Here is a 57,671-nt window from a genome sequence, read left to right as displayed (position 1 = left end):
GTCATATGCGTATTCCAGCACATTTTGTTTGCCTTTTGGTCGGATCGACATTTTTCGACTGGCCCAATAAATGAAGCCAAAAACGGCGAAAACAGAAATCAGGGTCATAGCAAGTAGGGTCAAATTAAAAGATACAGGTCCAAGAGTAATCGTTGGATTGATACTTTCTTCCAAGGTTTGACACCTCCTTTTCTAAAATAGAAGCGTCTATTTGATAATAAAGGCCATAACCAAGGTTACGAAGAAAGTACCTTCGACAAAGGCAACACCAAGAATCAAGAGGCTACGCAATTGACCGATAATTTCTGGTTGACGAGACGCAGATTTCAATAAGCTACTCATCATCAAACCTTCTGCCAGTGATACACCAAAACAGGCTAAACAAAGACCTAAAAATGTTAAATTCATGATGAATTCTCCTTTTATAAATTTTACCTCCTTAGTTTACTCCTAAAAGATATAATAGTCAAATATTTCCTATAAAAGTAAGCGTTTTAGTGAAATTACGTTATTTTTTTAATATGATAATTTTTCCTATCTACGATTGATTTCTTTTAATTTTTAGACGCTTTGTCCACCTCTATTCATTTTTCCTTCTAAAAAACTCTCACCTGCTCAGCAGATGAGAGAATTCGATTATTTAAAGATAGACGTTTTGAAACTGTCTGTTTGTTGCAGTAATTTCTTAAAGATTTTTTCTTTCAAGGCAAGGGTATTGTCAAATTTGACAGAACCATTCTTCAAACTGGCCTGATCTTTTTCAACCGCAGTTGCAAAGGCTTGTTTTAAGTCATCATAAGTGCTATAAGTAGTCCCATCAACTTCAATAGCCTGAAGTCCATTTTTAGCACTGGTCACCACTTCGTTGAAGTAGGCTTTCTTCCAGTCTTCAAGGGTACTGAATGTTCCATCAGAAATCTTTTGAATGATGTAATCATCCCCTAAAGTCGCATGACCTGCTTGTTTGGATTCTTGTTTATACTTGTTTGAAGCATAGCCTAAGAAGCCTTTTTCATAACCATAGTAGCCCCAGAGTCTAAAGGTATTGTGTTTGAAGGACATGGCTCCAGGAGCCCCTTCACTGGTGTTTCCACCATAGATCCCTGTCATCATCGGCACCGTCACATAGGCTGAGCCAAAGTCTAATGGATTATAGACACCATTTCCAGGACCACGATTGGTCATGAAGTTGTTGGTGATGAGATCATCTACTGAATGTAAGGTGATGGCTTTTTCCTCATCACTCAAAGGACGCACCTTATCAAATTGATTCTTGGTATTAGCCCCTCGGTATTGTTTATCAACCTTCTTGAACCATGCATTGTTCAAGTCTTGACTGCCTTTATTGAGGACGGCTTCTCCTTCTAGGTAATCCAGAAGCATGAGAGTGTCATTATAGCCTTTCATATACCGATCAATTTCGTCACGTGACTTCAAATCATTTGGATTGGTATTGTACCATTGGTTTCCATCGTTAGGACGCTCATAGGCCATGTTGAGACCTAAGGCCTTGTATTCCCCGTTTGGATTGGATACGGATGGTGTTTGCAACATTCCTTGGGCAAAGGCTTCAATATCAGTTCCTTCGCGGTGTCTCCAACCACCTAAGTAAACCATACGGTCATTGACGTGCGTTGTTTCGTGGGTAAAGGCAGAGACCCCAAAGTCACTGATCATATCGGTCACCATGAAGAAGACAGAGTCATCTTTATATGGATTTCCGTAAATTCGCGCCACTGCTCCCATCCGCCAATCTGTCGCATGGTAACGATCGGTTGGACCATACAATTCACGGATTGGAGCCACATCCTTGCCACTGTTGGTATGTCCATAACGGTCTGTACTAATGCCCTTGTAGTTTTGGTTATCAAGGACAGGGGTCGGCACCATATTGTTGCTCTTCAAGAGCTGATTGCGAACCTTATCCGTTGCTAGACGTGACCAGAAATCTAGGTAATTCTGTTGGCCTTTCGCTACCTTGTCAATTTCCTCTTTGAAGGCCGTTCGTTCCGCTTCCGTGTTCTTGCCATATTTCTCGAAGGAACTATAGGCCATAGTGTTGTAAGTTGAAATCAAGAACATATGAGCATCTTTTAAGTTCAAGAGTGGCAAGATCATTTTACCGTGAACATCATTGTTTAAGCCCTCATAGGCTCTGTGTTTAGCAGACGCGAATGCTGGATTGGTCGTCTCACGCTCCACAATATAGACATTGTCTTTGGTTGCTTTGATGAACCAATCGTTCAAGTCTGTCTCTTTTGTAAAGAGCTCCATATTGTACTTCAAGAAGTCATTGAGGTTGCCAGAAAGAGTCGATTTAGCCACGACTTCACGGAAAGCATCGTGGGTACGAGTCCCTTTGATGTAGTCTTCTTTTGAGCCGATTTCAATCAAGCGGTCTAAGACATCAACATTCTTCCCATAGAAGTCTGGCTTGAACAACATGAGTTGCTTGAGATTGACATTATCGAATTTCACCCCGTAATAACGGTTGAGGTAAGAAAGACCCAAAAGAACAGCAGCCTTATTATCATCAATCTTCTTAATGAGCGCACGTTTGGCAGCTTCATCTGTATTTAATTGATGATCTTGGTTTTCAACCAGTTGTTTGACAAAGTGAGTCAGATTGTCCTTGACTTCTTGGAAGCTTTCTTCGAGGTAAAGGTTCTTGATGGCATTGACTTTGTTAGGTCCTGTTCGACCTAAGTGAGTGTAGATTGGATCTGATTGCAATTCGACAGGGCTTAATTTCCCTACGATGGCACCAATGAGATCGCTCCGGTCTTTGTCCACCATATTTGGCGTATAGACCACTTCACCGAGCTCCGCCACACTGTACTCTTTGACTTGTTTGACTTTAGACTCTTTCGGTGAAATGCTAAAGATATCTTTTGTCTTATCGGCATAATGGATCAGGATGTGATCAGCATCAGCTAGTTCAGTAACAAAATCATTGCCCTTCATAGCAGTCACAGACAAGACTTCCTTGGTCAAGAGAGGACTCGTTGCAGCCAATTTATTCCCTTGGTCGACAATCCATTCTTTGTTGTAGAATGGTTGCAATTTAGCAATATTGCGGTAAGCTAGCTCACGAGTCGCATCGTAAGCAGTGATAGCCTTGTATTGATCGTCTTTGCTAACAAGGTGATTGAGCGTATCTTCAATTGGTTTCCTGCTGGTGAATTTATCAGCAGTGATTCCCATTGCTTCAATCTTCTGCTCAGCTTCTGCCAGCGAGATGCTAGGGATTTTACGGGAGTTGTTAAAGGTTTTCTTCCCTTCACTCACGCCTTCCACACTGTAATTGCGCTTGGTTCTTGAATAGGTGAAATAATCATCTGCGTCAATATCTGAGTGACCAAAGACCATCTCACCAGTTTTGACTTTCATCATGGTGATGTTGTCTTCAATAGTCCCCAAGGCCCAGTTGGTCCCTAGTAATCCACCCGATTGAACCGCTTCTTTCAGTTCAATTGATCCTTTAGCAACTGAATTTCTGAGAACCCCTTCTTTACCTACTGTGTGGTTATTTCCACCATTTTGAGAGGAATAAACGAGACCTGCAGCTTTGGCTTTGTTCCCAGTGATTTCAGCATCAACGTAAGCTTTTTCTACGATACCTTTCCAGTTCTCGCCAACAACACCCGCTAGATAGCCACCTTTGTTACCAGTAGCGTGCAGTTTCCCGATAAAGGCAACGTTGCTGACCTTCCCGCTACCATCAATTTTATTGACAATTCCTGCTACGTCATTGTTCCCGACAACACTTCCTATTACTTTAACGTTCTCAACAGTTGCATTGTTTTTGATGACACCTGAGATTGGGGCTACTCGATCTGTCCCAGGTAGGTCAATATTGACATTTTCAAGCAAGAGATTCTTAACCGAGCCACCTTCGATGTTCCCAAATAATGGTCTTGTAATGTTATGGATGGCAAATGTATTTCCATCCGTACTTTCCAAAATTCCCTTGAAGGCATTGGTTACATAAGATTTTCCTGCTGGCTGGACATTAGCCGCATTCATATTGCTACCCAGTTTAAAGGTTCCAGTCGGATTGGCTTGCATGGCTTTTACAAGTTCGTTGAAATTGTAGTAGACATCACCTTCATGAGCTTTTGGTTTCGCAATATAGTGGACATAGTTCTCATTGAACTGGTTGTCCCCAGTCCGTTGGACCAAATCTGGAGCTTTGGCTGTTACTTTGTAGAGGGTCGCGCCATCTACCGTCACTTCTTCGATTTTATCAACGGCTAGTTTCGTGACCTTATTATCATGGGTGGTAACTTTTAAGTAGTATGGCTTCACATCAGACGGTGTTTCAGACAAGAGGCTGCTATCGGTCTCAAGACCTTGGTCATCCACGCTAATCAGACTGGTTTCCTTGATGTTTTTGATTTCAACTTTTTTAAGATCAATTCTCAGTGGTTCTTCCTTGAGAACTTCTTCTTCATCCCCATTTCCACGGTCATACACCATGGTCGTTGCGAGCGTATAATCCTTGTAGTAGTCCAAGTCCGCTAAAGCAGCTGCCAAGTCTGTCTCTGAAAGGGTCAGGGTTTTCACCACTTGATCACCCTTCTTCAATACAGCCTGGATGGACTTGATGGTCACACCGTCTGGTTTGTCCAAACGATAGGTAGCTTTAGCACTGCGCTTCAACACTTCCTGATCAAGATTGGTCAAGGTCAAGGTTGGCTTGTCTAATTCCTTTGTCCCTTGTTGAATGATCTGATCTTGCGCTTGTTCTACCACTTCTTCGGAAATTGTAGGAGCATCCGTTGTTTTGACACCTTTAATGGTCTTGTAGACCTTGGTGATTTTCTTCTTCCCATTTTTACCGGCTTGAGAAACCCTTTCAGTTCCTTTTAGCAAGGTGGCATCTTGTTCGGTTACCGTCTTAAATGGAATTTCTTCAAAAGCAACTTCCTCTTTTTGGCCTTCAATCGCCTTAGTCCCACGACTAATTTTTTCTGTCACAGGAGCTTTGACCGTTTCAGTGGTCGTACTGAGAGGCTCTCCAATCTTCTCACCATTGACCGTCTTATAAACACGACGAATCTCCTGGCTACCAGCCTCTCCTTTTTGAAGGAGGCTTTCTTCATCGGTGTAACGATTGGCGTCCGTTACATACTCTGTTTCATATGGAAGGATTACCGTTTCTGTCTCGGTTACCGTCCCTTCCGTAACTTGATAGGTTGGATTCTCCGGTTGAACGGGGGCTTCGCCAACATGGCCTTCTTCTTGTGTCCCTTTAGCTTCCACCACACCTGTATAGGCTGGGTTCTCTGGTTGAACAGGAGCTTCGCCGATATGGCCTTCTTCTTGTGTCCCTTTGGCTTCCACCACACCTGTATAGGCTGGGTTCTCTGGTTGAACAGGAGCTTCGCCGATATGGCCTTCTTCCTGTGTTCCTTTATCTTCCACCACACCTGTATAGGCTGGGTTCTCTGGTTGAACAGGAGCTTCGCCAACATGGCCTTCTTCTTGTGTCCCCTTAGCCGTTACAACTGGAGAAGGGCTGGGTTGAGGGGTTGGTTGGGCATCTTCTTTTGTCCCAACAGCAAGAATTTGTGAAACTGGTTCTTTAGTGACCTTGCTTTCAACGACTCTGCGAACTTCTTGTCCATCTACCACACTCACTTCTGTCAATAGGGTCCGCTCCCCATTTTGACCAGCAGTCAGCACCTTGGTTTGCCCTTTAGGTAATGTAGGATCAACTTGGTTGACAGTTTCAAATGGCACAGGCTCAGTATAGACTTCCAGGCTTGGTTTTTCAACTTGAGGAAAGGCTGGAGCGACTTCTGGGGTCACACGCGCTTGTGGTTCCACTTGTGGAATCCCTGTACTTGTTTTGATCGTTCCTTTTACAGAAGGTTTCGTTTCCTGCATAGCCTTTGGCTCTCGTAAGCTCGTCTTTTGGACTGACGGGTAGCGCAGATAACCAATATAGTCATAGCCGTCAATTTGAATCACGCCATTTGCAAGATCTTTGCTCGATGCGATCGCAAGATCCTGATTATAGGCGCGCAAGACTTGATTTTGTAGGGCTGCGACTTCAACTGGAAGTAGAAGACTTTGTCCCATGGCTCCAATCAAAAGGACGCCCATGATCTTCTTCCGGTGCTTTTTAGAGAGTAAGAGGACCGCAAAGGAAGCAGTGGCTAGACTTAGCCCAAAAAGGGCGATTTCCTGACTTCCTGTTTGAGGAAGAACCGACTGAGTTGCTTCCTTCTTCTTATAGACGAGATAGAAAGTATCTTCATTTTGATATGCTTCAGGGATTGCATGAATCACCTGTGCTTTTTCTTCAGCAGTCAGCTCTTCTTCTGTCACATATCCTAAGTGCACATGAGCAGGTAGGGTCACCTGATCTGCTTGGACAGGACGACCCCCTAACAGGCTTCCTCCTAATAAAAAGGCTCCAATGGCCACCGGACCAACACCGACAGATAATTTCCGAATCGAATATTTGGTCATTTTTTCAAACGTTTGTTTCGCTTTTTTCATCCTAAAATTCCTATATAGTAATATTTAACCCTCGAGCAGGGACCTGATTATTTTTAGAGAGGATGGGATCCTTTCCAGAAATAAGAACCTTCCCGGGATTTTTTACCTTTACCTATCTTATCTTTTTTCTTCTATTTTAGCAAGCTCTAAAACTCAAAAATATAAACCGTTTTCTTTATAGGAAGAAAGCAACACAAAAAAACGCCTCGAAAGGCGTTTGTATCATAGATCTATTTATAAGGATTGGTACAAATCATTGTATCGTTGACTAGCCGTATCCCATGAGAAGTCACGCGTCATAGCTTGCTCTTGGAGACCATACCAAGCCTGTTTGTCATTGTAGTAGACAGCCAAGGCTTCATCAACTGCCCAGTTAAACCAATAGCCAGACAAATTATTGAAACTAAAGCCTGTTCCACTTCCATCAACAGCATTATACGGTTGGACCGTATCTCGAAGTCCGCCGACTTCATGCACCAGAGGAAGGGTTCCATAACGCATGGCCATCATTTGAGAAAGGCCACATGGTTCAAAGCGGCTTGGCATCAAGAAGACATCCGACGCTGCATAGATTTCTTGGGCCAATTGGACATCAAATGTGATATTCGCTGAAAGTTTATCTGGGTAGGCTTGACCAAACCAAGCAAAGGCATTTTCAAATCCAGGGTCTCCTGTCCCCAGCAAAACAATCTGAATATCCTTTTGCAAGAGTTGATGCAACTCTTCTACCACCACATCAAAACCTTTTTGACGTGTCAAACGAGAGACGATCCCAAACAAAGGAACATCATCGCGAACAGGTAGACCAACACGTTCTTGAAGAGCTCGTTTGCTAGCTGCTTTACCTGAAAGATCTGAGAGACTGAAGTGATACGTCAAGAGTGGATCCGTTTCAGGATTATACAGATCTGCATCAATCCCGTTAACAATTCCGGTCACCTTGCCAGACTCCATCCGAAGGATCTGATCCAAGCCACAACCATATTCAGCAGTCATAATCTCATGCGCATAGCTAGGAGAAACCGTTGTTACACGGTCAGCATATAGAATGCCGGCTTTCATCCAGTTCAGACAATCATTCCACCGAAGCGTTCCATCTGCATAGCGTTCAAATCCAACTCCGAATAGGTCCCACAACATTCCTGGGTCGAACTGACCTTGGAATTCCAAATTATGGATAGTCAATACTGTTTTAATTTCATGATAAGCTTGAATCCAACGGTATTTTTCCTTCAGCAAGAAAGGAATCATCGCCGTATGGTAATCATGGGCATGAAGAACATCTGGAATGAAGTCAACCCGTTCCATCGTTTCTAAAGCCGCGAGCTGGAAGAAGGCGAAGCGTTCTCCATCATCAAAGTCACCATAGACATGACCTCTAAAGAAATAATGTTGGTTATCAATAAAGTAAAAGGTGACTCCATCACGCACAATACGTTTCACACCAACATATTGACTTCTCCAGCCAACCTTGGTCTCAAAATGCAAAACATCTTCGATTTGATCTCCAAACTTAGTCTCTACCATATCATAGTAAGGGAGGATCACGCGCACATCATGACCACTTTTCGCTAAGGATTTAGGAAGAGCGCCAATAACGTCTCCCAATCCGCCTGTTTTAGAAAATGGTGCACCTTCAGCTGCAACAAATAATAGTTTCATTAGACAATATCCTCTGTAACAATCGTTCCTTTTTTAACCACGACAGGTGCTTCTTCTGTCCCACGAATCGTCACACCAGCAGCCACTTCGACACCCTTATCCAGGATGGCATATTCGACGATTGCATTTTCATGAATCACAACACCAGGGAAGAGAAGACTACTGCGGACTTCTGAACCTTCATGAAGGTGTACCCGCCGTGAAACAACGGAGCGTTCAACGGTTCCTTCTACAATACTACCCGAAGCAAATTGAGACGTTTTAATATGTGAAGTCTTGGAATAATACGTTGGTTCTTCATTCTTCACTTTCGTATACACCTTTTGGTTTGGTGAAAAGAGCTTCATGAATTTTTGGTTTTCCAACATATCCAAGTTTGCATGGTAGTAGGATTCAACTGAATGAATATTGGCTAGGTAACCTGTATATTCAAAAGCAAAAGCATTGTATTCCACCGCCAAATCACGCAAGATATAGCGCAATTTTTGTGGGTATTCTTTCTTGGCTTCTTCTTCAATTTTTTCAATCAACCAAGGAGTATCCACAATAAAGACATCTGTCGACATGTTGTAGACTTCGTCAGGATCCTTGCCATCGAAAAGTCTTTGCTCTGTAACATGGTCTGTTTCATCAATTTCCAAGATAGCATTGACTTCAGAGATATTTTGAAGATGCAACTTCTTATAAACCACTGTAATCGGACGGTCAACGCTATTATGCAAGTGGAAAACTTGATTGAGGTCAATATTCATCAAGACATCACAGTTCAAAGCAACTGTTTGGTTGGAACCAGACCGTTTCAAATAGGTCAATAATTGTTGGTAGTATTCTGGCCCTACATTTGTATTTTCAACAGGAGTGTTATAGATTCCGAGGTAATAGTGGCTCAATAAAGTAGACAAGCCCCACTCACGACCTGAACGAATATGGTCAAAGACCGAACTAATATTTTCTTGTTGGAAAATCCCAAAAACACTACGAATACCAGCATTCGCAAGACTAGACAACGGGAAGTCAATCAAGCGGTATTTCCCATCAAATGGTAGAGATGCTACCGGACGATGGCTGGTCAAAGTGGACATATCATGATACCCAACTGTATTTCCTAAAATGGCTGAATATTTATCAATCTTCATCTGTTGCTACCCCCACTTTTTCATTGTAACCGACAACTTGTACTTCCTCTGTTCCATCAATCACGACACCTTCTGCAATGACTGCACCTTCCCCGATAATCGCGCGTTTCACGACAGCTCCTTTACCGATAATGGCATTGCTCATCACGACAGCATCTTCGACAACTGCTCCTTCACGAACTTGAGCTTCTGTTGATAAGATGGAGTGTTTGACTGTACCGTCTACCGAACAACCGTCGACGACAAGAGAATCTTCGACGTGGCCATGTTCCCCAAAGAAGTTCGGTGGAGAAATGAGGTTGCGTGAATAGATTTTCCAGTGACGATCGCGACTATCCAAGGCATTATTTGGATCGATATATTCCATATTGGCTTCCCAAAGAGACTCAATCGTACCAACGTCTTTCCAATAACCATTGAATTCATAAGCATAAACACTTTCGCCTGATTCTAGATACGTTGGAATGACATTTTTACCGAAGTCTGACATATCGATATCACTCTTTTCAGCAGCAACCAACATATTGCGGAGACGAGCCCAGTCAAAGATGTAAATCCCCATGGAAGCCTTGGTAGATTTTGGTTCAGCTGGTTTTTCTTCAAATTCGACAATCCGATTATTGGCATCTGTATTCATGATTCCAAAACGGCTTGCTTCCTTCAAAGGTACATCTAGGACGGCAACAGTTAAGCTTGCATTATTATCCTTGTGCGCTTGAAGCATATCATCGTAATCCATCTTATAGATGTGGTCCCCAGATAATATCAAGACATATTCCGGATTGATGCTGTCGATATAGTCGATGTTTTGGAGGATGGCATGGCTAGTTCCTTCAAACCAACGATTTCCTTCACTAGCTGAATAAGGTTGGAGAATAGACACACCTGTATTGATTCCATCCAAGCCCCAACTGGAACCATTTCCAATATGGCTGTTAAGTGCAAGGGGTTGATACTGTGTAATCACACCAACATTGTGAATTCCTGAGTTGGCACAGTTTGAGAGAGCAAAATCGATAATCCGATAGCGCCCACCAAATTGAACCGCAGGTTTCGCGATGTTTTTGGTTAATTTTCCAAGACGTGTTCCTTGCCCACCGGCAAGAATTAAAGCGAGCATTTCATTCTTCATTGACTACTTCCTCTTTTTAAAGCTTGGACTCCCTTAGAGTCAACCGATCATCATTTTTTATCTGATGTTTTAGATTTCGTTTTGCGAACCTTCCGTTTCACCTTCCAAATGCTAGCCCCTAAAGCCGGCAAAGTAAAGGTCAAAGTTTGTTCATAATCCTTCCACAGTCCATCTTGAGACTGAACTGTCGGATTGTGCTCTTTCCAGACACCTCCCCATTCTTCTAATTCTGTATTCCAAATTTCTTCATAGACCGCTGATACAGGCACACCAATCGTAAAGTCCTTGCGTTCTACTGGTGCCATATTGAAGACGCAAACCAAAAGATCGCCTTTACGATTTTTCCGGATCATAGACAAGACGCTCTGATCCCGGTTATCTGCATCAATAATCTCTAAGCCATCAAAGCTATCATCAATCTCCCACAATTCCTTGTGTTCTTTGTAGAAATGATTGAGCTGAGAAGTGAAACGACGCATCTTAGCATTCATTTCATCCTCTAGATTGCCCCATTCCAGTTGCTCTTCTGACTTCCATTCCAAAAATTGACCAAATTCTGAACCCATAAAGAGTAATTTCTTACCTGGATGGCAAATCTGATAGGTCAAGAGGTTACGGAGTCCAGCAAATTGATTGTAACGATCTCCCCACATCTTATGCATCAAACTCTTCTTACCATGCACCACTTCATCATGTGAAAATGGTAGTAAGAAGTTTTCAGAAAATGCATACATGAAACTAAAGGTTACCAGGTTAAAGTCAAATTTCCGGTAGATGGGATCTTCTTCGTAGAATCGAAGGATATCATTCATCCACCCCATATTCCATTTATAGTCAAAGCCAAGTCCACCTTCTTCTTCAGGACCCGTGATCTTTTGACCAGCAGAACTTTCTTCTGCAATCATCATGACATCTGGGTGTTCGTTCTTGATAATCGCATTCAACCGTCTAAGGAAATGAACGCCTTCGTAGTTGAGGTTTCCACCATCAATATTTGGTGTCCATGGACCACTATCGTAGTCAAGATAGAGCATATTGCTCACAGCATCGACCCGAATCCCATCTAAATGATAGGTATCAATCCAAAACTTCAAACTAGAAATCAAGAATGACTGGACTTGATTCTTCCCTAAATCGAAGTTCAAGGCTCCCCATCCGTAGTTATGGGCACGATGTTCATCCTGGTATTCAAAGGTTGGTGTTCCATCATAATAAGCCAAGGCATCATCATTGATAATGAAATGTCCTGGTACCCAATCCACGATCACTCCGATATTGTTGAGGTGGCATTCTTCCACGAAGTCTTGAAACTCTTCTGGGCTACCATAAGTCTGCTCGAGTGCAAAATATCCCATGAGCTGATAGCCCCAACTCAAGCCCAATGGATGGGCCATCACTGGCATAAATTCCACGTGGGTGTAGTTCATCTCTACCAGATACGGAATGAGTTCATCTTTTAGTTGTTTGAAGGTGTAGGAACTGTGATCCTCATTTCGTTTCCAAGATCCTGCATGAACCTCGTAAATATTAACAGGTCGTTCCTTAAAACCAAGTTTTTTACGGCGTGCTCTCCAGAGACCATCTTTCCAGTTTTTCTCTGGAATGGTCTTAATAATAGATCCTGTATTGGGTCTCTTTTCCATCCATAACGCTAGAGGATCGATTTTTTGCACCTGATGACCATTTTGTCGAGTCACCAAATACTTGTATATATCTCCCTCTTTTGCATCGGAACAGAAGACTTCCCAGACGCCTCCTTCATTACGAACCATTGGAATTTTACGAGCTTCCCAATCAGTGAAATCACCAATCAGATCCACCGCCTGAGCATTGGGAGCCCAAACACGGAAGGTAAAGCCTTCTTGTTCTCCCCTTGTTTCCTTGTGAGCTCCTAAGTACTCTTGAAGATGGAAATTATCCCCTCTTCCAAATGTCCATAAGTCTGTGCTTCTATCCATATACTCACCTCTTTATTTTTTTGAAAGCGTTTTCTAGTTGTTTTTATTTTACTATAAAATCACTTAATTTTCAAGTTGATTCCAGGAAAATCATGTAAATTTATCAGGAAAAGTTCTTTCATTTTCTCTTCCGAACCTTTTACTTCATTCCTTCGCTTTCCTCCTAATCTTACTTACGATTATACTATATATACGAGGAAAATTAAACAAAAAACCGAACATTTAAATCACTATTTTTATTACTAACTAGTTTATTACGAATAAAATGAACATTTTTATGTACAATGTAAAAAAAGACTAAGACAAATTTGTCTTAGTCTTGATCGACTCTTAGTCTACGTTCACGTATTCTTTTGAAAGTTCAAGAACTTCTTCCATTGTTGAACATTCAGTCAGAGCACGGTTAGCGTATTCTTGCATTTTAGCTGTGTCGAGTTTCTTCATCAAGCTACGTGTACGAAGGACAGATGTCGCTGACATAGAGAACTCATCCAAGCCCATTCCGACAAGAAGTGGAACGGCAGTTTGGTCACCGGCCATTTCACCACACATACCAGCCCATTTGCCTTCAGCGTGAGCCGCTTTGATCACGTTGTTGATCAAACGAAGGATAGATGGGTTATATGGCTGGTAAAGGTATGAAACTTGTTCGTTCATACGGTCAGCAGCCATTGTGTATTGGATCAAGTCATTTGTACCGATTGAGAAGAAATCAACTTCTTTAGCAAATTGGTCCGCAAGCATCGCAGCAGCTGGGATTTCAATCATGATACCTACTTGGATATCATCTGCCACAGCAACACCTTCCGCAAGCAATTTAGCCTTTTCTTCTTCAAGAATACCTTTAGCTGTACGGAACTCTGTCAACAAAGCAACCATTGGGAACATGATCCGCAATTTACCGTGAACAGATGCACGAAGCAATGCACGCAATTGGGTACGGAACATTTGGTTACCTGTCTCAGAGATAGAGATACGCAAAGCACGGAAACCTAAGAATGGGTTCATTTCTTTAGGAAGATCAAAGTAAGGGAGTTCTTTATCCCCACCGATATCCATTGTACGAACGACAACAGGTTTACCGTTCATACCTTCAAGAACTGCTTTGTAAGCTTCATATTGGTCATCTTCAGTTGGGAAGTCTTGAGAATCCATGTACAAGAATTCTGTACGATAGAGACCAACAGCTTCTGCACCGTTATCGTTCACACCTTCAACATCTTTAGGTGTACCGATGTTAGCAGCCAACTCGAAGTGTTTTCCATCAGCAGTCACTGTTTTCGCATCTTTAAGGAGAGCCCATTCAGCTTTTTGTTTAGCATAAGCTTCACCAGCTGCTTTGAACTCTGCGATTTGTTCTTCAGTAGGGTTGATCACAACTTCACCAGTGATCCCTGAAACAGCCAAAACATCGCCATCTTTGACAAGTTCTGTAATGTTATTTGTACCAAGAACAGCTGCGATTTCAAGTGTACGAGCCATGATAGCTGAGTGACTTGTACGTCCACCGATATTCGTGACAAAAGCTTTTACATACTTTTTGTTCAACTGTGCTGTATCAGATGGAGTCAAGTCATGCGCAACCACGATTGCTTCTTCATTGATAGAAGCAGGGTTTGGCAATTTCTTACCAAGCAAGTTGGCAAGGACACGTTTGGTAACGTCGCGAATGTCTGCTGCACGTTCTTGCATGTAAGGATTGTCTTCCATTCCTTCAAAGATTGCAATGAACATGTCAGTGACTTCTTTCAAGCCAGCCTCTGCATTGATTTTTTTCGTACGAATCGTTTCTTTGATCTGACCAATCATTTCAGGGTCAGCGAGAACCATCATATGCGCATCAAAAACTTGCGCTGCTTCTTCACCAAGGCTTGCTACTGCATTCTCCCGAATAAGAGAAAGCTCGTTTTGTGAAGCTTCAAGAGCTGCATCCAAACGAGCTTCTTCTGCACTTGTATCTTCGACTGAAACAGTCTCAAATGATAAGTCTGGTTGAATGAGCAAATATGCCTTAGCAACGGCAACACCGTCAGATGCTGCAATTCCTTTTAGCATTTTTGTCATATTTTTAAGCCAATCCTTCTTTAGTCATTGTTTCTGAAATAGCTGCGATTGCATCATCAGCGTCAGCACCTTCAGCAGAAATTACAACGTCAGCACCTTGACCAACACCAAGGCTCATAACACCCATGATTGATTTCAAGTTAACTGATTTACCTTTGTATTCAAGAGTGATGTCTGATGCAAATTTGCTAGCAGTTTGAACCAACAAAGTTGCTGGACGTGCGTGGATACCTGTTTCTGCCACGATGTGGAAATCTTTAGAAGCCATAATTGGACTCTCCTTTTAAAAAATAGTTTTTGAGTTACCTTTTGATAACCCTTACAATTTGGTATTATATCATCTTTTGAAATTTTTTTCAAGATTTTTATCACTGACTTACAGAAAAAGACTGCGAAAAATCCCAATTTAGATACATTCTAAGAAGTACCTGAAGAATGGAGAACAAATCTTTTCAATTTTCTACTATATTATAAGTAACATTTTCCTCCGCTTTCAAATAAAAAGAAGCAAGTGTACCACAGTATATTGATTCACAAAAAAATTATAACTAATTAAAGATGCTTTAAAGCCTATTCCTATCCCATTTCTTGGAATTTCTCAATTTCCGTTCACCACAATATATTGTGTTTTAAAAACCCCATTTCATATCTTTGCACAATATTTAGTTTTATTTTGTTGACAAGTTGCTGGATTTTGTTTATACTGTTTACAGATTTATATTTCGATAGGAGAACGAAAAAGAAATGGTAACCATTTATTCAAAAAATAATTGTGTTCAATGCAAAATGACCAAGCGATTCCTCGATAGCAATCATGTGGAATACCGCGAAATTAACTTAGATGAACAGCCAGAATTTGTAGAGCATGTTAAGAACCTTGGCTTCAATGCTGCTCCAGTTATTCAAACACCGGATGAAGTATTTTCTGGTTTTCAACCAGCTAAGTTGAAGAAACTTTCTTAATAAACACAGTATTTTGCTTAAATAGGGTCTAGCGTTAGCAACCTAACACTAGACTTTTTACTTGGAAAGAGAGGACTTCTCCTCTTCATTTTTTTGAACTAGAAAAGGATTATTATGGGATTAAAATCTCTTGAAGATGTGACGTATTTTCGTCTTAACAATGAAATCAACCGTCCAGTAAACGGCCAAATCATGCTTCATAAAGATAAAGAAGCTTTGGATGCGTTCTTTAAAGAAAATGTTGTACCAAATACTAAAACCTTTGACTCGATTACAGACAAGATTCAGTACCTTCTCGAGCACAATTACATTGAGAGAGCTTTTATCGAGAAATACCGTCCTGAATTTTTAGAGGAATTGGCCCAATTTATCAAAGATCAAAACTTCCAATTCAAGTCCTTCATGGCGGCCTACAAATTCTATAACCAATACGCTTTGAAAACAAATGATGGAGAATACTATCTTGAAAGCATGGAAGACCGTGTCTTTTTCAATGCTCTCTATTTTGCTGATGGAAATGAAGCTATCGCGCGAGACATCGCAAACGAAATTATCCACCAACGCTACCAACCAGCTACTCCTTCTTTCTTAAACGCTGGACGTGCCCGCCGTGGGGAATTGGTATCATGTTTCTTGATCCAAGTAACCGATGATATGAATGCGATCGGACGTTCCATCAACTCTGCCCTTCAACTGTCTCGTATCGGTGGTGGGGTTGGGATTTCTCTCAGCAACCTTCGTGAAGCTGGAGCACCAATCAAAGGGTATGAAGGAGCCGCTTCTGGAGTGGTTCCAGTTATGAAACTCTTCGAAGATAGCTTCTCTTACTCTAACCAATTGGGACAACGCCAAGGGGCTGGGGTGGTTTACCTCAACGTCTTCCACCCAGACATCATCGCCTTCCTTTCAACTAAGAAAGAAAATGCTGATGAAAAAGTTCGGGTGAAGACTCTCTCACTTGGGGTCGTCGTGCCAGACAAGTTCTACGAGTTGGCGCGTAAGAATGAAGAAATGTACCTCTTCAGCCCATACTCTGTGGAACGTGAATACGGAGTACCATTTAACTACATCGACATCACTGAAAAATACGATGAGTTGGTTGCTAATCCAAATATCCGCAAGACTAAAATTAAGGCACGTGATTTGGAAACTGAAATTTCTAAATTGCAACAAGAATCTGGCTATCCATATGTAGTCAACATTGATACTGCTAACCGGGCAAACCCTGTTGATGGAAAAATCATCATGAGTAACTTGTGTTCAGAGATCCTTCAAGTTCAAGAACCAAGCTTGATCAACGATGCCCAAGAATTTGTTCAAATGGGAACAGACGTCTCCTGTAACCTTGGTTCAACCAACGTAGTTAACATGATGACTTCACCTGATTTTGGTCGTTCCATTCGTGCCATGGTTCGTGCTTTGACCTTCGTTACAGATAGCTCTCATATCGTAGCCGTTCCAACTATTGACCACGGAAATAAACTGGCGCATACCTTTGGTCTTGGAGCCATGGGACTTCATAGCTACCTTGCCCAACAATTGATCGAATACGGATCACCGGAGTCTATTGAGTTTACGAGCATCTACTTCATGCTCATGAACTACTGGACTCTCGTAGAATCAAACAACATTGCGCGCGAACGTGGTGTTACCTTCCACAACTTCGAAAAATCTGATTATGCCAATGGTACTTACTTTGATAAGTACACGACTGGAGAATTTGTACCAAAATCTGATCGCGTCAAAGAACTCTTTAAAGATATCTTTATCCCAAGTGCTGAGGATTGGGCAGAACTGCGTGCTAAAGTTCAAGCAGATGGTCTTTACCACCAAAACCGCCTAGCTGTCGCACCAAATGGATCTATCAGCTACATCAATGACGTATCTGCTTCTATCCACCCAATTACACAACGGATTGAAGAACGCCAAGAGAAGAAAATCGGTAAGATCTACTACCCTGCAGCAGGATTGTCAACGGAAACGATTCCTTACTACACTTCTGCCTACGACATGGATATGCGAAAAGTCATCGATGTCTATGCTGCTGCAACTGAGCATGTAGACCAAGGTCTTTCACTGACTCTCTTTATGCGCAGCGATATTCCAAAGGGTCTTTACGAATGGAAAACTGAAAACAAACAAACCACTCGTGACTTGTCTATCCTTCGGAACTACGCCTTTAACAAGGGTATCAAGTCTATCTACTACGTCCGTACCTTTACAGATGATGGTGGAGAAGTTGGCGCCAACCAATGTGAAAGCTGTGTCATCTAATCCGCTATCCTAGATAGCTATCAAAAGTCGGTTCGCCGACTTTTTGTGCGGTATTCTATCAATTTATGGTAGAATAGTAACGATTGAATGAATAGAAAAAGAAAGTGATGCAAATGGAAACATACTACAAAGCCATTAACTGGAATGCGATCGAAGATGTCATCGATAAATCGACCTGGGAAAAACTGACAGAGCAATTCTGGTTGGATACACGTATCCCTTTGTCAAACGACTTGGATGACTGGAGAAAGTTGTCGAATAAAGAAAAAGACCTAGTTGGTAAAGTCTTTGGGGGATTAACTCTTCTAGATACCATGCAATCTGAAACAGGTGTTCAAGCCCTTCGTGCGGATATTCGTACTCCCCATGAAGAAGCTGTCTTTAACAACATCCAATTTATGGAATCTGTCCATGCTAAGTCATACTCTTCTATCTTTTCTACTTTGAATACCAAGTCAGAAATCGAAGAGATTTTCGAATGGACCAACACCAATCCTTTCCTTCAAAGGAAGGCAGAAATCATCAACGAAATCTATCTCAATGGGACTCCCCTTGAAAAGAAAGTCGCCAGCGTTTTCCTTGAGACCTTCCTCTTCTACTCTGGTTTCTTCACACCTCTCTACTATCTTGGAAACAACAAATTGGCCAACGTAGCTGAGATCATCAAGTTGATCATTCGGGACGAATCAGTTCACGGAACCTATATCGGCTACAAGTTCCAACTTGGATTTAACGAATTACCAGAAGAAGAACAAGAAAAACTCAAAGAATGGATGTATGACCTGCTCTATACCCTCTATGAAAATGAAGAAGGCTACACAGAGAGCCTCTATGACGGTGTGGGCTGGACAGAGGAAGTCAAGACCTTCCTTCGCTACAATGCTAATAAAGCCCTCATGAACTTGGGACAAGATCCACTCTTCCCAGACTCAGCAGATGACGTTAACCCAATCGTTATGAACGGAATCTCAACCGGTACATCTAACCACGACTTCTTCTCTCAAGTCGGAAATGGTTACCTTCTCGGTGAAGTAGAAGCCATGCAGGATGACGATTACAATTACGGATTATAAGACAAAACCCTTTCCAGACGGAAAGGGTTTTTGCTGCAATATTTTTCTAATTGGATCTGCTCCTTTTTTGAAAAAAGAGGTTGGACAAACATCCAACCTCTCCTATTATTACAATTTACCTGCTACGGCATCCAACAATTCTTGGATTTTCGCTTGGTTGCTTCCTCCTGCCATGGCCATGTCTGGTTTACCACCACCACGTCCATCGACGATTGGAGCCAATTCTTTGATCACATTGCCTGCATGCACATCTTTTGTCTTGCTGGCTACAAGGACATTGACCTTGTCACCGATGGCTGCGACAAGAACAAGCACATCAGAGTAGTCTTTTTGTTTCCAGTTATCCGCAAAGGTACGAAGGGCACCCGCATCTGATACAGACACTTGGCTGGCAATATAACGGTGTCCGTTTGCTTCTTGAACATTCTTGAAGACATCGCCTGCTGCAGCTGCTGCTGCTTTTTCCTTCAATTCTGCATTTTCTTTTTGCAATTGACGGAGTTGTTCTTGAAGACCTTCCACCTTGTGAGGGACTTCTTTGAGTTGAGGTGCTTTCAAGGTTGCTGCGACTGCTTTCAGAGCATCTTCTTGTTCACGATAAGCTTCGAAGGCTTCCTTACCAGTCACTGCCAAGATACGACGAGTTCCTGATCCGATCCCTTCTTCTTTGATAATCTTGAAGAGTCCAATCTCAGACGTATTGCCTACGTGAGTACCACCACAGAGCTCAACGGAGTAGTCACCGATCGTTACAACACGGACTTCCTTACCGTATTTCTCACCAAAGAGGGCCATGGCTCCCATTTCTTTAGCAGTATCGATATCTGTTTCAATCGTTTCGACTGCGATCGCTTCCCAAATCTTTTCATTGACTTGTTGTTCAATAGCTCGCAATTCTTCAGGAGTTACGGCTTGGAAGTGAGTGAAGTCAAAGCGAAGAAATTCTACTTCGTTAAGAGATCCTGCTTGGGTTGCATGGTTACCAAGGATATTGTGAAGAGCCGCATGGAGCAAGTGAGTTGCAGTGTGGTTCTTCATAACACGATGACGACGATTGGTATCGATCGCCAAGGTGTATTCTTGGTTCAAGGCAAGAGGAGCAAGAACTTCAACAGTATGAAGTGGTTGTCCATTTGGTGCCTTTTGTACATCTGTTACAGTAGCTACGACATTTCCTGTAGCATCCAAGATTTGACCATGGTCCGCAACTTGTCCACCCATTTCAGCGTAGAATGGAGTTTCTGCAAAGATCAGTGATGCAGTTCCTTCTGAAACAGCCTCTACTTCAGCATTATCTGCTACGATAGCCACCAACTTAGAAGGCAATTGGCTGGCATTGTAGTTGAAGCTACTTTCAACTGTAATGTTTTGAAGGGTTTCATTTTGCATCCCCATAGATCCACCTTTGACAGCAGATGCACGCGCACGTTCTTGTTGTTCCTTCATAGCCGCTTCAAAACCGTCACGATCGACCGTCATTCCAGCTTCTTCAGCGATTTCTTCTGTCAATTCTACTGGGAATCCGTATGTATCATAAAGTTTAAAGACATCTTGACCAGCAATCACTGTTTGACCTTTAGCTTTCAAGTCTTCAACGATGGTTTGGGCAAAGTGTTGACCAGAGTTCAAGGTACGAGCAAATGATTCTTCTTCACTCTTGATGATTTTTTCGATGAAGTCTTGTTTTTCAAGTACTTCTGGGTAGTAGCTTTCCATGATCTTCCCAACGGTTGGAACCAATTTATACAAGAAGGTTCCTTCGATCCCCAATTTTTGACCATGCATGGAAGCACGACGGAGGAGACGACGAAGAACATAACCGCGTCCTTCATTACCAGGAAGAGCCCCATCTCCAATCGCAAATGAAAGCGAACGGATGTGGTCAGCAATGACCTTGAAGCTCATGTTATCGCCATCTGGATCATAGGTTTTACCAGACATCTTTTCAACTTCACGGATGATCGGCATAAAGAGGTCTGTTTCAAAGTTGGTCTTGGCCCCTTGGATAACGGCTACCAAACGTTCCAAACCAGCGCCCGTATCAATGTTCTTGTGTGGCAATTCCTTGTATTCGCTACGAGGAACAGCAGGGTCTGCGTTAAATTGTGACAAGACAATATTCCAGATTTCGATGTACCGGTCGTTTTCGATATCTTCTGCAAGCAGACGAAGACCGATATTTTCAGGGTCAAAGGCTTCTCCACGGTCAAAGAAGATTTCTGTATCTGGTCCAGAAGGCCCTGCACCGATTTCCCAGAAGTTGTCTTCGATTGGGATCAAGTGACTTGGATCTACCCCAACAGCGATCCAACGGTTGTATGAATCCTTGTCGTCAGGGTAATAGGTCATGTAAAGTTTGTCTTTGGGGAAGTCAAACCATTCGGGACTTGTCAAAAGTTCATAAGCCCACGTAATGGCTTCATCACGGAAGTAATCACCGATTGAGAAATTCCCCAACATTTCAAACATAGTATGGTGACGAGCAGTTTTCCCTACGTTTTCGATATCATTGGTACGAATAGCCTTTTGAGCATTGGTAATCCGTGGATTTTCAGGTTTGATGGTTCCATCGAAGTATTTCTTAAGAGTGGCAACCCCTGAGTTGATCCACAAAAGGGTTGGGTCATTTACAGGAACCAAGCTAACAGATGGTTCTACAGAGTGGCCTTTGCTTGCCCAGAAATCAAGCCACATTTGACGGACTTGTGCACTAGATAATTGTTTCATATTTGTCTCCTAATTTTTTAAGCTTAATTTGCGCTAGCTTCTAACATTTCGACATAATCGATGGCGACACAAAGTGAGATGACTAAATCAGCGTATTCATCCTCATACACCGATACTTGGTAGGTAGAGGTTAAATGAAAGAGTTCCTTGCTAATCTCAGCGACGATTTGATCCCGGTCATCGAATAATTTGAATTCTAGGTCCCAGATATTTCCTTGTACACGAAGTCCCAAATCTTCGATATCGTACTTATCCCTGAAGAGCGTCAGCTTTTTATGGATAAAAAAGCGGTCCCCATCCATCAACTCAACCACAAACTTGGGAAGAAAGCTGATTGTTTTTTTAGTAATGTGGCTCACTTCTTGTCCATTCTTATCATAGATGGTAAAAGTCTTGGGAATCTTAAGAAAAGATCCCTCAACCTGGTATTCAACATTTCCCAACTCATCTTTGATATCGAACCGCTCGCCACCCAATCGAAATTTTTGTTTCACTTGATAGGTTCGCATCTTTTGATCTCCTTTAAAAAGCTCCAGACAACTGCCCATAAACAAAAGACAAGCCACTAAACGAAGGGCGAAAAACCGCGGTACCACCTTCATTCAATGAACTTGTCATTCTTCATTTTATATGCAATTGTCTCAGCCGAGTAGCAAAATCATTTCTCTTCCATGGCTCGCACCCCCGCCACTTCTCTGATTCCGAGTAACAATGATTTATTCTCAACTATTTCATTATACAAGTTCCAAATGGAACCGTCAACTATTTTTTAGAGGATGAGCTGCTATCACTTGTTTGAACACCGATATTTTGCAAATATTGGTTAAATGTTGATTTGAAAGCATCATCTTTGACCTTGATATTGGCATTGGTCATCGCTTTTGCAATAACGCTACGGATGAAATTGGTATCTTGCTTACGACCGTCAACAATGATCTCTTTCAAACGTTTTTCGTATTTCTTCCAGTCAGAACCTTTTTCTGTCTTCTTATTCAATTTGACAATATAGTAGCTAGCAGAATAGTTTTGACCTGCTGAAACTGTGATCACATCTGAAATGCCGTTTTCATCCAATTTAAAGGCAGCTTCTTTGACTTGAGATGGGATACCTGATGTTCCTGAATCGAACTTAACTTCGCCACCTTTATCTTTTGTAGCAGTATCTGTTGAATTGTCTTTGGCGATTTGGGCAAAGTCTGCACCTTCCGCTTTAGCAGCTTCCAACACTTCTTTTGCTTTATCTTCTGCATCTAACTTGATAATTTGTGCTGTTACTTCTGGTGTGTAAGATTCAAAAGCCGCCTTGTAGTCAGACTCTTTGATATCTTTCTTAGCTGCTTGGTTAACTGCATATTCCAACAACATATTGCTACGGATTTGTTTCTTCGCTGTTTCTTCCGTCAAGCCTTGTTGCGCCAAGTAAGCATCGAATTGGTTACCTAATTGTTTCTTTTGTTTAGCCAATTCTTTATCGACTTCTTTATCAGAAACTTTTGATCCATATTCTTTTTCAAAGACTTTATTGATGGTCATTTGGAAAAGAACTTGTTGAGCACCTTGGTTGGTTTTGATTTCATTATAGAAATCAGAAACTGTAATCGTGTCCCCTTTCATGGTCACGATATCTTTGTTTGTGCCATTGGCACACGCTGCTAGTGTTACGACTGATAGCAAGGTCACAGCACCCGCTACAAGTTTTTTCTTCATGAAAATTATTCTCCGTTCCTTTTTAAACTTCTTCTATTTTACCACAAATTAGAGAGAATACCTTAAATTTACCTAAAAAGAGCTAGGATCTGGCAAGGTTACCGTCTCTGCATTTTTCCGAATCATCAAAATACCATCTCCAAGTGGCACCAAACTAGCGGTCAAATCTGGATGATTGAGAGTCGCATGAAAGAGGTTCTGAAGCCCCCGGTAAATGGTTCGTTGCCCACGACGCACTTCCATGATGTCCTTAGCAACATCTCCTCCTTGGAAAATATCATCCAATACCACGACTCCCCCAACTTCTAAGAGTTCGAGAATTCGTGGTAAAAAGACGATGTACTTAGACTTAGCAGAATCCATGAAGACAAAGTCATAGGTCTCTGTCAAATCCTGCAAGACATCTACCGCATCTCCTTCAAGCAAGGTGATTTGTTTTCGCTGATCGTATTTAGCCAGATTTTCCTTGGCAAAGCCAATCATCTCTTCATTCCGATCAATAGTAGTAATTTGTGCATCGGGAGCATTTTCAGCCATTAAGAGCGCTGAAAATCCAATTGCTGTCCCAATTTCCAGGATTTTCTTTGGTTGCAGGGCTTGTAGGAGTAGTCTAAAGTAAGCTACCGTTTCATGCGGAATAATCGGAATATTTTCCTTGCGGGCGAATGCTTCTAACTCCTCCAAGGCACCTGCTACCGGTTTTTGACGCGTGCGCATAAAGTCAACGATCTCGTCTTTAACCACTGGCCGGCGCATGTTGTGGTTGGCATTTTTACTATAAGACTCTACCATCTTATGCGAGTCCTAATTTTTCTACTAGGGCTTCAAATTCATTCAACCGACGTTCAAAGACCGCAAAAGCTGCGTCCAAGTAATCTTCTTTTTCCATATCCACACCTGCTTTACGGATGACGTTGAGTGGATAATCAGAGTTCCCAGCTTTCAAGTAGTCGATATACTTATCACGATCTTCCTGGGTTCCATGAACGATTTTTTCAGCTAAAGCCGAAGCTGCTGCAAAACCTGTTGAATATTGGAAGACGTAGTAGTTATAGTAGAAGTGAGGAATCCGAGCCCATTCATATTGGATCTCAGGGTTGTCTTCTTTTGAAAGACCATAGTATTTTTCATTGAGCTCTGCATAAAGGTTGTTCAAGAACTCACTAGTCAAAACGGTACCTTCTTGGTCTGCTTTATGAATGGCATGCTCAAATTCAGCAAACTGCGTTTGACGGAAGACCGTGCCACGGAAGCCATCCAAGAAGTGATTCAAAATAGCAAAGCGTGTCGCATCGTCTTCTACTTCTTCTAACAGACGTTCGGTCAGGATATTTTCATTGGTTGTAGAGGCAATTTCAGCAAGGAAAATTGAATAGTCCCCATAGACATAAGGCTGGGTTTCACGGGTATAGCTAGAATGCATACTGTGACCAGTTTCATGCACCAAGGTGAAGAGATTATCCAATGTATCTTGCCAGTTCAACAACATGAAGGCATTGGTATCATATGAACCACCTGAATAAGCACCTGAGCGTTTTCCTTGGTTGACATGCACATCAATCCACCGTTCGCTGAAGGCACGTTTCACACGAGAAAGGTAGTCCTCACCCAAAACAGCCAAGACTTCTTCTGCTTTAGCCAATGATTCTTCGTAGGTAAACTTGTAGTCTGTATCGGATAATGGCGTATACATATCGTACATCTTCAAGTCTGAGATTCCTAGAATTTTTGAACGCAATTGCACATAGCGTTGCAAGAGTGGCAAATGTTTGTTCACAGCTGCTACCAAGCTATCATAAACACTTTCTGGTACAAAGTTTTCAGAAAGGGCCGCTTCACGGGCAGATGAGAATTTGCGAACTTTGGCATTAAAGTTGTGAACTTTCACATTGGTTTGCAAGGTTTTAGCATAAGTATGTTGGTACTGTTCATAAACCTTGTAGAGACCTTCGTAAGCTTCTTTACGAACGGCACGATCTTTTGATTCTACCAAAGAAATATAGTTTCCATGGGTTAATTGAACTTCTTCGCCCTTGTCATCATGCACAGTTGGGAAAACAATATCTGCATTGTCCAAGATTTCAAAAGTTTCACCACCAGCTGCAAAGATCTCACCAGCTCCTGCAAGTAATTCCTCTTCTTTTTGAGACAAGACATGTTCTTTTTTCTCTAGCAAACGATCAAAATAATGACCATATTGTTCCAAGGCTGGAACTTCACTCACAAAGGCCTTGTATTGCTCATCCGTAATGGCCATGAATTCAGGCTCATAGAAGGCAAAGGTTTCACCTAACAAGCTATAAAGAGACATCCCTTTTGATTGGTACTCTTGGTATTTAGCCACTCGTGTGTCTTGGTCATTTTTCATATGAGCATAGACGTAGACCTTTTCTAAACGACGGCTCAATTCCAAATATGCATTGGTTGTATCCAACAGTGTTTGCGCTGAATCCAACAAATGACCAGCATAGTGGCTTGCTGCTTTAATATCTGCAGCTAAGCTTGCTGCTTCTTCTTCCCAAGCTTGATCTGTCGCAAAAATTGTCGACAAATCCCATTGGTATTTTTCATCAATTTCATTACGTTGTTTTACCATTTCGATTAATCCTCCAATGGTACCATTTTATCATAAAAATGAACATTTCGGGAGGATTTCTATCTTAGAAAGTTAGCTTTTCTGCTGAGCATAAAAACGTGGGGGATAAAGGATCTGAACGGATTGGATTCCTTGCGACTGATAATAGGTCATAAATTGCTGGTAGTAACCTTCTACATCCTCTTTAATTTGGAGCAAGTTCTGTGAAAGGATCGGACGACAAAGAGGATAAAAGAAATCTAGCCCCAGTTCCATCAGATGTTGTCCCTGCATATAGAGTTCTTCCTGAAGCTTCAGCCACTTTGGATGACGATAAAAGAGTTGCTGCTGTATATACGTTAAAAATGTCCGATCGAGCTCGACTGCCATTTGCTGCATTGGTTGCGAAAGATAAGGGGTCCGTAGGACTTCCAGTAAAGACCTTTGACCAAAAGGGAAAACTTCTGTTTGATAATGCAATCGCCCTCTCAAATCCTCATGGATGAGGTATTGCAAACGTAACTCTTTCTTTGTCAGATCCAATTCCCAAAGATGGAACCCGCGATTCTGACTAAAATAAAGAAAACCAGCCTGTAGCTTTGTCAGTCTTTCCTTGAGCCACAACTTTTTACCAAGTAACCAATAGACCTGGTAACCATGGGATCGATAAGCATCGCTTCTCTCCTTCAAGCGTTCTAAAGATAGGGAGCTGCACTGCACTTCCAAAGCTAAGTTCTTGTCTACTACCAAAAGATCGGCAATTTGTTGAAAGTCTGCTAAATAACTTTCTACCTCTGTTTTAGACTCCTTAGAGGCCCAGTCATAAAGACTGGCTTTCAATTCCAGATGTTCAAAACTCTCCGCTTCGTGATGATAGGGACAATGCTGTAATTCTACATGAGCAAAATGAGCCCGTAGAACCGAGCCATTTTTTAGACGCACTGGACTATGACAAGCTAAGCAATAGAAGGGACCTTCTGTCACAGCTGGGATCTCTTCCATACAGTTCCACCGCTTTTGATTGTTATCCATGGCAATAAACATAGCCCCACCTCCTCATCTATATCATTCGAAAAAAAATAAGAAAAAGGCTGGAAATTCCAACCTCTTCTTCCTTTTATTCTTCAGAATCTGAATCATCACTGTCGTCATCTGCAACAGGAGATTTACTCAATTCTTTCTGCATATCTTTCATTTCTTTACGAGTACTTTCCAACTCTTCTCGAGCATCTTTCAAGCTTTCGATCAAAGCTTCACGCTTTTCTTTAGGAACGACTGTGCTATCTGAACCGATGCTTTCCAAGCCTTCATTAAAGATATCTTTTTGGTTTTCCAATTCTTGCTTCAAAGCACTAATCGTTGCATCGTATTGTTCTTTTGCAGAACCTGTCACAGAAGTGCCTGCTTCTTCAGTAATAGAAACAGATTGATCCATTAATTTTGCAAACAACTTTTTGAAGTCTCCAACTGTTTTAGCCTTGCTGATTTCAGCATCTGTTAAGAGACTAGAAGATGAAGACTCTTCTGAATCTGTTGAAGTATCCTTACTTTTTGAAGTGTTGTCAGATTTGCTCGTCACTTTAGTAGTTGATTGACTATTTGAAGTTTCCTTCTTTGTGTCTTGTTTGTTTGAACAAGCAGCTAGGGAAACAATCGTCAAAAGAGCAGCTGTCGATAAGATCATTTTTTTCATAAAATGGTCTCCTTTATATTTATTTTACCTCATTCTATCATCGAATACTTTGATTGTCAAATTAATCACTAGTTCTTAATAATAGCAAAAAAGTTGGACAAAACACTATGAGATCAGTGTTTCTGTCCAACTCCTCGATGATTAGTCATACAATTGTAACAATTTCATTAGTCTACTTTGCCACCAAAAAGGCCGTGAGCCTTCCCTTGGGGCATTTTTAAGGCAAAGCTCAGTAAAAAGACGATCCCTACAACCCCTGCTAAAAAGAAACTCATGACTTGGTAACCACCTCTTTCAATACAGAGGGCTGCGAAGGGTTGTAAAAGAATGGTTCCTAAATAACGAGCTCCTTGGACAATGGCCATGGCAAGAACCAAGTCTTTGCCATTCACCTGTTGGGCAATAAACCGTAAGGAGACCATAATCAAAACCATCCCTGTTGTATGCTTGGCTAAAAGAGTCAAAAGCACTTTTAAGAAGACAGGACTTGGAAGAGCGTAGACAGCATATTGAGCAAAAATAATCCCGATTGGAAGAGCGATCAAAACCCGTAAAGGCCAGTGGTCCATGAATCGATCAGAGAAAAAGATCAAGGGGGCTTCCACTACGACGGAGATAGCTACAACCGTAGAGGCAATATGGACTGGTAGACCACTATCCATGAGCAACTCAGGAATATAGGTATGACCAATATTTCCAACCCCTGAAGCCAAGCCAATCAAAATGATAAAGAAGAGATAAGGTCCATTATGAAGAAGAGGACGAATAGAGACAGGATGTTTTTCCTTTTCTACGACTGTCTCTTTTTTCTTCATTCGAACCGCACTTAGGCAGAAGAGACTCAATACAATGGTGATCAAAACCGTATAATAGACAGCTTGGGGGCTAAACTGATGATAGACCCAGCCGGCTATTTGAACACCGACCGAGTAGCCAATGGTTCCCCAAACGCGAATCTTCCCAAAAGCGTATGGACTTTGCGTTGCAAATACTTCCATCATGGGAGCTGTCCCATTCAAACAGACTAGAACAATCCCGTAAAAAACAGTCAGCCAAAAGAGATTGGGGGCCCAAAGAAAACCGAAGACACCACCAATGATCACACTTAGACTGAGGGTCGTCATTTTTACGATTCCAAATCGCTCATTGATATAACCAAAGAAGGGTTGGGCTACCATGGATAAGAAAAAGGCAATCGATACCAAGGTCGACACTTGAGTTGCACTATAGTGCTTTCCCATCAAATAGACGGAAATGAGGGTCGTAAAGAGAGAGGTGGACATAAAATAAAAACTATAGAGCAGCATATAAGCCGCATAAGAATTTCGGAATTTTTTCATATGAATCCTTTCTAAAAATATCGGAATGGGACAATGACAAAACCCAACTGACAATCAGTTAGGTTTTATTTTATTCTTTATTATAGCGCTTTTGAGCCTCTTTTTTGCGTCTCTCACGACTTTGTTTTTCAATCGAGAGAATGATGACAATAATGAGAATCGGAATCAAAATCAGGAAGTGATCCAGCGAAAGCCATTTACTGTGCTTAGCCGTTGTCTTTTTCCCACTTGCTGTTTCTTTGACAAGCTCTGGCTTGGCTCCTTCTTCCACCTTCATATCATCTCGGATACCTTCAGACAACGTGTAGAGATCATTATCTACTGTCAGATAGCCATCTTTTACCGCAAGGGTCGGTTCTTTAGCACCTTTTTTAACCGTTGCATAGAAGGGTTTTTCAAGTGTATAGGTCTTGCCGTCAATCTTCTGGACACCTGCATCTAACAATTTTTTATAGCCAAAATCTTTAAAAGCTTTTTCGATCAAGGCATTGCCAAACGGGTGACGGTAATATTCCCCATCTTGGTCTGCCCAATCTCCTACGCCCATAATGACAGCAATTAAGCGCTGATTGCCCCGTTTGATGGTCGCGATATAGTTGAAAGCTCCACGAGGGCTTGAACCAGTTTTCAAACCATCCACACCTTTCAAGGCATACTTGGCTCCTGGCAATGAATAATTGTAGGTATCAAAGGTTTCCTCATATGGAGTCCCTTTTTTGACCGTGACTTGTGCTTGATTGGTATAGTTTAAAATATCTGGGTATTGATTAATAAAATGATAAACCAGAATTCCTAAATCACGCGCAGTTGTCTGGTTGGCCGCATCATTTGGATAATTGTTTACCTGATAGTAGCCTTGCAAGGTGGAGATGGCCGCCCCACTCGGGTTATTCCAGACCGTGTTGGTCATCCCTAATTCCTTAGCCTTGGCATTCATGCGCTCGATAAAGGCATCTGGATCATTGTTGGACATAAGATTGGCCAACATGAGGGTCGATACATTTGAGGATGGAACCACTGTCATGGTAATCAACTCAGGAATTGTGTAGTCTACCCCAGCAACAATATTATTGTTGGAGATCTCATAGATCTTTCCGATCGCTTGGTCTGAAGCGGTCGCCTTGATCACTGTATCCTTACTGATCTTGCCATTTGCCATATCTTCAAACAAGAGATAGAGCGTCATGAGCTTACTCATGCTGGCAGGATCTCTGACTTCATCGATATTGTCTTTCCAAAGAACATTGCCCGTATTTCCGTCAATAATAAGCGAAGAATGTGGACGGTTAATGGCTTGGACATTGTCATTTGGATACATCTTTTGCGCCATATCCACCAATTCATCCGCACTCGCTAGAATTGGCTGGCATAAGAGACTCAGAAGGAGGCAAATATGGATCAAATATTTTTTTATCATAAACTTTTCCTTTATAACAGACTAATCAGCTGGAGGCTAAAATAAGCTTCTAGCCCTCATGCCCTTTCCTCTTGTCTCCCAGTAGATGAAAAGAGCTAATCCCAGCAGATAATTACTTGTATTGTACCATATTTTGAAGCAGAAAAAAACCTATCTGGCCCGAATAAATCGGCGATAGGTCCTGTTTTTTATCGACTTAACAAGCTCAAGGCTTCCTTATCCGCAATAATGGTCACATTTGGATGTCCTTGAAGGGCACTAGCTGGCACTTTTTCTGTCCTTTCACCCTCTACTGTACCTTTGATTGCTTGGGCTTTTGATTCCCCATAGGCAAACAAGACAATCGATTTCGCTGCTAAGATATTAGCAATTCCCATCGAAATGGCTTGGGTTGGTACATCTTCGATCTTATCAAAGAAACGAGAATTAGCCTCAATGGTAGAGTCATCCAACTGAACTAAGTGGGTCTGACTATCAAAGGATGTCCCTGGCTCATTAAAACCGATATGCCCATTGCGTCCGATTCCCAAGATTTGTAGGTCCACTGGATGGTCTTCGAGTATTTTGTTATAACGGATCACTTCCTGATCGGCAGATTCTTCTACACCTGATGGGAGATAACTTTCTTTGAATGGTTTGGCATCAAAGAGGTTTTTCTCCATGAAATACCGATAAGATTGAGGATCATCTCCCGTCAACCCTACGTATTCATCTAAGTTCACACTGATTAGATTAGACAGATCCAAATCACTTTCACGAATTTGTTTATAAAACTCAAGGGGACTGCTTCCAGTCGCAAGACCTAAGGTTTGAGCACCTTCCTTTAAGGTTTCTTTTAATATATCAAAGGCAACTTTTCCACCCTCAATTTGGTCCTTTACTTCAATAATTTTCATTGGATAGACCTCCTATTTCTCTATGCTTTTATTATATGGTATAGACCAATTTTTGTCAAGTGAAACCGCTATCTTTTTCTGGCGTTTTTTTCATTTTCAAGTCGATTCGTGATATAATGAAAGGTATGATTGTATCACTATTATTCATCATTTTTTTGATCGGACTCCTTGTCTTTCTCTTATCTTTCTTGATTCATCAAAGAAAGATTCTCAAGGTCCTGATCTTTTTGATGGGAATCAGCCTGATGCTCTTAGCTATCGGGACAGCCATCTATCTACTCACAAATTTATTATAAAAGGAGAGCAAATGAATACCAACGACTTTGACTTTGATTTGCCTGAAGAACTGATTGCCCAAACCCCTCTTGAAAAACGCGATGCCTCTAAACTCTTGATCCTCGATCGAAAAACAGGGCAATTCCAAGATCGTCATTTTGATGCAATTTTGGATGAATTGGAGCCAGGAGATGCTCTTGTCATGAACAATACGCGCGTACTGCCTGCCCGTCTTCACGGCGTCAAGCCAGAAACAGGTGGTCACGTCGAATTCCTTCTCCTCAAAAATACCCAAGATGACTGTTGGGAAGTCTTAGCAAAGCCTGCTAAACGATTAAAAGTAGGGGCTTCAGTGAGCTTCGGAGATGGTCGATTGACTGCCACTGTCGAGGAAGAATTGGAACATGGAGGCCGTATCGTTCGCTTCCACTATCAAGGCATCTTTTTAGAAGTCTTGGAAAGTCTTGGTGAAATGCCACTTCCTCCCTATATTCACGAAAAGCTTGCTGACCGCGAACGCTACCAAACCGTTTATGCTAAAGAAAACGGTTCTGCTGCAGCCCCAACAGCAGGCCTACATTTCACCCAAGAATTGCTCCAAAAGATTGAAGCAAAGGGTGTTCATCTTGTTTACTTGACCCTTCATGTAGGGCTTGGTACCTTCCGTCCAGTATCAGTGGACAATCTCGAAGACCATGAGATGCACTCTGAATTTTACCAACTTTCAGAAGAGGCTGCTGCGACCCTTCGTCAGGTAAAAGCTGCAGGAAAACGCATCGTGGCCGTCGGAACGACTTCTATTCGAACCCTTGAAACGATCGGAAATAAATTTGCAGGTGATATCCAAGCCGATTCTGGCTGGACCAATATTTTCATTAAACCGGGTTATGAATGGAAAGTAGTCGATGCCTTTTCGACCAACTTCCACCTTCCAAAATCAACTTTAGTCATGTTGGTTTCTGCCTTTGCTGGCCGTGAATTAACCTTAGAAGCATACCACCATGCTATTCAGGAACGGTACCGCTTCTTCAGCTTTGGGGATGCTATGTTCATCAAGTAAAGGAGTCTCTCATGAATAAAATTGAAAGCCGCCACCGCTTGATCCGCTCTATTATTTCTGAGCGTAGGATTCATACCCAACAAGAACTCCAAGAAGCCCTTGAAGCCAATGGGGTTCTCGTTACCCAATCCACTCTTTCACGGGATGTTAAATCCTTGAATCTAGTGAAAATTAACGAGGGGGATAGTTCCTACTATGCCATGAACACCATCGCTCCTTCCCGTTGGGAAAAGCGCCTGCGGATGTATATGGAAGATGCCTTAGTCATGTTGCGGCCCGTTCAAAACCAGGTCGTTGTAAAAACTCTTCCAGGGCTTGCCCAATCCTTTGGAGCTATCTTAGATGCACTGGAACTGGATCAAATTGTAGCTACTATCTGTGGGGACGATGTCTGCTTGGTCATCTGTGAAGACAACCAAGGAGCTTTGGATTGCTTTGAAAAATTAAAAGAATTCACCCCACCCTTCTTCTTTAGCAAATAAAAAGTTTGGAAACTTAGTTTCCAAACTTTTTATTTTGTCGCTAGGCGCTGAATGGCTTCTCGATAGATTTCCATCGCAGCGTAGAGAGCGTCAATTTTTGCTCGTTCATTGGCCTGGTGCTCGGTCTGTTCTGCACCTGGGAAAAGAGCGCCGAAAGCTACACAGTTTTCCATAGTTCGCGCAAATGTCGCACCACCTGAAGACATGGCTGGTGTCCTATCCCCGGTTTCTTCCTGGTAGACGGCCATCAAAGAGCTGACTAAAGGACTATCTAGCGGTACATATAAAGGAGCCAAATAGTCAAATTCTTCATACTCCAACTGATAGCTAGCCGCAATTTCTTGCAGACGAGCTACTAAATTCTCCTTATCTGCTAGGACTGGAATTCGAATATCAATTCCGATTTCCGATTGCTCTTGATCGATCACAAGAGTCGCAAGATTGAAGGAAAGATCCCCACTTGGTTCATCTGTAATTTTTCCAAATAGGGCTTCTCCAGTTGCATCCTCACCAACAGCATCTGCAATAAAGAGCAAGGCTGGGTGGGGTTGGATGAGGGACAGACTTTCCGCTAAACCGACAATGGCATTCACTCCTTCGGCTGCATCTTTGGAGTGCTTTGAAACTCCCATAACCGTTACAGAATCTTCTGTTTGGCTATACTGAACCCCACTTTGATCCAAAACGGGAAGCAATTCTTCTAAACGATGACCTGCATAGGTCGCTTTATCTGGAACAACATTGAGGGCCTGACCAGCCTGTAAGGGAAGATCATCCCAACCTGGGCCATGCAATTTCACTTGTAACAAGCCCTTTTCAGCATAGGTTAAAGGGAAAGAGGAATCCGGTGCAAACCCAAGATCTGCTTGTTCTTCAATTTGATTGTAGCGGTTCATACACCGCCACAAGGTTTCTTCATCCGTCCCAAAGATAAAGCGGATTCGTTTGGTAAACTGGATGCCATCATCCAGCAAACTCTTAACTGCATAGAGAGCAGCGAGTGACGGCCCCTTATCATCCTGTACACCACGACCTACTAGATAGTCACCGACAACAGTCGCTTCAAAGGGTGGCGTTTGCCAATCTTTAAGATCACCGGCTGGAACAACATCCAAGTGACAAAGAACGGCCAGGAGTTCTTCCCCCTGACCGATCTCTGCATATCCATAGTATCCTTCAGGATCTATATATGTTTGAAAACCTAATTCTTGAGCAAGCTCTAAGGTTTTTTTTAGGACATCTTGGATAGCTTGTCCAAACGGTGTTCCATTTTCCCCTTCATTTAACACAGAAGGGTAAGAAATGATGGTTTGAAGAGAGTTTAAAAACTGCTCTTTCACATCGTCCTTAATTCTTTTTTTCATGAAACACCTACTTTATTCTATTGCAAGAATGGAACCACAGTTCCGAGTAGAAGAAGGGCAATAGTAATCACAACAATCGCTACGACCAATTTACCCATGAATTTCCACCATGCACTCAAGTCAACACGTCCAAGAGCAAGAGCTCCCATTACGATACCTGAAGTTGGTGCGATCAAGTTCAAGACACCAGATGCAGATTGGTAAGCTGTGACAATCAAGCTACCTGGTACATTGACGAATTTACCAAGAGGTGCCATGATACCCATTGTTGCGCTGGCAAGACCAGATGATGATGGGATCAAGAATGACATTGGCAAGTAGAAAATGTAAGTCAAGACAATGAATAATTGAGATGAAAGACCTTTCAGTCCTTCTTCACCCCAGTGAAGAATTGTTGCAGTGATCATACCGTCGTTCATGATGACTTGGATACCACGTGCTACTGCTACGATAAGAGCAACACTCAAGAGGTCAGCTGCACCATTCATGAAGGATGAAATGATTTTATCTTCTTTCAAGCCATAAATGATACCAACAAGGATTCCCATGAAGGCAAAGAGCATAGCTGTTTGAGGGAAGTACCATGTACCAAGAGCATCTGTGTTACCGATCAATTGACCAAGCACTGGAACTTTATGAAGAGATTCGTTAAAGTTTTCAAAGAATTTAATACCCAAATCTTTGAATGGGATAAATCCAGCAACCATGATGACGAATGTCGAAATGAAGACGAGCAAGACACGTTTTTGTTTCTTGTTCATTTGTGAAGGGATTTCTTCGCCACTTTCTACGTTGAAGTGTTTCAAATCTTCTTCACGAGTTGCATAAGTGAGAGATTTGGTTGGGTCTTTTTGAACCTTATCTGCATAACGGTATACATAGTAGGTGCTAAGTCCTGTCAATACGATCCAGAAGATTACACGGAGCAAGAGACCTGAAGCACTTGAGATACCTGCAGTATCAGAAGCGATAACTGTCGCAAATGGGTTCAATGTCGACGCCAAACATCCGATTTGTGATCCTAAGAGGATAATAGCTACCCCTGTCAAGCTGTCAAAACCAACAGACATCATAACAGGAACAAGAAGTGGATAGAAGGCCATAGTTTCTTCACCCATACCATAAGTTGTACCACCAAGGGCAAACAATGGCATCAAGATCAAGATCAACATTTTTTCGCGGCCTTTGTATTTGCGAACGATAGAAGCAATCCCTACATCAAGGGTACCTGTTTCGTTCACAACTCCAAGGAAACCACCGACCATCAAGATGAAGAAGGCTACGTCAATCGCTGCACTGGTTGGTGCTTTACCAAGCATCGCATTGATTGGAGCCATCAAGATATCCCAAATCCCTTGAGGATGTGCTTTTACAGATTCATAACTACCTGCAATGATAGCACCTGCATCGTCAACTTTGTATTGACCAGCTGGAATAATCCAAGTTAACACTGCCATAATAGCAATGATAATTAACAATACGGAAAAAGATGAAGGCATCTTAAATCCTTTTTTCGTTTTTTCACTCATTTGTCTTCCTCCTAACGCAACAAAGTGTGAGTGATGTTTTACAAGAGTCTCTTGTAAAACGCTTACCTATAGATTTATTCTATCACAATAAGCTTTAAAATACTAGTTTTTTCCTAATCTTTCATTAGTCTTTTTGAATAATTGTTCCACTTTCAGACTCAATCAAAGCGCCAAGGTTTTCAAGTGACGTAATAACTGCTTTTCCTTCTGGACGACCATTGACGAAGGCAATGGCAGCTTCTACTTTAGGAAGCATGCTTCCTGGTGCAAATTGGTCTTGCTTGATATATTCTTCCAATTGAGCCACATTAACATGTTCCAATTTTGCTTGGTCTGGTTTGTTGTAGTTCACAAAGACATAATCGACACCAGTCAAGACGATGAAGAGGTCTGCTTCTACTAATTCAGCCAAACGTTGAGAGGCGAAGTCTTTATCGATGACCGCTTCAACACCAGATAAGCTACCATCTGCTTCTTTCACAACTGGGATACCGCCACCACCGGCTGCCACAACGACTTGACCGTCGTTCAACAAAGTACGAATGGTATTGATTTCTTTGATATCCACTGGTTTTGGTGAAGCAACAACTTTACGCCAGCCACGACCAGCATCTTCTTTGAAGGTTGCTCCAGATTTTTCAGCTTCTGCTTTTGCTTCTTCTTCTGAGTAGAAAGGACCGATTGGTTTGCTGAGGTTAACGAAAGCTGGGTCGTTCTTATCAACAACGACTTGTGTCACAACAGAAGCCACATCTTTTTCGATTCCTTCTTCATGAAGAGCATTTTGAAGAGCATTTTGAAGCCAGTAGCCAATGCTTCCTTCGGTCATAGCAACTAATGAATCAAGTGGGAAAGCAGGGTTCTTTTCAGAGTTTGCTGCCAAGTGTTGGAGCAAGAGGTTCCCTACTTGAGGACCATTTCCGTGAGTGATGATCAAGTCATCCCCGTTTTTGATTAATTTGACTAAGTGTTTTGCCGTTTCTACAAGTGCTTCTTGTTGAGCTTGAGCAGAAGGATCAGATGAGAGAATAGCATTTCCTCCCAAAGCAACGACGATTTTTCTTGACATAAGGTATCCCTTTCTATAAAAAATAGGAGCAGGACTAAAGCTAGCAGTCCAGCCCCTATAGCTGTTGGTATACGGTTATAAAGTCTTAAACTTTTGGAATGTACAAGTTACCAAGAGTAGCTGCCATAACCGCTTTGATGGTGTGCATACGGTTTTCAGCTTGGTCAAAGTGACGAGCATATTTGCTGCGGAACACTTCGTCAGTAACTTCCATTTCTTCTACGCCGAATTTTTCAGCAACATCTTTACCGTAAACAGTATTTGTATCGTGGAAGGCTGGCAAGCAGTGCAAGAAGATCAAGTCTTCGTTATCAGCTTTCTTAATCAAATCCATGTTTACTTGGTAAGGTTTCAAAAGGGCAACACGTTCTGCAAATTTGTCTTCTTCACCCATTGATACCCAAACGTCAGTGTAAAGTACGTCTGCACCTTTCACTGCTTCGTCAGCATCTTCAGTGATCAAGATATGAGCGCCACTTTCTTTTGCAAATCCTTCTGCCAATTCAACGATTTCTTTTTCTGGGAAGAGTTCTTTTGGTGAGAAGATGTGTACGTTCACACCAAGGATAGCACCTGTTACAAGAAGGCTGTTCGCAACGTTGTTACGTCCATCACCACAGTATACAAGTGTCAAACCTTCCAAACGTCCAAAGTTTTCTTGAACTGTCAAGTAGTCTGCAAGCATTTGAGTTGGGTGCCATTCGTCAGTCAAACCATTCCAAACTGGAACACCTGAGAATTCAGCCAATTCTTCAACCATACGTTGGCTGAAACCACGGAATTCAATACCGTCAAACATACGTCCAAGAACTTTAGCAGTATCTTCTGTAGATTCTTTTTTACCAAGTTGGATGTCGTTTGCACCTAGGTATTCTGGGTGAGCACCAAGGTCGATAGCTGCTGTTGTGAAGGCAGCACGAGTACGAGTTGAAGTTTTTTCAAACAAAAGCGCAATGTTTTTACCAGCAAGATAGTGGTGTTCAATGTTGCGTTTTTTAAGGTCTTTCAAGTGAGCTGAAAGTCCGATAAGGTATTCTAACTCTGCACGTGTAAAGTCTTTTTCTGCCAAGAAGCTACGTCCTTGGAATACTGAATCTGTCATTTCTAATTGTCTCCTATTTTCTTTCTAGTATTGATCAGTAAGAAGGAAGAGCTGATCCCTCAAGACCAGCTCTCGGTCTTCTCTATTAGATTTCTTCACGTTCAAATGGCATTGACATACAACGAGGTCCACCACGACCGCGAACCAATTCACTTCCGCGGATCTTAATCAAACGAAGTCCGTATTCTTCTAATTTCTTGTTTGTAACTGTGTTACGGTCGTATACAACTACCACACCAGGTGCGATTGTAAGAGTATTTGAACCGTCGTTCCATTGTTCACGAGCAGCAGCAACCACATTGCCATCGCCACAAGGAATCAATGTAACTTTTTCAACACCAAGGTTTTCAGCAAGCAATTCAGCCAAATCACCTTTTTCTTCAACAATCTTCAATGCTTCATTTTCATATGTTACAGAGAAGACGCGAAGGTTGCCTTGGATTTCTGGGTGGATGGTGAATTTATCGTAGTCCACCATTGTGAATACTGTATCCAAGTGCATGAATTTACGGTTGTTCGCAAATTCGAAGGCCAATACTTTCTTGAAGCCAACGTTCTTCTTGAAGATGTTTACCAACAATTTTTCAATTGATGCAGCATCTGTACGTTGTGAGATACCAACTGCCAAGACATCTTTAGAAAGGACCAATTCGTCCCCACCTTCGATACGAGTATCTTCTTCACGGTTGTATACCAAATCTACATTACCACCATATACTGGGTGATATTTGAAGATGTATTTACCATACAAGGTTTCACGGTTACGTGTATCAGCATACATGTGGTTCAATGATACTGCATTCCCAATTGTAGCAAATGGGTCACGTGTGAAGTACAAGTTTGGCATTGGATCAATCGCAAATGGGTAGTCAGATTCAACAAGGTCAGTCAAGCCTTTGTCAGCTTCTGGAATTTCTGGAAGCTCAGCTTTTTGAAAACCAGCCATTGTTTTTTCAACCAATTCTTGGTTGTCTTCAATACCACGAAGGATTTCGCGAATAGCGTTTTTAGTTTGGCGTCCACGAATGTTTGCTTCATCAAGATATTCTTCGATGAATTGTTCGCGAATTTCTGGAGTAGTCAATGACTCAGCTGCCAATTTTTCAAGATAAAGTACTTCGATTCCTTCGTTACGAAGCGCTTGAGCAAAATTGTCGTGTTCTTTTTGTGCATCTTCCAAGAATGGAATATCATCAAAAAGAAGACGCTCTAGATAGTCAGGCATCAAGTTTTCCAACTCTTTACCTGGACGGTGCAACATTACTTTTTTCAGTTTTCCAATTTCTGAGAAAACATGAATTGGTTTAGTTGACATCTGTCATCCTCCTTTTTTCTTTGAGCTTGTTCACAAGCTTATTACAATTGTTATTATATTCTTTATTGGTACCGCTTTCACAAAGGATTCTACTTTTTGAATGCAAAGAATTTGGCGTTTTTTTGAATCTTTCCTATTTTTTAGTTAATATGAAGCGTTTTCTTTGCATATTTTGCCTTTTATATTATTTTTATGAATATATATTTTTTTGTAAAAAATAAAAAAAGATCAACAAATTAGTTGATCTCTTTAAAACTCTTTAAAAAGTAGGCTGTATCTAGAAAGGTTAATTGTTTTCTCTCATACTGTATCTTATGAGAATCGATGAGTTTCTTTAAAACTTGATTGACGGTTTCTCGGGTTGTAGCCGCTAATTTGGCCATTTCCTTCATACTAATTGGAAATGGAAGCTGATTTCCTAGACTTTCATAATCCTTGCACAGAATGGCTAAGGATTGAATCACGCGCTCACTGGCACTAGCTGTCACGACATTACGCAAGCGCAACTCTTGAAATTCTAGGATGGAGGATAGCTTTCTCGTAATAAAGAGCAACTGCTCCTTGCTCTCTTGGGCATATAATTCATAGAGATTGACGGGGATCACGAAACAACGCAAATCCGTCACCGCACTAGCTGTATAATGGTAACGCTCATCCTGGAACATCCCACCATAAGGGAACAAAGCTCCCTTCTTTATATAATCCATATAGGAGAATTGGTCCGACGAATCAAATTGCTCAATACGAGCAAAGCCTTTTGCCAGAAGAAAAATGCGCTCCCGCTTATCTCCTGCATAAAATAAAATTTGTCCTTTAGGGATATCCCTGGCATGAATTTCAACAGCTAATTTATCAAATAGCTCCACTGGTAGCTCAGAAAAGGCTGGATGCGAGCGGAGCAACTGGTAATCTTCCTTTGTAATCATGTCTATACTTCCTCTTATTACTATTAGTAGTATAACATACTTTTTATAGAAAAGGGAAAGAAGTCTCTTTAGAACAGAAAAGTAATTCGAAACACCAAGTCATTTTCATGATACTTTGTTAAAAGAAAAGGTCTGAGCAAAACTCAGACCTTTTGTCGATTATTCATTCATATTGACACGATGCCATTCATTGATAACATAAGCCAATTGTCCCAATTGATAAAGACCAACGCCACTGATTTCAGAACTTTCTGGAGTCGTACCTCCAAGTCCTGCAGTGTAAATGGCAACCAAATAAGGAGTCGATTCACGGACAATCGCATCCACATTAAGTGCTTCAGCAACATATCCTGGTTTTTGTTGAATCACCAAATCTGGCAAGAATTTTTTATAGTACTCACCTGGGAAAGACTCCCCGATCAGTTCTAGTAAATCCGCATATTTTTCTTGATGATTCCAAAGATATTCCAAGACATGGATGTAATAATCCGTTGTCGTTTTATTATCTTCGCTAAAGGTTTTAACCTCTGGTGAACGGGATTGACCATAACGACTGAATAACTTGCGCGCTTGCTCCATCCCCCCTAAACGATCTGCCAAAGCATAGGCTGGGGTATTTTCAGAGTAAACCAATGAATAGCGCTGCATATCAGGGATAGACATGGCTCCATCAAAGGCAACAACGTAATTGTCATGCTCCCCTACATATTCATAGTAGGTATTGGTAATATCAAATCGATCTGTTAAATTGAGTTTACCCTTTGCGACTTCATCCACCACCAACATGTTCAAGGGTAGCTTATAGGTACTACCTGCCGTCATTGGTTGAAGATCATTCATGGCAAATTGCTCTCCAGTAATGGCATTGCGATACGTGAAGGCAACTTGTGACGGATCAATTCCACTTTCCGCTAGGAAATCCTGAACAACCTCTACCAAACCTTTATTAGCATAATCATAGACAAGGCCATAAGCGCTCATCGTTTCCATGTCTGCATCTACTACTGCTTGCTTAGCTTCAGGAGATTTGACACGCGGTTTTTTCGTCTCAGGGGTAGACTTTTCGATATCTTGTTCTTTTGCTTCTTTTGTTTTCTTTGCTTTTTTTTCAATTGCTGATGCTGTTGGTTGCGTAAGATGCAAGTAGCCCAGTGCGCTTGTTCCCACTAAGCACAATAAAATACTGACCGCAATCATGATCGAGCGTAGATTAAAATATTTTTTCATACGAGATTAATTATAAAAGATTCTACTGAAAATAACAAGAATTATCAGAAAGAGAAAACGGTTTCTTTTTAAAAAGTTTTTTTCTTTTCATAAAAGGGTTATTTCCGTTTAAAGGAGCCCATAATTAGCTTAGCGATCTCACGCGCAATCGTCCGGAATAAGGAACTCAAGAAGGAATCTTTTGCCTTTTCAAGACTAGATTTTCTTGGACGACCCGGACTACGTTTTTGAGCTGCCTTATCTGCTGCAGCCTCTTCCTTTTCTGCTTCTTTTTGCTCTTTTTCTTGTGCTTCCTTGCTTGCTTTAGCTGCTAATTTTTCATAGGCAGATTCTCGATCAATCGTCGTCGCATACTTTTGATGGAAAGGCGATGTCGTGATCAAGGCCAATTGTTCACTCTCATTTAAGAGGTCAAAACTCGATTGAGGAGAGAGAATATAAGCACGCTCAACCACACTAGGCTGTCCCTTTTCATTGAGGAAAGAAACCAAGGCTTCCCCTGTTCCTAATTCTGTGATCACTGTTTCTGTATCAAAATCTGGATTTGGACGAAAACTTTGGGCAGCAACCTTGATCGCCTTCATTTCTTTGGGTGTATAAGCTCGAAGTGCATGCTGAACACGATTTCCAAGCTGTGCCAAAACAGATTCTGGAAGGTCTTGAGGATTTTGGGTAATAAAGTAAATCCCTACACCCTTCGAACGAATCAGGCGTACCACTTGCTCGACCTTCTCAAGAAAGAGCTTGCTTGCATCCTTAAAGAGGAGATGCGCTTCATCAAAGAAGAAGACCAGTTTTGGCTTTTCAGGATCCCCAACCTCTGGAAGTGTTTCAAAGAGACGAGACAGCATCCAAATCAAAAAGGTTGAGTACAATTTTGGTGAATGAAAGAGCTTTGTAGCCGAAAGAATATTGATATAACCACGACCAGATGCATCGAGTTGCATGAAGTCATTTAAATCAAGTGCGGGCTCTCCAAAAAACTGGTCTGCTCCTTCTTCTTCGAGAACCAAGAGACTTCTTTGGATGGCTCCGACAGATTGTTTGGTGATATTGCCATATTGGGCCGAATAGTCTGAACTGTGTTCATAGACTTCCTTTAAAAGGCTTTGCAGGTCCTTCAAATCAATCAAGGGCCAATCTTTCTCTTGGGCCACTTTAAAGACAATTGCGAGAATTCCTGATTGGGTTTCATTCAAATCAAGCAGACGAGAAAGAAGCAATGACCCCATCCCTTCGACAGTCGCACGAACAGGATGACCAGCTTGACCAAAGACATCCCACAATCGAACAGGGAAGGCTTGTGGCTCAAACGGATCTGTGATCCCAAGAAGCTTGTAGCGTTCTTCCAATTTTGGTGTCCATTGCCCAGCTTTGGCTAAGCCAGATAAATCTCCCTTGATATCAGCTAGAAAGACCGGAATGCCTTCTTTGCTTAATTTTTCTGTTAGAACCTTGAGCGTAACCGTTTTTCCTGTTCCAGTTGCACCTGCAATCAAGCCATGACGATTCAACATCCGCAAATAGATAGGCGTCTCAACGGCTCCTTTAGTAATGGTAATACTAGTCATTTCATTTCTCCCTGAATGTTTCAGTTTTCATTTTAAGGTTTATCTTTTCCTTGCCTAGGCCCTTCAAACCAGGCTTCAGACAAGTAAGACACACTCCTACTAGTGTATCATTTTCCTGACCAAACGCAAGAAATTATACTCCGATTTTCCGGATGCACATAAAAAAATCTATAAGAGCCAATACTAGCTCTTATAGATTTCTTCATTTTATTATTTTGCTGCTGCAAACAATTCATTCACTTTATTCCAGTTGATCACTGAGAAGAAAGCTTTGATGTAGTCAGGACGTACATTACGGTATTTCACGTAGTAGGCATGTTCCCAAACATCCAAACCAAGGATTGGTGTTTTACCTTCAGAGATTGGTGTATCTTGGTTTGCTGTTGAAGTCACTTCGAGTTTGCCTTCTTTGTTGACAACCAACCATGCCCAGCCAGAACCAAAACGTGTCGTTGCTGCTGCTGTGAAGGCTGCTTTGAAGTCTTCAAATGAACCAAATGTAGCATCAATCGCTGCAGAAAGTTCTGCTGAAGGAGCTGTTTGTTCTGGAGTCATCAATTCCCAGAAAAGAGCGTGGTTCAAATGACCACCACCATTGTTGATCACAGCTTGGCGAATATCAGCTGGAATGGATTCAACATCAGCTAACAAGCTTTCAAGGTCTTCTCCAATTTCAGGATGTTTTTCAAGAGCTGCATTCACATTGTTTACATATGTTTGATGGTGTTTATCATGGTGCAAATGCATGGTTTCTTCATCGATATAAGGTTCCAATGCATCATAAGCATATGGTAATTCTGGTAAAATGATAGCCATTTTATGGTCCTCTTTTCTTTATTACTGACTTGATGATAACGCAAATAGCTAAATTATTCAACTAATCTGCTTGCGATTTCATTCATCGTTAGACGCTATTCGCTACTTTCAACAGGGCCAAATCAAATAAGTAGTCTTTTTCATATGTTCCACTTTTAATCGCATAATCCGTCTCGATGAAGGTCATCATAGCTTGCTTCAAAAAGGACAGGGAAAGCCTGCGGCTATCCCGTAGGGCGAACTTCACCTGGTAAGGATTGACCTTGCGTCCTGACAAGTCCGACAAGTTCGCTACAATTTGGCTTTCGGATTGGCCTTCTTCTGAGAAAATTTTAACTTGAGAAAACATTCGGAATTGCCCCAACAAAATAGCGATCAATTTTATTTCATCTTCTCCTTGTAAGCGAAGATCCTTAACCAAATTTCGGACTTGATCGATTTGGCGTTTGAGAATCATCTGTGTCAGATCAAAAATATTATCTTGCAAGGACTTTGGAACAACCTCCTCGATATCTTGGAGGGTAATCTGACCATCTTCTTTATAAGCCTGCAATAGAGCGAGATTCTTCTGTAACTCTCCAAAATCATAGCCAGATTTTAAGAGCAACTGGTCCAAGGAATCGCCCACAAAGTGTAAGCCCAATTCTTGCGCCTGACCAGAAAAATAACGCTTTAAATCTTGCTCTTTAGGAGTGGTCGCTTCAATGATTTGGGCATCCCGTTTTAGGAGTTTGACCAAGCGGCGCTTACTATCTAATTTTCCTTCTGCAAATATCACCAAACGGGTCGATTCAGAAGGATTTTCCAGATAATTTTCAAATTGCTTCAGATCTTCATCGGTTAAATTGCGTTTTTTGGCAGTGGTCAAATCCAATAAGTGATCCAAAATCACGATTTTTTCATCTGCAAAAAAGGGAAGACTGACCAAATCCAGCTCGACCTCAGCATAGGAGGCTTCCTTCATATCAAAATAAGAATAATTCAAATCTGAGGGATCATAGCCTATTTTTTTTAAAATGTCTTTTTTTAACCATTCAAATTGACCTACATCCTCACCCGTCAAAACAAGAATAGGAGGCAGAGTTTGAACCGTCAGATGTTTAGTGTCAATAATTGCTTGCATGAAACTCTCTTATCTTTATCAGTTTAGTGGATTTCGTGTTCAGTAGCCATCTTTTGTTCCAATGGTGGTTTTTCATCAGACAAATCAGGTGCTGCTACAAAATTAGGAATTTGCTCAAAGGAGTTGCCTCCAAAGCTCCCCCCTGTCGCTGTGACCTGTGGTTCAGAAGCCACTCCCATAGGAGTTTCTACTGGTTGTGGGAAGGTGTTTTTCCCTGGAAGCATCATGAGAATCAAGAGAGAAATAACTGTAATCCCCCAAAGAAATAGGAAAATATCTAGCCCCGTCAACAAATAGAGCAGAACCGGACCAAGATTCAAAAAGATCCAAGACCAATGGATTCCCGCATCCCGCAAGCGACGTACACAAATGGCTTGACTGGGTACTAAAATGAGGAAGTAAAAGAATGCTAAGAAAGCGAGCGCCCATAAACCTGTCTTAGAATGAACAGTTGAAAAATTGAGCGTTTCTTTAGCATTTTGATGGGATAAAGAGGTCACGATGTAAAAAACCCAAAGAGGCAAAGAAATCAGGGAATTCCAGAAAAAAGCTAGCCAAAAATGGGCCCGACTGGTCTTACTTGAAAAATCTGCATACTGTATCCAAAATTGCTTAAATGCGTTCATACAATTCTACCTTTACATTGATTTCACTTTCTATAATAGCAATTTTCAGCATAGAAAGCAAACCTCTCCTCGTCTCTATCGGACTGTTTCTACCCTCCAATGGTTCCATCCAATCAAGCGAATCGCTCCCCTTTCATCGGTACGAAAATAAGAAATAGAGCGTTCCTCTAGACGATCGAGCAATTCTTTGTGAGGATGCTGGTAGCGATTTTTCTTTCCAACAGAGATCAAGGCCAACTGAGGATGTAACTGATCTAAAAACACATCACTAGAGGAACCTTTAGAACCGTGGTGGCCTACTTTCAAGACATCTACTTGTAATTGTGGATCGTTTTTCAATAGTTTTTTCTCTCCAGCTTCTTCCAAATCACCCGTGAACAAAAATCGTTTCTGATAGAACTGCCCATAGAGGACAATCGAATCATCATTTTTACCATCCCCCACTTCATCAGGGGATAAGACTTCTAGATGATGATCAAAAATAGGAAGTTGATCCCCTCTCTGGACTACTTTAATCGGACTATGAAGCTGTTTCAATTTCTCTCGAAATTGAGAATTAGTTAGACTACCTGGACTGACATACACTTTTTTAACTGGGATTTGTTTGGCAACCTCCACCATATCTCCCATATGGTCCTGGTCTGTATGAGTCAAGACTAAAGCATCGAGTTTTCCAACACCTCGACTCTTGAGATAGGGAATCAAGGTTTGATCCGCATTGGCAGATTGACTGCGCTCTTGCCACTTTTCTCCACTTTTAAAAGTGACGCGTCCTCCGACATCAATCAATATGGTTCTTCCTTTCCAATCGCGTAAAAAGATACTGTCTCCTTGACCGATATCCACCATGGTAATCTCATTTTCTAAAGGATGTTTGGTCCAACAAAAGATGAGTAGAATCATGCCTATTAACAGGAAACGACGTTTTTTTTGCTTTCGAAGATCATACAAGATCCCTAAAAGAAGGAAGAGAGCAATCAGAGCTGCTCCCGTCGGCTGACCAAATACCAAAGGTAGCGACGTGAGCTTTGAAATCCAACGAATACACTCCTCTATGAGAAGAAAGAAACTGTTAAAAATTGTAAGGGGCTTTAGAATCGATAAGATAAATAGCACCGTTAAACCTGGAAGAAGAACAAGGTCAAATAAGAAAGAAAAGAGGAAGGTTAAAGGGAGTGACCAGGGTTGAAAAACACTAAAGTAATAGGTCAAAAGGGGCAAAATCCCCAGGCTAATCCAGAAACTTTCCACTAGTAGCTTTTTAAGTCCGGAATAAGAACTGGTATCTACCAAGGTCAAAATAAAGGCATAGGCACAACTCAAGACCCCTCCAGCTGTCAGGAGAAACTTGGGCATGAGCACCATTAAGATCATCAAGGTCATCGCCATATTCTCCATACCTCGGATGCCCTTTTGAGAGAGGATCTTCTGCAAGAGACTGCGAACCACTGAAACAGAAAAACCTGTCAAGCCAGCATAGACCAAAGAGATTGGAACCATCAAAATATCGACTGTTTCTTGCAAGATTCCTAGACGTAAGAGAGCTTTCCGGATCCCATTGATGAAAAAGCCGACCTGCATACCAGATAAGGCGAATAAATGGATGATTCCTAAACTCGTGTAAAGCTGGTCCATCTCTTCAAAATCCTTATCTAAATAGCCAAAAAGAAGGCCGGTCATATACTGGTTCATTGGCTGCGGAAAGTGCTCTTTACTCCAAACAATGGCTTGTCGCCTCCATTGAGACAGCCAGTCAAAAACATTCCAAGTCTGTATAGGAAGCGCGGATTGGATCGTTTCAATTCTAATTTGGTGATATATTCCCTGAGTCTTCAAATAAGCTCGATAGTCAAAACCTCTAAAATTTCGCTGCCCTTCTGGCTCTTCTATGACACCCTTATACGTCAACTCCAGCAAGTGAGTTTGACCTTGCCACTGCTGTTTTTCTTTCTCAGATTTCAAGGTGTAAAAAACTTGGTAGGTGCAACCCTGATCTTTAGCACGAAAAGACAAGGCATCTCCATTAACCTTGATGGTATCTGGGATCAGATGTAAATGGGCTGGGGACCGACTTTCGACTTGTTTTGGATGATCCTGGGCTCGCTGAAAGACAAAGAAGGCCGCAAAACAAAGGGTTGCTAAAGCAAGTCCTAGCAAACTTGAGCGCTCCCCTTTATAGTGATGAACCGCTAAAACTCCCACTACTACTAGACCGCTGATCGAAAGCCAAGATGGTTGATAGATACTAAAATACAGCCATAGAAGTACAAAGGCGAGATGGATAAGCGAAAAAGGAAGGTCTTTAATCCACCGTGAAAGCATCTCTTAGTTTCTCCAGTGTTTTCTCTCCGATTCCTGAAACATTCTTCAGATCATCCACTGATCGAAAAGGCCCATTTGCTTCGCGATAGGCGATAATATCCTGGGCACGTTTCTGTCCAATGCCCGATACTGTCTGGAGCTCTGATTCGGTTGCTCGATTTAAATGGACCTTGCCTGTTTTTTCTGCTGGCGCTGACGAAGTTGCAGAACTTTCTGAACTTCCAAGTGCTGGAACATCCTCTCCTTCTTTAGCAACATAGATCACTGCTTCATCGGAGAGTTTTTGCGCCAAATTGACCGATTGGCTATTGGCATCTGCTGTCATCCCGCCTGCCTTATAAATGGCATCGTGGACTCTGCTATTGGAGCGCAACTCATAGACCCCTGGTTGTTTGACGGCTCCTTTGACATCGACCGTAATGATCTCGGGTGCATCAGACACTGAAGTAACCGTCTTTTCTTCTTTGGAACTAGCGGTCTGCACCTTTTCTTTGCTCGAAGTAGAACTAGAAGACTGATAAAGATCCGGTATGGTGGATGCACTTGACTGAGGTCGATGAAAAAGAAAATACCCTCCAAGTAAGAGTCCAATAGCAGTAAGAGCTAAAAAGAGCTTATATTCTTTGATTTTTTCGATGATATCCTCCATAAGAAACCTCCTCTCACTTTTATTATTCGTAAAAATAAAAAAAACTGAGAAAAACTCTCAGTTTTTTTACTTGTTTTTCCGATGTTTGTCTGGATCCCATACAAAGCTTGCTAGGTAACTAAAGAGCAAGGTCAAGATGCCCACGACTAAGACAAGGGGAATCAAAAGGATTTTTAACAAACGAATCAAGATAAACGGTTTTGTTGGGGTGTTGATCGCTTGCGCTTCCGCATCCAAGCGGTCAAACTCCTCTTGGATACGGCGGGCAACTTCTGCCACTCCTTCGTCATTCATCTTTTTAATATCCGAAATATCGATGGGATGTCCAAAGTTCATATCAATGCGTTCACCCGTTGCCAACCCTTTCAAGTCTCTTGGACCAGTATAAGTCACTGGCATGATACGGACCTTCGCCATTTTAGCAATGATTGCAACACCGCCTTTAACGTCTTGAGAATGACGGCTTCCACTTGGGAACATAATCAAGGAACGGTTGCTCTTTTTCAGCATATTGACAGGATACTTAATGGCTTCTGCTCCCGGATTTTCACGGTCGATCGGAAATGCCCCACACATGCGAATCCACCAGCCAAAAATACGATTGGTGAAGAGCTCTTTTTTTGCCATAAAGATAAACTGCTTTGGCTTGGTTGCAAAGGCCATATAGACCGGATCCCACCAAGTCCGGTGAGGGGATACCAAGATGTAGTTCTCTTCCCGATCTGGAATATTGTCCTTATGATGGTAATGGGCATTCCCATTTAAAACCCAAAGAATAAAGGCAACAAGGCCACGTAAATAGGTATAAAACATAGTTGTTCCTCAAATCCATTTCATTCGTCTCTCTACAAGATATTCCATCCTGTAAAAGGTTCTTTCTTATTATACCGTATCCTGATTTTGACCGCAAACCTTTTTTAGATAAAAATTGTCTCAGCGGACCGATTCTAGATAGTCTTTTTCTCAAAAAAATGATATCATATTGTCTATGGAAACTATTGATTTAAAGGGCTTGTCCCTCAGTGAAGTCCGCAAGAAAATGGATCGCGGACAAACCAATGATTTTACAACGAATACCAGTACCAGCACCTGGCAAATCATCAAGCGCAACGTCTTCACCTTGTTTAATACCTTAAACTTTGTGATTGCTGTGGCCTTGGCTGCTGTACAGGCCTGGAGCAATATGATCTTTTTCGCGGTTATTTGCTTCAATGCCATTACAGGAATCATGACCGAGATGCGCGCCAAGCGGATGATTGATAAACTCAATCTCATGAGTCGTGAGCTGGTGACTGTCATTCGAGACGGGGAAAAAGATGCAATTCCACCAGAAAAGCTTGTCCTAGGTGATCTAATGCTTCTGTCTTCGGGTGAGCAGATCCCTAGTGATGCTGAAGTCATGTCCGGTATTGCAGAAGCTAATGAGGCTATGCTGACTGGTGAGAGTGACCTGGTCTTAAAAGAAATTGGTGATGAACTGCTTTCTGGTAGTTATATTGCCAGTGGTCAAGTCTATGCCCGTGTCAAGCGAGTTGGGGCAAACAACTATGCCAACAAACTGATGATGGAAGCCAAAACCTTGAAGCCTATCAATTCGCGTATTCTTTATAACTTAGCGAAAATCTCTAGCTTTACTGGGAAAATTATCATCCCATTTGGCCTTGCCCTCTTCTTTGAAGCATTGTTGATCAAGATGCTGCCAATCAAGGATTCTGTCGTGAATTCTTCCACAGCTCTCCTGGGAATGTTGCCAAAGGGAATTGCCCTACTGACGGTTACATCTCTTTTGACAGCGGTTATTAAGCTCGGTATGCGCAAGGTTCTTGTCCAAGAAATGTACTCAGTAGAAACCTTGGCGCGTGTGGATACCTTGTGTCTTGATAAGACCGGTACCATCACTCAAGGGAAGATGACAGTCGAAGCTCTCCATAGCTTATCTGATCATTTTTCTGAGGAAACCATCAAAGTTATCCTTTCAGCTTACATGCAAAATAGTGAGGACACCAATCCTACTGCTCAAGCTATTCGCAAGGCTTATGGAGAGTTGGAGCATGCTTATACTGCAGAAAACATTATTCCTTTCTCAAGTGATCGGAAATGGGGAGCTATGCATCTATCCAACCTTGGAACCGTCTTTCTCGGTGCTCCTGAAATGCTCCTTCAAGAAAATCCAACTGCTGTCGTCGAAGCACAAGCTCGTGGATCGCGCGTGCTCGTATTGGCACATAGTTCAGAACTGATCAGCATGCAGGAATTGAAACTACCTGAAAATCTTGAAGGGATTGCGGTTATTGAGATTACAGACCCCATTCGTGAAGGGGCTTCAGATACTCTTGAGTATTTGCGCTCTCAAGGAGTGGATCTTAAAATCATATCCGGTGACAACCCTGTGACGGTTTCTTATATCGCTCAACAAGCTGGCTTCAAAAATCATGAGAACTACGTCGATTGTTCAAAAATTTCTGATGATCAATTAGTGGATCAAGCAGAAGAAACAGCTATCTTTGGCCGCGTGTCTCCTCACCAGAAAAAACTGCTCATCCAAACCTTGAAAGCAGCTGGTCGGACGACTGCTATGACAGGAGATGGGGTCAATGATATCCTTGCTCTTCGTGAAGCAGACTGCTCCATCGTGATGGCAGAGGGAGATCCAGCAACTCGTCAAATTGCCAATATTGTTCTTTTAAACTCTGACTTTAATGACGTTCCAGAAATTCTTTTTGAAGGCCGTCGTGTGGTGAATAACATTGGACGAATCGCTCCAATCTTCTTTATCAAAACGATCTATTCCTTCCTCTTGGCTATCATCTGTATTGCCAGTGCTCTCTTCTTTAACGTCAACTATTTGCTGATTTTCCCTTTCATTCCTATTCAAATCACCCTGATCGACCAATTCGTCGAAGGATTCCCACCATTTGTGTTGACCTTTGAACGCAATATCAAACCGGTTGAAAAACACTTCTTGAGACGTTCCCTTCTGTTAGCCTTACCAAGCGCCTTGATGGTCGTCTTTAGTGTCTTGTTTATTCGCCTTTGGGGAGCAAGCCATGGTTGGTCTGCAGCCGATATGTCTACTGTATCCTACTACTTACTTGGATCCATCGGTTTCCTATCCGTTATCCGTGCTTGCCTGCCACTAAATATCTGGCGGGCCCTCCTCATCCTCTTCTCTGTAGTAGGATTCTACGCATCTGCGGTCGTGCTAAAAAACTTGATCGAGATTTCACTCCTTACAACCACTACTTTCCCAGTTTATCTGGCATTGATGGCTATCTTTACAGGAGTCTTTATCCTCACTACGATTCTCCAAAAATATGAATTTGATTAAAAAAAGAGAGTGGGACAGAAATCGGTAATTCGTTAGAATTCGATTTCGTCGTCCCACCTCCGCACAGTTGAGTAGGGCTGTAAAAGCTGATGAAATCAGCGTAGTAGAGCCCACTCAACCACTGCGTCTTGATCGACAATCCAAAAATAATTGAGAGGCTAGGACTTTTGTTCCAGCCTCTTTTTATGTTTTATCGATCTTTCCCCAAGCTTCTTTTCATGCTATAATAGAGCCATGACAGATATCGAATTAAAAGACGGCGAGCGCGTCAATCAACTCTTTTCAAGTGATGTGAAAATCATACAAAATCGGGAAGTCTTTAGTTACTCCGTGGATAGCGTCCTGCTCTCGCGCTTTCCAAAATTGCCCAAGCGGGGCTTGATCGTAGATCTCTGCGCTGGAAATGGGGCCGTGGGACTTTTTGCGAGTACTCGTACAGAGTCCCAGATCATTGGTGTCGAAATACAGGAACGTCTAGCGGATATGGCAACCCGCTCCATTGATCTCAATGGCTTGAACCAGCAAATGTCCATGATCACCGATGACCTCAAGCATTTGCCTCAACATATCGGGGGGAGTAAGGTGGATATTATCCTCTGCAATCCTCCTTATTTCAAGGTAGATGAGCATTCCAATCTCAATGAGAGTGAACACTACCTCTTAGCTCGGCATGAAATTACCACCAATTTAGATGAGATTTGCCATGTGGCCCAGCGAGTTCTCAAATCAAATGGTCGCTTAGCGATGGTCCATCGTCCAGATCGCTTTTTAGATATCATCGAAACCATGAAGCGTTACAATCTTGCACCTAAGCGGATCCAGTTTGTCTATCCCAAAGTGACCAAAGAGGCGAATATGTTATTGATTGAGGCGATCAAAGATGGCTCACTGGATGGTTTAAAAATTCTGCCTCCCCTCTTTATTCACAATGAAGACGGCAGCTATACAGACGAGATTCATGAGATCTACTATGGAAACTAAGGCTTACATGTATGTCCTAGAGTGTGCGGATGGCTCCCTCTACACTGGCTACACCACAGATGTCGAAAAACGCCTAAAGACTCACAATGCTGGAAAAGGCGCCAAATACACACGGGCTCGCCTCCCCGTTAAACTTCTTTACCAAGAATCCTATCCAGATAAACCCTCTGCTATGTCTGCCGAGTCTCTCTTTAAAAAGAAATCGCGCCAAGCAAAGCTAAACTATATCAAAAAGAACCGTCGGACTCCATAGTCCAACGGTTTTTCATTTACAAAATGGTGATACGGTACTGGTGACTCCGTGTTTCTTGAGGAGCCAACTGGATCACACCTTTTTTATCTTCGAAGAAATCGCCCTCTTCTGCAGATGTGGAAATACCCGTCCAAGGCTCCAAGGCAATGAAAGGCCCCTTGTTATTGGTAGACCAAAGGACGAGATTCTCAAAATCTGCAAAGGCAAATTCCAAACCTTTACCAGATTTTTTCGAGAGGAGCTGCACAGATTTAGAGGCTAACTGATCTAAAATAATGGCGTCTTTTTCAAACAGTTCATGGCGCAAAGGTAGGCTACGGCTATGGTCTAAAAATGGCGTCCGCTGCAGGCGATCAACCAAACCGGTTTCTGTGAACAAGAGAGGAACGCTACAGCTTTCTTCTTTTTCAAAAATCAACTCGTAGTCTTCATAGTCTTCATCTGCTAAAAGGGGACAACGAAAGGCTGGATGCCCTCCAATGAAATAAGGCATGACTTGATCTGACTCTAAATTTTGCACGCGATACGTGATGGTGATCTCTTTCCCTTTCAATTCATAATCGATTTCCACTCGAAAATGGTAGGGATAATTTTGTAAGCTCTCGTCGTTAGAGGTGATTTCAAAGACAAGACGATGGTCTGTTTGTTCTTTGAGTTCAAACTCTCTCTTGCGAATGAGGCCGTGTCTTGGAAGCTGGCCTGTCTTCACTCCATCTTTTAGATGATACTGTACTTGGCCATTACGAACACTCCCGCAAATCGGAAACAGAACCGGCGCTTGTCCTGACCAATACTCTGGATCCCCCTGCCAGAGATATTCTATGCCTTCCTTACTTCGAATGGAGCTCAATTCCCCACCAAATGTCTTAAATTGTACTTCTAGATCATCATTTTTTAATGCAATCACCATGGGCGACACCTCTTTTTAATTAGTATAGTTATTATATTCATTATAACCTTTTAGAAGAGATTGTCAATTTTTATTTTTCTAGTCAAAAATTTTAAAAAAATAAGAAAAAATCCTTGACAAGGCTTGGAAATAATTGTAGACTTAATATGTTAACAGAAATATCCCATTTTAGGAATCCATTCTTTCTGTTGTCTGACTTTTTTGGATGCTCCTTATCATGATACATTTTTTCTAAAAGAGTCAGTTATCATTTAGGTCTCCTTATAAATATACAAGGGTTAACAGCTGGTTAACCCTTGTATTTTTTATTTTTCATATAAAAAAACGGTCTAGCAATAGACCGTTCCTTCGGACTTATTTATCCCCTTTATTGCGGATGACAAATCCATTTTTCTTTTCATTGGAAGTACGATGAGGACGTTTGTTGCCTTTGCCTTCAAAGTCTCGGCTATTTTTATTGGACTTGCGTTTGAAATCACGGCGTCCACCTTCACGGTCATCTCTGCGATTTCGGTCACGGCGTTGGTCTCCACGACGGCCATTTCCACGGCCACCTTTTCCTTTTCCACCAAAGCCACCACCGGATGGTTTAAACGGCAATGGTTTTTCACGCGCAATTTCAACTTCTGGAAGGCTGTCTGGATCTTGAACGGTCAAGCTCAAAATATACATAGCCAATTCTTCAGGAGTGAATGCTGCAGCCAATTTGCGAGCATCCTTGCCAAACTTCTCAAAGTTGGTCCGGATTTTTTCATCTTCAAAATCTCGCTCAATTTTCTTCAGTGCTACTTGTTTTTTCGCTTGGAAGGCTTCTTCTGCTGTTGCAGGTTTCATTCCCTTCATCCGCTTTTTGGTCAAGTTCTCAATGATTTGCAAATAGCCCATTTCATTTGGCGATACAAAGGTAATGGATTGCCCTGTTTTCCCAGCACGACCTGTCCGTCCGATCCGGTGAACATAGCTTTCTGGATCTTGTGGAATATCGTAGTTGTAGACATGGGTCACACCTGAAATATCCAAGCCACGTGCCGCAACGTCTGTTGCTACCAAGACGTCCAAGTTCCCATTTTTAAAGTCACGAAGGACTCGGAGACGCTTGTTTTGATCCAAATCTCCGTGAATTCCTTCTGCACGGAAACCACGAATCTTCAAGCCACGAGTCAATTCATCAACCCGGCGTTTGGTCCGACCAAAGACGATGGCAAGTTCAGGCTGTTCGACATCCATCAATCGAGTCATGGTATCAAATTTTTCACCTTCTTTGACACGAATATAGTATTGATCGACCAAATCGGTGGTCAATTCTTTGGCCGCAATCTTAACGTGTTCTGGCTCTTTCATAAACTGAACACCGATACGTTTGATAGCTTCTGGCATCGTTGCTGAAAAGAGCAAGGTTTGGCGTGTTTCTGGGACACGGCTAATGATGGCTTCGATATCTTCCAAGAAGCCCATGTTGAGCATTTCATCTGCTTCATCCAGGATCAAGGTTTCAATATGATCGAGTTTCAAGGCCTTGCGCTTGATCAAATCTAGCAAGCGTCCAGGTGTTCCCACAACGATGTGAGCGCCTGACTTCAAAGCTTTAATTTGCTTTTCAATGCTTGATCCACCATAGACAGAGCGAACTTTAACACCCTTACTGCGTCCGAAGCGGAACAATTCTTCCTGACTTTGAACTGCCAATTCACGCGTTGGGGCAATGACAAGGGCTTGGATCACTGTGTTATCGACATCAATCTTCTCCAACGTTGGAAGACCGAAAGCAGCTGTTTTACCAGTCCCTGTTTGCGCTTGACCGATGACATCTTTTCCTTCAAGAGCCAAAGGAATGGTTTGTTCTTGGATCGGGCTTGCTTCTACAAAGCCAGCTTTTTCGATTTCTGCTAATAATTCAGCAGATAAGTTAAATTCATTGAATTTCAATTCTTTCTTCTTTCTAAAAAGTGGTGCGAAGCCACTTTATCAAACTTCTTTCAATGCGAATACGCACTGATTGCATAGGAAGTCATCTTCCCGGTTACCTGTCGCAAGACTCATCTAAAGAAAAACTAGTCCGTCTGTTTAAGACTACATTTTCTTTAGAGAAAAATGTTTTGCGTACTAACGGATGTTGTTGACTAGAATCGTTTTTTCAAACAAATAGGCAACATGATCCTATTTGCGGGAGTCTTCTTTCGAACAGAAGCCTTCCATCTGTTCAGTCTCCCCACCATTTCTCTCATACAAGTTTGCAACTTATCTAGTATAACATAATGAAGAGGCAAATGATAGTCAAAGGAGATTAATTTTATTTTTTAGGAAAAAATCCTGGATCGCTTGAAATCAGAAAAGTGACGCAAATCCTAGCCAGGACTGGTTTTCTTCTTGCGACCATTTCATATACTTCATCATTGGAGTATAAAAAAATCGGAAAACTTTTATTTTTTGGTAACTCTTATCTTGCGTTTTTACAAATAAATATGTATAATACAGTTAGTATCTAAAATATTTCTGTATAAAGAAATAGGATCATTTTATCTGATTCAACGATTTATTCTAAGTTCTGATTTATTTAGAACCACTCAGTACTATTAAATCTACTCCTACTATTTCCAAGAAGATTTTGTACAGTCGATGAACTATTCACACTGCCCCTTCTTTGGAGAGGAGGGCAGGTGTCTAGATGGTTCCTATTTCTCAGATTATTCTAGATACGAAGAGGCTCGGATTTCTCCAAGCCTCTTTTTTTTATCTTTTTTTCACAATCCAACGCATGACCTTTGCCAAAATGAGCCATAATATAAAGCTACATAGGGATACATAGATCCAAGCATTGGGATCCTCTGTCATAGGAAGAGGGATATTCATTCCGAAGAAACCGGTGATAACGGCTAAGACCGCCAACAAGGCTTCAAAGATGGTTAGGGTTGTCAAGTTGTCATTCAAGTTGTTGTTTAGGATATTGTTGTATGATCCAGACAACTGCTGTAAGACATTGGAAATCAACTCGGTCATTGAAACCAACTGACGCGCTTCGATCATGGCATCATCAAACTGCTCTTTTTCAACATCATTCATCCTGCGATAAATGACATGTGCTTTGATATGTTCTAGCAACATCCGATTTTGCTTGGCTGCCGCGACCAGATACACCATACCGGTCTCAAGGTCAGACAGGGCATAAAGATTCTTTGTCGTCGTTGTCTTTCGAAGCAAACGATTGAGTTCATCTTTGTGCTTATCTAAGCGATCAATAATCGGATAATAAGCATTACTGATCATTTCAAGACCTGCAAAAAGCAACTTATAGATCGACAGCTCCTCATGGCTTTCCAAATAACGAACCATTTGTTCAATGATATAGGCATTGTCCTGGTTACTGATGGTCACGAGTCGCGTATCTTGAACGATAAAGGTCATGGGGATGGTTTCGTAGTATTCCTTGTCCTTTTCTAAATCCAATACATTGTAGATAAAGGTGATCGTTCCGTTTTCTCGATTGTAATCCATATGGGCACGTTCGTTCTTATCCATCGCGTACTCAATGGTTTCTTTGTCAATCTCGTATTTTTTATAAAGATATGAATTTTCAGCAATCAAATCCGAGTCGATATTGATCCATTTCCGATCTTG

At 41.8% G+C, this 57,671-nt stretch carries 45 protein-coding genes (2 of these 45 cut by a window edge); 9 read left to right on the top strand and 36 right to left on the bottom strand.

The genetic code is table 11. The features are described 5' to 3' along the window. From atpB to GMC92_RS00470, 9 genes are all read right to left on the bottom strand, one after another. On the bottom strand, positions 1 to 174 hold the beginning of the coding sequence (gene atpB / locus GMC92_RS00510; RefSeq protein WP_024055550.1) for a F0F1 ATP synthase subunit A. 540 nt of this gene lie to the left of the window's left edge; only the first 174 of its 714 coding nucleotides appear in the window; it begins with the start codon at positions 172 to 174; its stop codon lies beyond the left edge, outside the window. Between the two features lie 33 nt (positions 175 to 207). Further along, the gene (locus GMC92_RS00505) at positions 208 to 408 is read right to left on the bottom strand and encodes a F0F1 ATP synthase subunit C (protein WP_003006433.1); all 201 of its coding nucleotides are present in this window, start codon (positions 406 to 408) and stop codon (positions 208 to 210) included. A gap of 228 nt (positions 409 to 636) precedes the next feature. Further along, a complete protein-coding gene (locus GMC92_RS00500; protein ID WP_155199439.1) occupies positions 637 to 6,510 on the bottom strand; it encodes a ZmpA/ZmpB/ZmpC family metallo-endopeptidase in 5,874 nt (1,957 codons plus the stop codon). Between the two features lie 234 nt (positions 6,511 to 6,744). Continuing rightward, positions 6,745 to 8,172, bottom strand: coding sequence for a glycogen synthase GlgA (gene glgA, locus GMC92_RS00495; protein WP_070589437.1), 1,428 nt, complete (start codon positions 8,170 to 8,172; stop codon positions 6,745 to 6,747). Then, the gene (gene glgD, locus GMC92_RS00490; protein ID WP_031573430.1) at positions 8,172 to 9,308 is read right to left on the bottom strand and encodes a glucose-1-phosphate adenylyltransferase subunit GlgD; all 1,137 of its coding nucleotides are present in this window, start codon (positions 9,306 to 9,308) and stop codon (positions 8,172 to 8,174) included. Before glgD ends, glgA begins: the two co-directional genes overlap by 1 nt. Then, positions 9,298 to 10,440, bottom strand: coding sequence for a glucose-1-phosphate adenylyltransferase (locus tag GMC92_RS00485; protein WP_014713084.1), 1,143 nt, complete (start codon positions 10,438 to 10,440; stop codon positions 9,298 to 9,300). Before GMC92_RS00485 ends, glgD begins: the two co-directional genes overlap by 11 nt. Before the next feature lie 50 nt (positions 10,441 to 10,490). Further along, entirely contained in the window at positions 10,491 to 12,398 is a 1,908-nt protein-coding gene (glgB, locus tag GMC92_RS00480) for a 1,4-alpha-glucan branching protein GlgB (RefSeq protein WP_031573435.1), read from the bottom strand. A gap of 330 nt (positions 12,399 to 12,728) precedes the next feature. Then, positions 12,729 to 14,462, bottom strand: a complete 1,734-nt coding sequence (ptsP, locus tag GMC92_RS00475) for a phosphoenolpyruvate--protein phosphotransferase (RefSeq protein WP_003006414.1) — start codon at positions 14,460 to 14,462, stop codon at positions 12,729 to 12,731. 4 nt (positions 14,463 to 14,466) lie between these two features. Further along, positions 14,467 to 14,730, bottom strand: coding sequence for a phosphocarrier protein HPr (locus GMC92_RS00470; protein ID WP_003006411.1), 264 nt, complete (start codon positions 14,728 to 14,730; stop codon positions 14,467 to 14,469). A 476-nt stretch (positions 14,731 to 15,206) separates the two neighbouring features. Here GMC92_RS00470 and nrdH point away from each other — a divergent pair, with 476 nt between their 5' ends. The 3 genes from nrdH (at position 15,207) to nrdF (ending at position 18,772) form a co-directional block, all read left to right on the top strand. Further along, positions 15,207 to 15,425 (top strand): glutaredoxin-like protein NrdH, encoded by a 219-nt coding sequence (nrdH, locus tag GMC92_RS00465; RefSeq protein ID WP_003006408.1) that lies wholly within the window; start codon positions 15,207 to 15,209, stop codon positions 15,423 to 15,425. 114 nt (positions 15,426 to 15,539) lie between these two features. Next, the gene (nrdE, locus tag GMC92_RS00460) at positions 15,540 to 17,699 is read left to right on the top strand and encodes a class 1b ribonucleoside-diphosphate reductase subunit alpha (protein ID WP_031573442.1); all 2,160 of its coding nucleotides are present in this window, start codon (positions 15,540 to 15,542) and stop codon (positions 17,697 to 17,699) included. A 113-nt stretch (positions 17,700 to 17,812) separates the two neighbouring features. Next, entirely contained in the window at positions 17,813 to 18,772 is a 960-nt protein-coding gene (gene nrdF / locus GMC92_RS00455; protein WP_031573445.1) for a class 1b ribonucleoside-diphosphate reductase subunit beta, read from the top strand. Positions 18,773 to 18,880: 108 nt separating this feature from the next. Here the strand turns inward: nrdF and alaS are convergent, their stop codons facing one another. The 10 genes from alaS to GMC92_RS00405 form a co-directional block, all read right to left on the bottom strand. Beyond that, positions 18,881 to 21,499: an alanine--tRNA ligase gene (gene alaS, locus GMC92_RS00450; protein WP_155199438.1), complete on the bottom strand. Its 2,619-nt coding sequence runs from the start codon at positions 21,497 to 21,499 to the stop codon at positions 18,881 to 18,883. Positions 21,500 to 21,522: 23 nt separating this feature from the next. Then, positions 21,523 to 22,008 (bottom strand): LURP-one-related/scramblase family protein, encoded by a 486-nt coding sequence (locus tag GMC92_RS00445; protein WP_155199437.1) that lies wholly within the window; start codon positions 22,006 to 22,008, stop codon positions 21,523 to 21,525. 253 nt (positions 22,009 to 22,261) lie between these two features. Beyond that, entirely contained in the window at positions 22,262 to 23,206 is a 945-nt protein-coding gene (gene prsA, locus GMC92_RS00440; RefSeq protein WP_155199436.1) for a peptidylprolyl isomerase PrsA, read from the bottom strand. Positions 23,207 to 23,278: 72 nt separating this feature from the next. After that, complete coding sequence (locus GMC92_RS00435; protein ID WP_003006390.1) at positions 23,279 to 23,998, bottom strand: O-methyltransferase; 720 nt, start codon at positions 23,996 to 23,998, stop codon at positions 23,279 to 23,281. 1 nt (position 23,999) lies between these two features. After that, the gene (gene pepF / locus GMC92_RS00430) at positions 24,000 to 25,802 is read right to left on the bottom strand and encodes an oligoendopeptidase F (protein WP_031573459.1); all 1,803 of its coding nucleotides are present in this window, start codon (positions 25,800 to 25,802) and stop codon (positions 24,000 to 24,002) included. Positions 25,803 to 25,874: 72 nt separating this feature from the next. After that, positions 25,875 to 26,825, bottom strand: a complete 951-nt coding sequence (locus GMC92_RS00425) for a competence protein CoiA (protein ID WP_150905723.1) — start codon at positions 26,823 to 26,825, stop codon at positions 25,875 to 25,877. 73 nt (positions 26,826 to 26,898) lie between these two features. Beyond that, positions 26,899 to 27,474 carry an LptM family lipoprotein gene (locus GMC92_RS00420; RefSeq protein WP_070589450.1) on the bottom strand — a complete coding sequence of 192 codons (576 nt, stop codon included), beginning with the start codon at positions 27,472 to 27,474 and terminating at the stop codon, positions 26,899 to 26,901. A 167-nt stretch (positions 27,475 to 27,641) separates the two neighbouring features. Beyond that, positions 27,642 to 28,814 (bottom strand): MFS transporter, encoded by a 1,173-nt coding sequence (locus tag GMC92_RS00415; protein ID WP_155199435.1) that lies wholly within the window; start codon positions 28,812 to 28,814, stop codon positions 27,642 to 27,644. A gap of 70 nt (positions 28,815 to 28,884) precedes the next feature. After that, complete coding sequence (locus GMC92_RS00410) at positions 28,885 to 30,231, bottom strand: DUF1958 domain-containing protein (protein WP_155199434.1); 1,347 nt, start codon at positions 30,229 to 30,231, stop codon at positions 28,885 to 28,887. Between the two features lie 188 nt (positions 30,232 to 30,419). Continuing rightward, positions 30,420 to 31,127, bottom strand: a complete 708-nt coding sequence (locus tag GMC92_RS00405) for a glucosamine-6-phosphate deaminase (RefSeq protein WP_004219627.1) — start codon at positions 31,125 to 31,127, stop codon at positions 30,420 to 30,422. 125 nt (positions 31,128 to 31,252) lie between these two features. Here GMC92_RS00405 and GMC92_RS00400 point away from each other — a divergent pair, with 125 nt between their 5' ends. Genes GMC92_RS00400 through GMC92_RS00390 form a run of 3 tightly spaced genes read left to right on the top strand, consistent with a single transcriptional unit; the run spans position 31,253 to position 32,945 of the window. Next, positions 31,253 to 31,423, top strand: a complete 171-nt coding sequence (locus GMC92_RS00400) for an NADH-quinone oxidoreductase subunit K (protein ID WP_155199433.1) — start codon at positions 31,253 to 31,255, stop codon at positions 31,421 to 31,423. 11 nt (positions 31,424 to 31,434) lie between these two features. Further along, on the top strand, positions 31,435 to 32,463 hold the full coding sequence (queA, locus tag GMC92_RS00395) for a tRNA preQ1(34) S-adenosylmethionine ribosyltransferase-isomerase QueA (RefSeq protein WP_155199432.1): 1,029 nt from the start codon (positions 31,435 to 31,437) through the stop codon (positions 32,461 to 32,463). 11 nt (positions 32,464 to 32,474) lie between these two features. Beyond that, entirely contained in the window at positions 32,475 to 32,945 is a 471-nt protein-coding gene (locus GMC92_RS00390; RefSeq protein WP_009732532.1) for an arginine repressor, read from the top strand. Positions 32,946 to 32,974: 29 nt separating this feature from the next. Here the strand turns inward: GMC92_RS00390 and GMC92_RS00385 are convergent, their stop codons facing one another. The 14 genes from GMC92_RS00385 to GMC92_RS00320 all read right to left on the bottom strand — a co-directional run bounded on the left by GMC92_RS00385 (position 32,975) and on the right by GMC92_RS00320 (position 49,397). Then, positions 32,975 to 34,309, bottom strand: a complete 1,335-nt coding sequence (locus GMC92_RS00385) for a dipeptidase (protein ID WP_155199431.1) — start codon at positions 34,307 to 34,309, stop codon at positions 32,975 to 32,977. A gap of 17 nt (positions 34,310 to 34,326) precedes the next feature. Next, a complete protein-coding gene (locus GMC92_RS00380; protein WP_155199430.1) occupies positions 34,327 to 35,838 on the bottom strand; it encodes a YfcC family protein in 1,512 nt (503 codons plus the stop codon). Between the two features lie 124 nt (positions 35,839 to 35,962). Next, the gene (gene arcC / locus GMC92_RS00375; protein ID WP_061591112.1) at positions 35,963 to 36,907 is read right to left on the bottom strand and encodes a carbamate kinase; all 945 of its coding nucleotides are present in this window, start codon (positions 36,905 to 36,907) and stop codon (positions 35,963 to 35,965) included. 85 nt (positions 36,908 to 36,992) lie between these two features. After that, entirely contained in the window at positions 36,993 to 38,009 is a 1,017-nt protein-coding gene (gene argF, locus GMC92_RS00370) for an ornithine carbamoyltransferase (RefSeq protein WP_021152877.1), read from the bottom strand. Positions 38,010 to 38,094: 85 nt separating this feature from the next. Then, positions 38,095 to 39,324, bottom strand: coding sequence for an arginine deiminase (gene arcA, locus GMC92_RS00365; protein WP_003017680.1), 1,230 nt, complete (start codon positions 39,322 to 39,324; stop codon positions 38,095 to 38,097). 236 nt (positions 39,325 to 39,560) lie between these two features. Beyond that, positions 39,561 to 40,250 (bottom strand): Crp/Fnr family transcriptional regulator, encoded by a 690-nt coding sequence (locus GMC92_RS00360; RefSeq protein ID WP_155199429.1) that lies wholly within the window; start codon positions 40,248 to 40,250, stop codon positions 39,561 to 39,563. Positions 40,251 to 40,409: 159 nt separating this feature from the next. Continuing rightward, entirely contained in the window at positions 40,410 to 41,477 is a 1,068-nt protein-coding gene (locus GMC92_RS00355) for a serine hydrolase (RefSeq protein ID WP_155199428.1), read from the bottom strand. A 98-nt stretch (positions 41,478 to 41,575) separates the two neighbouring features. Further along, on the bottom strand, positions 41,576 to 43,048 hold the full coding sequence (locus tag GMC92_RS00350; protein ID WP_049472134.1) for a helicase HerA-like domain-containing protein: 1,473 nt from the start codon (positions 43,046 to 43,048) through the stop codon (positions 41,576 to 41,578). 210 nt (positions 43,049 to 43,258) lie between these two features. Next, positions 43,259 to 43,864, bottom strand: coding sequence for a superoxide dismutase SodA (sodA, locus tag GMC92_RS00345; RefSeq protein WP_070666276.1), 606 nt, complete (start codon positions 43,862 to 43,864; stop codon positions 43,259 to 43,261). 88 nt (positions 43,865 to 43,952) lie between these two features. After that, positions 43,953 to 44,987: a DNA polymerase III subunit delta gene (gene holA, locus GMC92_RS00340; RefSeq protein ID WP_070666279.1), complete on the bottom strand. Its 1,035-nt coding sequence runs from the start codon at positions 44,985 to 44,987 to the stop codon at positions 43,953 to 43,955. Between the two features lie 23 nt (positions 44,988 to 45,010). After that, the gene (locus tag GMC92_RS00335; protein WP_070666282.1) at positions 45,011 to 45,613 is read right to left on the bottom strand and encodes a DUF805 domain-containing protein; all 603 of its coding nucleotides are present in this window, start codon (positions 45,611 to 45,613) and stop codon (positions 45,011 to 45,013) included. Between the two features lie 75 nt (positions 45,614 to 45,688). After that, positions 45,689 to 47,935: a DNA internalization-related competence protein ComEC/Rec2 gene (locus GMC92_RS00330; protein WP_155199427.1), complete on the bottom strand. Its 2,247-nt coding sequence runs from the start codon at positions 47,933 to 47,935 to the stop codon at positions 45,689 to 45,691. Continuing rightward, positions 47,916 to 48,584: a helix-hairpin-helix domain-containing protein gene (locus GMC92_RS00325; protein ID WP_155199426.1), complete on the bottom strand. Its 669-nt coding sequence runs from the start codon at positions 48,582 to 48,584 to the stop codon at positions 47,916 to 47,918. The genes GMC92_RS00330 and GMC92_RS00325 overlap by 20 nt, the downstream gene beginning before the upstream one ends. A gap of 66 nt (positions 48,585 to 48,650) precedes the next feature. Beyond that, on the bottom strand, positions 48,651 to 49,397 hold the full coding sequence (locus tag GMC92_RS00320; RefSeq protein ID WP_003006324.1) for a lysophospholipid acyltransferase family protein: 747 nt from the start codon (positions 49,395 to 49,397) through the stop codon (positions 48,651 to 48,653). Positions 49,398 to 49,572: 175 nt separating this feature from the next. Here GMC92_RS00320 and GMC92_RS00315 point away from each other — a divergent pair, with 175 nt between their 5' ends. From GMC92_RS00315 to GMC92_RS00300, 3 genes are all read left to right on the top strand, one after another. Next, positions 49,573 to 51,912, top strand: coding sequence for a cation-translocating P-type ATPase (locus GMC92_RS00315; protein ID WP_155199425.1), 2,340 nt, complete (start codon positions 49,573 to 49,575; stop codon positions 51,910 to 51,912). Between the two features lie 234 nt (positions 51,913 to 52,146). Then, the gene (locus GMC92_RS00305; protein WP_045759231.1) at positions 52,147 to 52,893 is read left to right on the top strand and encodes a tRNA1(Val) (adenine(37)-N6)-methyltransferase; all 747 of its coding nucleotides are present in this window, start codon (positions 52,147 to 52,149) and stop codon (positions 52,891 to 52,893) included. Next, positions 52,883 to 53,146, top strand: a complete 264-nt coding sequence (locus tag GMC92_RS00300; protein ID WP_045759230.1) for a GIY-YIG nuclease family protein — start codon at positions 52,883 to 52,885, stop codon at positions 53,144 to 53,146. Before GMC92_RS00305 ends, GMC92_RS00300 begins: the two co-directional genes overlap by 11 nt. Positions 53,147 to 53,162: 16 nt before the next feature. On the opposite strand, the gene GMC92_RS00295 is transcribed toward GMC92_RS00300, so the two are convergent. The 3 genes from GMC92_RS00295 to GMC92_RS00285 all read right to left on the bottom strand — a co-directional run. After that, complete coding sequence (locus GMC92_RS00295) at positions 53,163 to 54,056, bottom strand: aldose 1-epimerase family protein (RefSeq protein ID WP_155199424.1); 894 nt, start codon at positions 54,054 to 54,056, stop codon at positions 53,163 to 53,165. Between the two features lie 354 nt (positions 54,057 to 54,410). After that, complete coding sequence (cshA, locus tag GMC92_RS00290; protein WP_155199423.1) at positions 54,411 to 55,982, bottom strand: degradosome RNA helicase CshA; 1,572 nt, start codon at positions 55,980 to 55,982, stop codon at positions 54,411 to 54,413. An 804-nt stretch (positions 55,983 to 56,786) separates the two neighbouring features. Next, positions 56,787 to 57,671 carry the 3' portion of a magnesium transporter CorA family protein gene (locus tag GMC92_RS00285; RefSeq protein WP_155199422.1) on the bottom strand. 24 nt of this gene lie beyond the right edge of the window, so 885 of the gene's 909 nt are visible here — the last part of the coding sequence; the start codon falls outside the window, past its right edge; it ends in the stop codon at positions 56,787 to 56,789.

The organism is Streptococcus parasanguinis (genome assembly GCF_009717775.1).
GTDB lineage: Bacteria > Bacillota > Bacilli > Lactobacillales > Streptococcaceae > Streptococcus > Streptococcus parasanguinis_AG.
This window is presented reverse-complemented; position numbering and strand designations above follow the sequence as displayed.

Bases quoted from the DNA above. Each gene is read 5' to 3' on its own strand.
- GMC92_RS00470 (WP_003006411.1), bottom strand. From the start codon at position 14,730: ATGGCTTCTAAAGATTTCCACATCGTGGCAGAAACAGGTATCCACGCA.
- GMC92_RS00405 (WP_004219627.1), bottom strand. From the start codon at position 31,127: ATGAAAATTATTGAAGTAAAGGACCAAATTGAGGGTGGAAAAGTTGCC.
- alaS (WP_155199438.1), bottom strand. From the start codon at position 21,499: ATGAAACAATTATCTAGTGCACAAGTCCGTCAAATGTGGCTTGATTTC.
- queA (WP_155199432.1), top strand. From the start codon at position 31,435: ATGAATACCAACGACTTTGACTTTGATTTGCCTGAAGAACTGATTGCC.
- GMC92_RS00505 (WP_003006433.1), bottom strand. From the start codon at position 408: ATGAATTTAACATTTTTAGGTCTTTGTTTAGCCTGTTTTGGTGTATCA.
- GMC92_RS00425 (WP_150905723.1), bottom strand. From the start codon at position 26,825: ATGTTTATTGCCATGGATAACAATCAAAAGCGGTGGAACTGTATGGAA.
- GMC92_RS00500 (WP_155199439.1), bottom strand. From the start codon at position 6,510: ATGAAAAAAGCGAAACAAACGTTTGAAAAAATGACCAAATATTCGATT.
- GMC92_RS00380 (WP_155199430.1), bottom strand. From the start codon at position 35,838: ATGAGTGAAAAAACGAAAAAAGGATTTAAGATGCCTTCATCTTTTTCC.
- GMC92_RS00320 (WP_003006324.1), bottom strand. From the start codon at position 49,397: ATGTTTTATACCTATTTACGTGGCCTTGTTGCCTTTATTCTTTGGGTT.
- GMC92_RS00360 (WP_155199429.1), bottom strand. From the start codon at position 40,250: ATGATTACAAAGGAAGATTACCAGTTGCTCCGCTCGCATCCAGCCTTT.
- GMC92_RS00485 (WP_014713084.1), bottom strand. From the start codon at position 10,440: ATGAAGAATGAAATGCTCGCTTTAATTCTTGCCGGTGGGCAAGGAACA.
- sodA (WP_070666276.1), bottom strand. From the start codon at position 43,864: ATGGCTATCATTTTACCAGAATTACCATATGCTTATGATGCATTGGAA.
- GMC92_RS00385 (WP_155199431.1), bottom strand. From the start codon at position 34,309: ATGAAAAAAAGAATTAAGGACGATGTGAAAGAGCAGTTTTTAAACTCT.
- nrdF (WP_031573445.1), top strand. From the start codon at position 17,813: ATGGAAACATACTACAAAGCCATTAACTGGAATGCGATCGAAGATGTC.
- GMC92_RS00415 (WP_155199435.1), bottom strand. From the start codon at position 28,814: ATGAAAAAATTCCGAAATTCTTATGCGGCTTATATGCTGCTCTATAGT.
- GMC92_RS00300 (WP_045759230.1), top strand. From the start codon at position 52,883: ATGGAAACTAAGGCTTACATGTATGTCCTAGAGTGTGCGGATGGCTCC.
- GMC92_RS00355 (WP_155199428.1), bottom strand. From the start codon at position 41,477: ATGAAAAAATATTTTAATCTACGCTCGATCATGATTGCGGTCAGTATT.
- GMC92_RS00330 (WP_155199427.1), bottom strand. From the start codon at position 47,935: ATGCTTTCACGGTGGATTAAAGACCTTCCTTTTTCGCTTATCCATCTC.
- GMC92_RS00410 (WP_155199434.1), bottom strand. From the start codon at position 30,231: ATGATAAAAAAATATTTGATCCATATTTGCCTCCTTCTGAGTCTCTTA.
- GMC92_RS00420 (WP_070589450.1), bottom strand. From the start codon at position 27,474: ATGAAAAAAATGATCTTATCGACAGCTGCTCTTTTGACGATTGTTTCC.
- GMC92_RS00295 (WP_155199424.1), bottom strand. From the start codon at position 54,056: ATGGTGATTGCATTAAAAAATGATGATCTAGAAGTACAATTTAAGACA.
- glgB (WP_031573435.1), bottom strand. From the start codon at position 12,398: ATGGATAGAAGCACAGACTTATGGACATTTGGAAGAGGGGATAATTTC.
- nrdE (WP_031573442.1), top strand. From the start codon at position 15,540: ATGGGATTAAAATCTCTTGAAGATGTGACGTATTTTCGTCTTAACAAT.
- GMC92_RS00315 (WP_155199425.1), top strand. From the start codon at position 49,573: ATGGAAACTATTGATTTAAAGGGCTTGTCCCTCAGTGAAGTCCGCAAG.
- nrdH (WP_003006408.1), top strand. From the start codon at position 15,207: ATGGTAACCATTTATTCAAAAAATAATTGTGTTCAATGCAAAATGACC.
- argF (WP_021152877.1), bottom strand. From the start codon at position 38,009: ATGACAGATTCAGTATTCCAAGGACGTAGCTTCTTGGCAGAAAAAGAC.
- glgD (WP_031573430.1), bottom strand. From the start codon at position 9,308: ATGAAGATTGATAAATATTCAGCCATTTTAGGAAATACAGTTGGGTAT.
- arcC (WP_061591112.1), bottom strand. From the start codon at position 36,907: ATGTCAAGAAAAATCGTCGTTGCTTTGGGAGGAAATGCTATTCTCTCA.
- GMC92_RS00390 (WP_009732532.1), top strand. From the start codon at position 32,475: ATGAATAAAATTGAAAGCCGCCACCGCTTGATCCGCTCTATTATTTCT.
- GMC92_RS00350 (WP_049472134.1), bottom strand. From the start codon at position 43,048: ATGACTAGTATTACCATTACTAAAGGAGCCGTTGAGACGCCTATCTAT.
- GMC92_RS00445 (WP_155199437.1), bottom strand. From the start codon at position 22,008: ATGCGAACCTATCAAGTGAAACAAAAATTTCGATTGGGTGGCGAGCGG.
- GMC92_RS00305 (WP_045759231.1), top strand. From the start codon at position 52,147: ATGACAGATATCGAATTAAAAGACGGCGAGCGCGTCAATCAACTCTTT.
- GMC92_RS00325 (WP_155199426.1), bottom strand. From the start codon at position 48,584: ATGGAGGATATCATCGAAAAAATCAAAGAATATAAGCTCTTTTTAGCT.
- pepF (WP_031573459.1), bottom strand. From the start codon at position 25,802: ATGGTAAAACAACGTAATGAAATTGATGAAAAATACCAATGGGATTTG.
- holA (WP_070666279.1), bottom strand. From the start codon at position 44,987: ATGCAAGCAATTATTGACACTAAACATCTGACGGTTCAAACTCTGCCT.
- ptsP (WP_003006414.1), bottom strand. From the start codon at position 14,462: ATGACAAAAATGCTAAAAGGAATTGCAGCATCTGACGGTGTTGCCGTT.
- arcA (WP_003017680.1), bottom strand. From the start codon at position 39,324: ATGTCAACTAAACCAATTCATGTTTTCTCAGAAATTGGAAAACTGAAA.
- GMC92_RS00335 (WP_070666282.1), bottom strand. From the start codon at position 45,613: ATGAACGCATTTAAGCAATTTTGGATACAGTATGCAGATTTTTCAAGT.
- glgA (WP_070589437.1), bottom strand. From the start codon at position 8,172: ATGAAACTATTATTTGTTGCAGCTGAAGGTGCACCATTTTCTAAAACA.
- prsA (WP_155199436.1), bottom strand. From the start codon at position 23,206: ATGAAGAAAAAACTTGTAGCGGGTGCTGTGACCTTGCTATCAGTCGTA.
- GMC92_RS00400 (WP_155199433.1), top strand. From the start codon at position 31,253: ATGATTGTATCACTATTATTCATCATTTTTTTGATCGGACTCCTTGTC.
- GMC92_RS00435 (WP_003006390.1), bottom strand. From the start codon at position 23,998: ATGGTAGAGTCTTATAGTAAAAATGCCAACCACAACATGCGCCGGCCA.